The sequence below is a fragment of the Cupriavidus sp. GW823-FHT07A04 genome, from assembly GCF_058794615.1.
Genome location: NZ_JBXAHA010000005.1, coordinates 56,771 through 114,441, shown reverse-complemented (window position 1 = coordinate 114,441; position 57,671 = coordinate 56,771). Strand labels below are relative to the sequence as shown.

General features: G+C 65.0%; 44 protein-coding genes and 1 riboswitch (2 of these 45 running past the window's edge). Of the genes, 16 read left to right on the top strand and 28 right to left on the bottom strand.

Annotated elements, in window-relative coordinates; translation table 11 throughout:
• The 3 genes from AC1Q7Q_RS10395 to AC1Q7Q_RS10385 all read left to right on the top strand — a co-directional run.
• Positions 1-1,244 carry the 3' portion of a sensor histidine kinase gene (locus tag AC1Q7Q_RS10395; RefSeq protein WP_492374524.1) on the top strand. 532 nt of this gene lie to the left of the window's left edge, so only the last 1,244 of its 1,776 coding nucleotides appear in the window; its start codon lies beyond the left edge, outside the window; the stop codon is at positions 1,242-1,244.
• Entirely contained in the window at positions 1,237-2,595 is a 1,359-nt protein-coding gene (locus AC1Q7Q_RS10390; protein ID WP_492374523.1) for a sigma-54-dependent transcriptional regulator, read from the top strand. Before AC1Q7Q_RS10395 ends, AC1Q7Q_RS10390 begins: the two co-directional genes overlap by 8 nt.
• Before the next feature lie 119 nt (positions 2,596-2,714).
• Positions 2,715-3,956, top strand: coding sequence for a polyhydroxyalkanoate depolymerase (locus AC1Q7Q_RS10385; protein WP_492374522.1), 1,242 nt, complete (start codon positions 2,715-2,717; stop codon positions 3,954-3,956).
• A 90-nt stretch (positions 3,957-4,046) separates the two neighbouring features.
• Here the strand turns inward: AC1Q7Q_RS10385 and AC1Q7Q_RS10380 are convergent, their stop codons facing one another.
• From AC1Q7Q_RS10380 to AC1Q7Q_RS10355, 6 genes are all read right to left on the bottom strand, one after another.
• Positions 4,047-4,931, bottom strand: coding sequence for an amino acid ABC transporter substrate-binding protein (locus tag AC1Q7Q_RS10380; protein ID WP_492374544.1), 885 nt, complete (start codon positions 4,929-4,931; stop codon positions 4,047-4,049).
• 152 nt (positions 4,932-5,083) lie between these two features.
• On the bottom strand, positions 5,084-6,397 hold the full coding sequence (locus AC1Q7Q_RS10375; protein WP_492374521.1) for a dicarboxylate/amino acid:cation symporter: 1,314 nt from the start codon (positions 6,395-6,397) through the stop codon (positions 5,084-5,086).
• Between the two features lie 196 nt (positions 6,398-6,593).
• Positions 6,594-7,658 carry a C45 family autoproteolytic acyltransferase/hydrolase gene (locus tag AC1Q7Q_RS10370; RefSeq protein ID WP_492374520.1) on the bottom strand — a complete coding sequence of 355 codons (1,065 nt, stop codon included), beginning with the start codon at positions 7,656-7,658 and terminating at the stop codon, positions 6,594-6,596.
• 33 nt (positions 7,659-7,691) lie between these two features.
• Positions 7,692-9,209: a biotin carboxylase gene (locus AC1Q7Q_RS10365; protein WP_416053220.1), complete on the bottom strand. Its 1,518-nt coding sequence runs from the start codon at positions 9,207-9,209 to the stop codon at positions 7,692-7,694.
• Between the two features lie 77 nt (positions 9,210-9,286).
• Positions 9,287-12,094 (bottom strand): aminotransferase class I/II-fold pyridoxal phosphate-dependent enzyme, encoded by a 2,808-nt coding sequence (locus AC1Q7Q_RS10360; RefSeq protein WP_492374519.1) that lies wholly within the window; start codon positions 12,092-12,094, stop codon positions 9,287-9,289.
• 340 nt (positions 12,095-12,434) lie between these two features.
• Positions 12,435-13,331, bottom strand: coding sequence for a carbon-nitrogen hydrolase family protein (locus AC1Q7Q_RS10355; RefSeq protein ID WP_492374518.1), 897 nt, complete (start codon positions 13,329-13,331; stop codon positions 12,435-12,437).
• Positions 13,332-13,591: 260 nt separating this feature from the next.
• Between AC1Q7Q_RS10355 and pdxR the strand changes: the two genes are divergently transcribed.
• Entirely contained in the window at positions 13,592-15,094 is a 1,503-nt protein-coding gene (gene pdxR, locus AC1Q7Q_RS10350) for a MocR-like pyridoxine biosynthesis transcription factor PdxR (protein ID WP_492374517.1), read from the top strand.
• Positions 15,095-15,476: 382 nt separating this feature from the next.
• Here pdxR and AC1Q7Q_RS10345 read toward each other — a convergent pair whose 3' ends face one another.
• From AC1Q7Q_RS10345 to AC1Q7Q_RS10330, 4 genes are all read right to left on the bottom strand, one after another.
• Positions 15,477-16,280, bottom strand: coding sequence for an ABC transporter permease (locus AC1Q7Q_RS10345; protein ID WP_492374516.1), 804 nt, complete (start codon positions 16,278-16,280; stop codon positions 15,477-15,479).
• A gap of 5 nt (positions 16,281-16,285) precedes the next feature.
• On the bottom strand, positions 16,286-17,122 hold the full coding sequence (locus AC1Q7Q_RS10340) for an ABC transporter permease (protein WP_492374515.1): 837 nt from the start codon (positions 17,120-17,122) through the stop codon (positions 16,286-16,288).
• A gap of 6 nt (positions 17,123-17,128) precedes the next feature.
• Positions 17,129-17,986, bottom strand: coding sequence for an ABC transporter ATP-binding protein (locus AC1Q7Q_RS10335; protein WP_492374514.1), 858 nt, complete (start codon positions 17,984-17,986; stop codon positions 17,129-17,131).
• Positions 17,987-18,157: 171 nt separating this feature from the next.
• Positions 18,158-19,561: an aminotransferase-like domain-containing protein gene (locus AC1Q7Q_RS10330; protein ID WP_492374513.1), complete on the bottom strand. Its 1,404-nt coding sequence runs from the start codon at positions 19,559-19,561 to the stop codon at positions 18,158-18,160.
• 306 nt (positions 19,562-19,867) lie between these two features.
• Between AC1Q7Q_RS10330 and cyoA the strand changes: the two genes are divergently transcribed.
• The 4 genes from cyoA to cyoD all read left to right on the top strand — a co-directional run bounded on the left by cyoA (position 19,868) and on the right by cyoD (position 23,783).
• Entirely contained in the window at positions 19,868-20,749 is an 882-nt protein-coding gene (cyoA, locus tag AC1Q7Q_RS10325) for a ubiquinol oxidase subunit II (protein ID WP_492374512.1), read from the top strand.
• Positions 20,750-20,829: 80 nt separating this feature from the next.
• Entirely contained in the window at positions 20,830-22,806 is a 1,977-nt protein-coding gene (cyoB, locus tag AC1Q7Q_RS10320; RefSeq protein WP_174425386.1) for a cytochrome o ubiquinol oxidase subunit I, read from the top strand.
• 3 nt (positions 22,807-22,809) lie between these two features.
• Positions 22,810-23,412, top strand: a complete 603-nt coding sequence (gene cyoC, locus AC1Q7Q_RS10315; protein ID WP_043354234.1) for a cytochrome o ubiquinol oxidase subunit III — start codon at positions 22,810-22,812, stop codon at positions 23,410-23,412.
• Complete coding sequence (gene cyoD / locus AC1Q7Q_RS10310) at positions 23,409-23,783, top strand: cytochrome o ubiquinol oxidase subunit IV (protein WP_492374511.1); 375 nt, start codon at positions 23,409-23,411, stop codon at positions 23,781-23,783. Before cyoC ends, cyoD begins: the two co-directional genes overlap by 4 nt.
• Positions 23,784-23,885: 102 nt before the next feature.
• Here the strand turns inward: cyoD and AC1Q7Q_RS10305 are convergent, their stop codons facing one another.
• The 5 genes from AC1Q7Q_RS10305 to AC1Q7Q_RS10285 all read right to left on the bottom strand — a co-directional run bounded on the left by AC1Q7Q_RS10305 (position 23,886) and on the right by AC1Q7Q_RS10285 (position 31,575).
• Positions 23,886-24,527 (bottom strand): hypothetical protein, encoded by a 642-nt coding sequence (locus AC1Q7Q_RS10305; RefSeq protein WP_492375757.1) that lies wholly within the window; start codon positions 24,525-24,527, stop codon positions 23,886-23,888.
• A 188-nt stretch (positions 24,528-24,715) separates the two neighbouring features.
• The gene (locus tag AC1Q7Q_RS10300) at positions 24,716-24,955 is read right to left on the bottom strand and encodes a DUF2789 domain-containing protein (protein ID WP_492375736.1); all 240 of its coding nucleotides are present in this window, start codon (positions 24,953-24,955) and stop codon (positions 24,716-24,718) included.
• Between the two features lie 69 nt (positions 24,956-25,024).
• Positions 25,025-26,182 carry an acyl-CoA dehydrogenase family protein gene (locus tag AC1Q7Q_RS10295; RefSeq protein ID WP_492375756.1) on the bottom strand — a complete coding sequence of 386 codons (1,158 nt, stop codon included), beginning with the start codon at positions 26,180-26,182 and terminating at the stop codon, positions 25,025-25,027.
• Between the two features lie 129 nt (positions 26,183-26,311).
• Entirely contained in the window at positions 26,312-26,971 is a 660-nt protein-coding gene (locus AC1Q7Q_RS10290; RefSeq protein WP_492375737.1) for a response regulator transcription factor, read from the bottom strand.
• Positions 26,972-27,192: 221 nt separating this feature from the next.
• Positions 27,193-31,575 (bottom strand): ATP-binding protein, encoded by a 4,383-nt coding sequence (locus AC1Q7Q_RS10285; protein WP_492375738.1) that lies wholly within the window; start codon positions 31,573-31,575, stop codon positions 27,193-27,195.
• Positions 31,576-31,918: 343 nt separating this feature from the next.
• Between AC1Q7Q_RS10285 and AC1Q7Q_RS10280 the strand changes: the two genes are divergently transcribed.
• Together AC1Q7Q_RS10280 and AC1Q7Q_RS10275 are read left to right on the top strand one after the other, a co-directional pair.
• A complete protein-coding gene (locus tag AC1Q7Q_RS10280) occupies positions 31,919-32,317 on the top strand; it encodes a response regulator transcription factor (protein WP_492375739.1) in 399 nt (132 codons plus the stop codon).
• Between the two features lie 5 nt (positions 32,318-32,322).
• Entirely contained in the window at positions 32,323-33,531 is a 1,209-nt protein-coding gene (locus AC1Q7Q_RS10275; RefSeq protein ID WP_492387156.1) for an MFS transporter, read from the top strand.
• Between the two features lie 16 nt (positions 33,532-33,547).
• Here AC1Q7Q_RS10275 and AC1Q7Q_RS10270 read toward each other — a convergent pair whose 3' ends face one another.
• Positions 33,548-35,179 (bottom strand): MFS transporter, encoded by a 1,632-nt coding sequence (locus AC1Q7Q_RS10270; protein ID WP_492375741.1) that lies wholly within the window; start codon positions 35,177-35,179, stop codon positions 33,548-33,550.
• A gap of 167 nt (positions 35,180-35,346) precedes the next feature.
• A complete protein-coding gene (locus AC1Q7Q_RS10265) occupies positions 35,347-36,345 on the bottom strand; it encodes a helix-turn-helix domain-containing protein (protein ID WP_492375742.1) in 999 nt (332 codons plus the stop codon).
• A 355-nt stretch (positions 36,346-36,700) separates the two neighbouring features.
• On the opposite strand from AC1Q7Q_RS10265, the gene AC1Q7Q_RS10260 reads away from it, so the two are divergent.
• Positions 36,701-39,130 (top strand): DUF3772 domain-containing protein, encoded by a 2,430-nt coding sequence (locus AC1Q7Q_RS10260; RefSeq protein WP_492375743.1) that lies wholly within the window; start codon positions 36,701-36,703, stop codon positions 39,128-39,130.
• Positions 39,131-39,143: 13 nt separating this feature from the next.
• Here the strand turns inward: AC1Q7Q_RS10260 and AC1Q7Q_RS10255 are convergent, their stop codons facing one another.
• Both AC1Q7Q_RS10255 and AC1Q7Q_RS10250 read right to left on the bottom strand, forming a co-directional pair.
• The gene (locus AC1Q7Q_RS10255; protein WP_492375744.1) at positions 39,144-40,412 is read right to left on the bottom strand and encodes a D-amino acid dehydrogenase; all 1,269 of its coding nucleotides are present in this window, start codon (positions 40,410-40,412) and stop codon (positions 39,144-39,146) included.
• 168 nt (positions 40,413-40,580) lie between these two features.
• Positions 40,581-40,677: riboswitch (glycine riboswitch) on the bottom strand.
• A gap of 98 nt (positions 40,678-40,775) precedes the next feature.
• Complete coding sequence (locus tag AC1Q7Q_RS10250; RefSeq protein ID WP_492375745.1) at positions 40,776-41,462, bottom strand: hydrolase; 687 nt, start codon at positions 41,460-41,462, stop codon at positions 40,776-40,778.
• Positions 41,463-41,799: 337 nt separating this feature from the next.
• Here AC1Q7Q_RS10250 and AC1Q7Q_RS10245 point away from each other — a divergent pair, with 337 nt between their 5' ends.
• Positions 41,800-42,492: an NnrU family protein gene (locus AC1Q7Q_RS10245; RefSeq protein WP_492375746.1), complete on the top strand. Its 693-nt coding sequence runs from the start codon at positions 41,800-41,802 to the stop codon at positions 42,490-42,492.
• Positions 42,493-42,731: 239 nt separating this feature from the next.
• Here the strand turns inward: AC1Q7Q_RS10245 and AC1Q7Q_RS10240 are convergent, their stop codons facing one another.
• From AC1Q7Q_RS10240 to AC1Q7Q_RS10225, 4 genes are all read right to left on the bottom strand, one after another.
• Entirely contained in the window at positions 42,732-43,733 is a 1,002-nt protein-coding gene (locus AC1Q7Q_RS10240) for a Bug family tripartite tricarboxylate transporter substrate binding protein (RefSeq protein WP_492375747.1), read from the bottom strand.
• An 83-nt stretch (positions 43,734-43,816) separates the two neighbouring features.
• Complete coding sequence (locus AC1Q7Q_RS10235) at positions 43,817-44,983, bottom strand: acyl-CoA dehydrogenase family protein (RefSeq protein ID WP_492375748.1); 1,167 nt, start codon at positions 44,981-44,983, stop codon at positions 43,817-43,819.
• A gap of 31 nt (positions 44,984-45,014) precedes the next feature.
• Positions 45,015-46,223: a CaiB/BaiF CoA transferase family protein gene (locus tag AC1Q7Q_RS10230; protein ID WP_492375749.1), complete on the bottom strand. Its 1,209-nt coding sequence runs from the start codon at positions 46,221-46,223 to the stop codon at positions 45,015-45,017.
• A gap of 9 nt (positions 46,224-46,232) precedes the next feature.
• Positions 46,233-47,009 (bottom strand): enoyl-CoA hydratase/isomerase family protein, encoded by a 777-nt coding sequence (locus AC1Q7Q_RS10225; RefSeq protein WP_492375750.1) that lies wholly within the window; start codon positions 47,007-47,009, stop codon positions 46,233-46,235.
• A gap of 132 nt (positions 47,010-47,141) precedes the next feature.
• Here AC1Q7Q_RS10225 and AC1Q7Q_RS10220 point away from each other — a divergent pair, with 132 nt between their 5' ends.
• Positions 47,142-48,038: an IclR family transcriptional regulator gene (locus AC1Q7Q_RS10220; RefSeq protein ID WP_492375751.1), complete on the top strand. Its 897-nt coding sequence runs from the start codon at positions 47,142-47,144 to the stop codon at positions 48,036-48,038.
• A 164-nt stretch (positions 48,039-48,202) separates the two neighbouring features.
• Here the strand turns inward: AC1Q7Q_RS10220 and AC1Q7Q_RS10215 are convergent, their stop codons facing one another.
• Complete coding sequence (locus tag AC1Q7Q_RS10215; RefSeq protein ID WP_492375752.1) at positions 48,203-49,294, bottom strand: branched-chain amino acid aminotransferase; 1,092 nt, start codon at positions 49,292-49,294, stop codon at positions 48,203-48,205.
• A gap of 252 nt (positions 49,295-49,546) precedes the next feature.
• The gene (locus tag AC1Q7Q_RS10210) at positions 49,547-50,689 is read right to left on the bottom strand and encodes a GGDEF domain-containing protein (RefSeq protein WP_492375753.1); all 1,143 of its coding nucleotides are present in this window, start codon (positions 50,687-50,689) and stop codon (positions 49,547-49,549) included.
• A 145-nt stretch (positions 50,690-50,834) separates the two neighbouring features.
• Here AC1Q7Q_RS10210 and AC1Q7Q_RS10205 point away from each other — a divergent pair, with 145 nt between their 5' ends.
• Entirely contained in the window at positions 50,835-51,665 is an 831-nt protein-coding gene (locus tag AC1Q7Q_RS10205) for a ParB N-terminal domain-containing protein (protein WP_492375754.1), read from the top strand.
• Positions 51,666-51,830: 165 nt separating this feature from the next.
• Here the strand turns inward: AC1Q7Q_RS10205 and AC1Q7Q_RS10200 are convergent, their stop codons facing one another.
• On the bottom strand, positions 51,831-54,242 hold the full coding sequence (locus tag AC1Q7Q_RS10200) for an acylase (RefSeq protein WP_492387155.1): 2,412 nt from the start codon (positions 54,240-54,242) through the stop codon (positions 51,831-51,833).
• Positions 54,243-54,424: 182 nt separating this feature from the next.
• Between AC1Q7Q_RS10200 and AC1Q7Q_RS10195 the strand changes: the two genes are divergently transcribed.
• A complete protein-coding gene (locus AC1Q7Q_RS10195) occupies positions 54,425-55,441 on the top strand; it encodes a GlxA family transcriptional regulator (RefSeq protein ID WP_492374922.1) in 1,017 nt (338 codons plus the stop codon).
• A gap of 242 nt (positions 55,442-55,683) precedes the next feature.
• Here the strand turns inward: AC1Q7Q_RS10195 and AC1Q7Q_RS10190 are convergent, their stop codons facing one another.
• Together AC1Q7Q_RS10190 and AC1Q7Q_RS10185 are read right to left on the bottom strand one after the other, a co-directional pair.
• Positions 55,684-56,007 carry a hypothetical protein gene (locus AC1Q7Q_RS10190; protein ID WP_492374921.1) on the bottom strand — a complete coding sequence of 108 codons (324 nt, stop codon included), beginning with the start codon at positions 56,005-56,007 and terminating at the stop codon, positions 55,684-55,686.
• Between the two features lie 152 nt (positions 56,008-56,159).
• Positions 56,160-57,032, bottom strand: coding sequence for a LysR family transcriptional regulator (locus tag AC1Q7Q_RS10185; protein WP_492374920.1), 873 nt, complete (start codon positions 57,030-57,032; stop codon positions 56,160-56,162).
• A gap of 105 nt (positions 57,033-57,137) precedes the next feature.
• On the opposite strand from AC1Q7Q_RS10185, the gene AC1Q7Q_RS10180 reads away from it, so the two are divergent.
• Positions 57,138-57,671 carry the 5' end (the start) of an alkene reductase gene (locus AC1Q7Q_RS10180; protein ID WP_492374919.1) on the top strand. Its footprint extends 540 nt past the window's final position, so the window shows 534 of its 1,074 coding nt (coding positions 1-534); its start codon is at positions 57,138-57,140; its stop codon lies beyond the right edge, outside the window.

Below are 57,671 nucleotides of genomic sequence, written 5' to 3'. Positions count from 1 at the left end.
TCAAGGTCAACCTCGACGCGGTGGAACGCAACTGGGTCCAGATCCCGGGCAAGGTGATGGTGGTCGATGCCCGCGATGTGGTCATCCTGGCGTCGCTTGCGCCGTGGCGGCTGCGTCCGCTGGCGCCGCTGACGCAAGCGATGCTGGCCGAGGCCGGCCTGGCGCGCACCTACGGCAAGTCCGACCTGATGCCCCTGGACTGGCAGGTACGCGCCAGGCTGGATGCGCACACCACGCGCGTGCGCCTGGATGGCGTGGATTACCTGGCCTCGGAGCGCACGGTCAACCATGGCCTCTGGCGCATCATGCTGCTGGATGACGAACTGCCGGCGCGCAACCTGGCCCGCAACGCCGCCATCGGCGCTCTCCTGGCCTGCATGGTGATCCTGCTGCTGGCGCTGGTGATTGCGCTACGCCTGCGCGCCGCGCAACAACAAGCCGCCGCGCAACGCGCGCTGCGCGCCGCGCACGATGGCCTGGAGGCCAAGGTGCTGGAGCGCACGGCCGAGCTGCGCGCGCTGCAAAGCGACCTGGTCCACGCCGGCAAGCTGGCCGCGCTCGGGCAGATGTCCGCCGGCGTGGTGCATGAACTCAACCAGCCGCTGGCGGCCATGCGCACGCTGTCGGACAATGCCGAGGTGCTGCTGGAAAAAGGCAGGCTCAAGGATGTGGCGGGCAACCTCCAGCGCATCGCCAAGCTGATCGATCGCCTCGGCCGGCTGACGCAGCAGCTCAAGGTCTTTGCCTTCAAGTCCCAGGATGCGGTGCAGCCGGTCCTGGTACGCCAGGCGGTGCAGGACGCACTGCTCCTTGTCAGCACCCGGATGCGGGAGCGCGATATCACGGTCAACGTGGCGATCGACCCCGACGACATCAGCGTCCTGGCCGATGAGATCCGCGTCGAGCAGGTGCTGGTCAACCTGCTGGGCAATGCCGCCGATGCCTTGTCGGGCGCGCCGGTGCGGGATCTGGAGATCCATGCGGCCCGGCAGGACCAACTCTGCATCATCACCATCCGCGACACCGGCCCCGGCATCCATCCCGACGTGCTGCCGCGCCTGTTCGACCCATTCATTACCACCAAGCCGGCGGGCAAGGGCCTGGGCCTTGGCCTGATGATCTCGGCGCACATCGTGCGCGAATTCGGCGGGCGCCTGTACGCCCGCAACCTTGCGCCTGCCGGTGCCGAGTTCGTGGTCGAGCTGCCGCTGGCGCCGTCGCATGAGAGACAAACCAATGACTGACACCCATCCCATCCGCGTGGTTTTTGTCGAGGACGAGGAGGATGTGCTGGTCGGCAGCTCGCAGGCCCTCGAGCTGGCGGGCTTCGCCGTGAACGGCTTTGCCTCGGTGGAGCAGGCGCGCAGCAGCATCGGCATCGGCGAGCCGGTGGTGGTGGTCTGCGATGTGAAGCTGCCGGGCATGAACGGCGTGGCCTGGCTCAACGAGATCCGGCACATCGACCCCGACCTGCCCGTGATCCTGATGACTGGCCACGGCGACATCTCCATGGCGGTGCAAGCCATGCGCGAGGGCGCGTACGACTTTATCGAGAAACCGTGCTCCTCCGAGCGGCTGGTCTCCGTGGTCAGGCGCGCCGCCGACCGGCGCAAGCTCAGCCTGGAAGTGCTGGGCCTGCGCGAGCAGCTGGAAAGCTGGCAGGGGATCCAGGCCTGCCTGATCGGACGCTCCGCGCAGATGGAGCGGGTGCGCCGCGCCGTGCGCGCGCTGGCCGATGCGCCCGCGGACGTGGTGATCTATGGCGAGACCGGCACGGGCAAGGACCTGGTGGCGCGCTGCCTGCATGACCATAGCGCGCGCCGCACCGGCAACTTCGTGCCGCTGAACTGCGGCGGCCTGCCCGAAGCCCTGGCCGAGAGCGAGCTGTTCGGGCATGAGGTGGGTTCCTTCACGGGCGCCACGCGGCGGCGTTGCGGCAAGTTCGAGCATGCGCAGGGGGGCACCCTGTTTCTCGACGAGATCGAGAGCATGCCGATGTCGGTGCAGGTCAAGTTCCTGCGCGCGCTGCAGGAGCGCTCCATCGAACGGGTGGGGTCGAACGAGCCCATCGCGGTGGATTGCCGGGTCATTGCCGCCAGCAAGGAAGACCTGAAACTCCTCAGCGAGCAAAAGAAGTTCCGTGCCGACCTGTACTACCGCATCGGCGTGGCCTTTATCGACCTGCCACCACTGCGCGAGCGGCGCGAAGATATCCCGCTGCTGTTCGAGCATCTCATCCTGCAGGCCGCTACCCGCTTCAACCGGCCGGCGCCGGTGCTCGGGAACGCGCAGTTCGAGCTGCTGCTGTCCCATTCATGGCCTGGCAACGTGCGGGAGCTGCGTAATGTGGCCGACCGTTTCGTGCTCGGGCTGCTGTCCGATGATTTCGAGCTGCACGGCGGCCATGCCGAGCACGGCAACAGCCTGCCCGACCAGCTCGAACAGTTTGAACGGGTGGTTGTCATGGAGGAACTCAAGCGGAACAACTGCGACGTGGCGGCTACCGCCAGGGCACTTTCCATCCCCAAGCAAACGCTGTACTCCAAGCTGCGCCGTCTGCAAATCGCCTATGACAAGGTGCAGGCCGAGGAGTGACCCAGGCGTAATCCAACTGAGCCAACTGAGCCAACTGGCCCAACTGATCCAACTGATCCACCATCGCCCCCGGTCGCGCGGGGGACGCCCCCTATTTTCAAGACTGACAGGTATTCCCCATGCTTTACCAATTCCACGAACTCAAGAGCGCCTTGCTGTTGCCGCTCACCGCACTGGCGCAAGCCACGTCGCGCACCTTTACCAATCCGCTCAGCCCGCTGTCCATGATGCCGGGCGCCAACCGGATGGCCGCCGGCTACGAACTGCTCTACCGCCTCGGCAAGGATTACAAGAAGCCGCCCTTCGACATCAAGTCGGTGCAATGCCACGGGCGGGACGTTCCCATCGTCGAGCAGACCATCGTGGAGAAGCCCTTCTGCAAGCTGCTGCGCTTCAAGCGCTATGCCGACGATCCGCAGGTCATCCAGTGGCTGAAGGACGAGCCGGTGGTGCTGGTGTGCGCCCCGCTGTCAGGCCATCATGCAACCCTGCTGCGCGATACGGTGCGAACCCTGCTGCAGCATCACAAGGTCTACGTGACCGACTGGATCGATGCCCGCATGGTGCCGGCGGAGGACGGCCCGTTCCACCTGACCGACTACGTACACTACATTCAGGACTTCATCCGCCACATCGGCGCGGAAAACCTCCATGTCATCTCCGTGTGCCAGCCGGCCGTGCCTGTGCTTGCCGCCATCTCGCTGCTGGCTTCCGCCGGTGAGGCCACGCCGCGGACCATGACCATGATGGGCGGCCCGATCGATGCGCGCCGCAGCCCCACTGCCGTGAACGCGCTGGCCACCGACAAGTCCTTCGCGTGGTTCGAGAACAACGTGATTCATGCCGTGCCGGCCAACTACCCGGGACACGGCCGCAAGGTCTACCCGGGCTTCCTGCAGCACGCCGGCTTTGTTGCCACCAACCCGGATCGCCACCTCTCCTCGCACTACGACTACTACCAGAACCTGGTCGATGGCGACCTGGACGACGCCGAGGCTCACGTGCGCTTCTATGACGAGTACAACGCCGTGCTCGACATGGCCGCCGAGTATTACCTGGATACGATCCGCGATGTGTTCCAGGAATTCCGGCTGGCCAGCGGCACCTGGGAGATCGACGGCAAGCCGGTACGGCCGCAGGACATCACCGGCGCGGCGCTGCTGACCATCGAGGGCGAACTGGACGACATCACGGGAGCGGGCCAGACCGCGGCGGCGCACGATCTTTGCGCGGGCATTCCCGGCGCGCGCAAGCAGCATGTGACAGCGCAGGGCTGCGGGCACTACGGCATTTTCTCCGGCCGGCGCTGGCGCGAGGAGATCTATCCGCAGCTGCGCGCGTTCATCGCCAGCTATCGCTGAGCAGTCCGGCTCGCCATTCCAAGGGCCGAGGAGCGCGCCCTTGAGCGGCGCTCCCCAGCGATGGCGTGAAACCCTGGATGCGCGAGCGGCTTAATCCGACTGGTCCGGGATGGCCCGTATCAGCTCATCGAGCTGCGCGCTCATGGGCAACCCGAGCCGCTCACCGGTGGGCAGCTTGTTCATGAACCATTGCTTGTACGTGCGATCCAGTTCCCCGGACACGGCCATCTCGCGCACCGCCTTGTCCACCACGGCGGCGAACTGCGGATCGCCCTTGCGGAACATGATCCCGTAGGGATCGTAGGAGAGGAAATCGCCGACGATCTGGAACCTGCCGCCGGCGCTGCTGCTGCGCAAAAAACCATACAACAGCACATCATCCCCCGCATAGGCGTCCGCGCCACCGTGCTGCAAAACCTGGAACGCATCGGCATGGTCCCGTGCCTTGATGACGTTCAGCTGCAGGCCGAAGCGAGCCGATAGCCGCTCAAGCGCCTCCACGTTCGTGGTGCCGCCGGTCGCGACCACGGTCTTCCCCTTCAGGTCCTTGAACGACTTGATCGGCGATCCCTTCGGCACCATCAGCTTGGTCCCGGCCACGAAGATCACCGGTGAGAACGACACGCGCTTCAGGCGCTCGACGTTCCTGGTGGTCGAGCCGCATTCCAGGTCGACCTTGCCGGACGTGACCGCATCGAATCGATTGTCCGAGGTGACTGGCGTCCATTGAATGCCGACCTCGCGGCCCACCTCCGCCGCCACCGCATCCACAATCGCGCGGCAGATATCGATGGAATAGCCGACCGGCTTGCCAAGCCGGTCCAGGTACGAGAATGGCAAGGACGACTCGCGATAGCCGATGGTCAGGGTGCCGATTTCCTTCGCCTTCTTCAGCGTGCCGGCCAGTTCCCCCGCCTGTTGCGCCAACGCCGCGCCGGCGGCCAATGCCGCGCACAGCGCAACGGCCGCCCACATCACGATTTGCCGGCCGCCGCGGCTGCTGCGCCCGCCACCCACGCGTGCTCCATTTGAACGCATTTGATTTGCACTCCTGCAGTGATCGTTCGCACAATGCCCGGCACACCATGCGGGAGGCCGCCTGCGAGGCACCCTCCCGCGCTGGCCGCTCAGGCCTGGACCGCGCCCGGCTTTCCGAGCGGGGCGCGCGCGTCCGATGCCGTGCTGTCGCCCTCGCCGTCCAGATCCGACTCGCTCGCCAGCTGGCCCTCCCACTTCGCCACCACGGCAGCGGCAATCGAGTTGCCTACCGCATTGGTCGCCGAGCGGCCCATGTCCAGGAACTGGTCGACCCCCATGATCAGCAGCAAGCCAGCTTCCGGAATGCCGAACTGGTTCAGCGTGGCGGCAATCACCACCAGCGATGCGCGCGGCACCCCGGCCATGCCTTTTGACGTCAGCATGAGCAGCAGCAGCATGGTGATCTGGGTACCGATCGGCAGGTGAATGTCGTAGGCCTGCGCAATGAACAGCACGGCGAACGTGCAATACATCATGGTGCCGTCGAGGTTGAAGGAGTAGCCCATCGGCAGCACAAAGCTGGAGATCTTGCGGCTGACGCCGAACCGGTCCAGCGCGGTGAGCATCTTCGGGTAGGCGGCCTCCGAGCTGGCCGTGGAAAAGGACAGCAGGAAGGGCTCGCGAATCAGCCGGATCAGCGTGAACACCCGCTTGCCCAGGAAGAAGAACCCGGCCGCCACCAGCAGGCCCCACAGCACCAGCAGGCCAAGATAGAAGCTGCCCATGAACTTCGCGAAGGTGATGAGAATGCCCAGTCCTTGCGTGGTCACGGTGGAAGCAATGGCCGCGAACACCGCCAGCGGCGCCATCCACATCACGGCGCCGGTGATCTTCAGCATGGTCTGCGCCAGGTCGTCGATGACGCCGGCCAGCCGCTTGCCCGTCTCCCCCAGGGTCGACAGCGCGGTGCCGAAGAAGATCGAGAACACCACGATCTGCAGGATTTCATTGGTGGCCATGGCCTCCGCCACGGACCTCGGCACCAGGTGCGTAATGAAATCCTTCAGCGTGAAGGCGTTGGTCTTCAGGTTGGTAGCCGCCCCCACGTCCGGCAACGGCAGGCCGATGTTGTGGCCGGGCTGCAGCAGGGTGGCCAGGATCAGGCCCAGCGTGAGCGAGAGAAACGAAGCCACGATAAACCAGCCGAGCGCCTTCACGCCGACGCGGCCAACGGTGCTCGCATCGCCCATGTGCGCGATGCCAACCACCAGCGTGGAGAACACCAGCGGTGCGATGATCATCTTGATCAGGCGCAGGAAGACATCGGTGAAGATCGATATATAGCCGGCGATCTCCTTGGCGGTACCGGGATCCGGGAAGGCCTTGTTACAGCTATAGCCGACGATAACGCCGAGGATCATCGCGATGACGATGTAGGTGGTGATTGGGCGCTTTTTTTTCATGACTGCTCCTTGGATTCTTGCGAGCCTGCTTTTCCGAAGCCGCCACCCTCGGATATGTTCTGGCGAATTGGGTCGCCGCGGTCCGGACCGGGCCGCGTCCTGCTTGCGTTTGCGCGTATTCGATGGTTAGCCTGCGGCCAAAGGCAGCCCGGATTCGCCATGCATGCCTTCCCCCATGACTATGAGACTAGGAAACTCACTGAAAACTGCCAACATCGTCGAGCATCCACCGGCGCGCCGGCACCACCGCATGCGGCAGCGCGGTGCTCTCCACGTCGAACTCGATCATCCGGGCGCCGGGCAGGAAATGGCTGCAGGACTGCCGCCAGACGGCATCTGGCCAGACCATTTCGACGGAACCGTCATAGGGGTGATAGACGGCGCTGTACAACGTGCCGTGGCCACGCCCGTAGGCAGTTTGAAACAGCGGCGGGCGTAGCAGCGCGCGCAGGACAGCCTTGGCATCCTCGGCCTGCCGCACCGCAACAGCCAGCGTCTGCTCCCTGGCCTCGGCCAGGGTCGCATTGGCGTGCGCCGTCCACTCGACGCCATGCTGCAGGTTGCTCACCGCCTGCTTGCGCACCACCTCCAGCGGCCGGTCCGGCGTGACAAACACCGTTGCCCACTGTGCGCGGCGGTCAAGCAGGCTCACCGTGTAGCTCATATGCACCGGGATGCGCGCGAGCATTTCCACGGCCTGGTCGACGTTCTCCGCGAACTCCAGCACGTAGCGCAAGACCAGTGGAATGCCGAATCCATTACCCACCGCCTTGCGGCCCCCGAACGACAGCGACGCGGCCAGGCCGCTCTCGTTGATGCCGTCGAGCGCGCCCCACAGGCAGTCGTTGACCGCCACCACCCGCTGGCCATGCCATCTGGACGCCAGCCACACGCCCTCGAGCAAAGCCGGGGCGAAATCGTAGTTGCGCAACAGCGCGGGCGTGGCGCCTGCAGCCTGCTGCCCGTCCACCGGCAGCCACACCGCCTGCGAGCAGCCGGCAATGTAGGGCGGCGGCCCCCACATCGAGAGGAAGCGCGCTTCCAGGTCGCCGCCGCCGGACAGCTCGACCAGCCGCTCCCAGGTCGGGACCAGCTCCGGCATGTGGTGGCGCAAGGCCTTGCGGCACATCAGGAAGCCCGGCCGCGCGCGATCGCCGTCGCGCAGATACCATTGCCGGTACCCGGGCCAGAACTGCCGGAAGATGTTCTGCCATCGCTGGCCGGGCAAGTCCTCACTGATCGCTTCGAATGTACAACGCATGAATTCCTGGCCTCTCGTGGTTGGACCTTCGGCCTACAGGATCTTGAACGCGCCCGGCTGCGGCGCCAGCTCGGCCTGTGCGGCAACCAGGGGCTTGGCCACGTAATACTGCTTGATGCCCCGGATCCATTGGTGCGCGCGCTCGTTGAGCTTGAACTCGTCGTTCATCGAACGACCCCGCGTGATCAGGATGCCCAGATCCGCGCCTTCGTAGCGATAGTCGCCGGGCCCGGTGATACGCAGGAAGAAGGCTTCTTGCTCGCTCTCGATCTCGCGACGGTTGGAGTCGAAGCGGTGGTAGGACACGGAGCCGTCGGATGCCATGCGATAGATGCCCGAGGGCGGCGCATGGGTCACGATATCCACGTTGTCCTCGGTGTACTTGATGACCAGCTGGGACCAGCCGTCGATGAACGACTTCTCGGCCCAGCGCTCATTGAGCTCGCGCACATTGAGGTCGAATGGCACACCCGAGAATTCCAGCAGGTGGAACAGGAACAACGGCGCGTCCGCATAGGCGAAGGCCGCATGATTGGTCATCGGGCTGGCGCCGCAGATGCGGGGATTCAGCTCGCCGAGATACACCTCGCCGCTATCGACGTCGATCAGGAAGTCCAGGTCAAAGTAGCCGCGATAGCCCTCCTCCAGCAACTGGTTGCCGAAACGGAAGGCCATGTCGCGCGCCTTCATCCTGACGTCTTCCGAGAACGCCCCGGGGAAGATCTCGTTGCCGCACCAGCCGCCCTTGTAGGGGGTCAGTTCACGCGCGCCCACCACCTCGGTCAGCAGCGGCCCGACCAGCGTGCCTGACTGCGTGGCGCAGGCCTCCAGGGTCGCGCCGCGGCAGTTGATGCGCTTCATGATCTTGACTTCGGGGTCGTTGACGATCTCATCCTTGTGCTTGTTGAAATCGTCAACGCTTGCGATAAAGAAGGTGGTGTGGCCGGAGTCGCCGAACGCGCTCTGCACCACCAGGTCATTGCCCAGACCGTGGTGCTCCGCGATCTGCATCAGATGCTCGTAGCTGTCCACCTTCTCCAGTGCGTTGGGCACCGAGTGCACGCCAGCTTTGTTGCCGATGCGCACAGTCTCCATCTTGTTATCGCAGCGGCTGCGCAGCGCGGCCGGCGGGAACCACACGTCAAGCCCCAGCTCGTCGGCCAGCTCTTCGGTTTTCTCATCGAACATCAGGAAGGTCGCGGCAGGCCGTCCCCCCCGCTGCTCGATCATTTCCACCACGTCCTTATGCTGCAGCAGGTAGTTGTTGATGTCCTCGATCGAGGTGAACTCCTCGTGCGGCAGCGCCTGCGGCACGAAGACATTGGGATGGCGGCCGTCGAAGCAATCGATGTAGTTGATGTACTTGAAACGGTTGACCCACTGATCGATGCCCAGGAGATTGAAGTTAGTGGCGCTGATGAAGTAGATGGGCTTCTCGTTCCTGTGGAACATCACGCGCAGATCTGAGACATTACGGACTTTTTGCATCGCGGCTTTCTCCTGATGAACTCGGGGCCGGCTGGACGCGGGTTTCCCGCGGTTCCTGGACATCCAGGTCCGGCATTCTTTTTTTGTCGACATGGGCTCTGTTGCGAGAAGCCGGGCGCCTGTCCCAGCCTCCCGCCTCGCTACTTTTTTGCCGCGGGGCGTTCCGCCAGGGCCGCCGCCGCCACTTCATCGACCGTTGCCGTCGAGACTTCCACAACGGCCGAGACCGACGCCTTCGCCGCGGCCGCCACCGCCGCAGCTGCCTCGCCGGCGGCCTGGAGCGCCAGTTGCTGGAGCGCCCCGTCGCTGAACACACGGAAGCCCAACTCCGGGCGGTAACCGTGGATCTCCCGCACATCCAGCGCCTGCATGAACTCCAGAATCTCGGAGCTGATCACCTGCCCCGGCACCAGGATGGGGAAGCCCGGGGGGTAGGGAATCACGAACAAGGCCGATACCACTTCACGGCCCTTGGAGATGGCCTTGGCCACCTCGGCCATGTTCAGGTACTCGCAGTTCTCCTCGTCATAGGACATGAAGAAGGCTTTGCGGATATCGCCGTCCGGCGTCTCGATCTGCCCGCTGTTGCACACGCTGCGGAACGCAAAATGGAAGTGCGAAAAGTCCGGCAGCGGCGGCAGTTCCCTGGTCAGCGACGAAACGCGCTTCTCGTGCAGGCGGCGCTCGATCACGCTCATGTCCGCCGTGCGCTCCTCCAGCTCCCTGGCAATCTTGATCAGCACCTCGATCAGGTAAGCCACCGACGACCGCGTGGTACCGATATTGGTCATGAACAAGACGGTGTTGCGCGACGTTTTGTTGATCTGGATGCCGTACTTGTCCATCAGGTACTTGTTCTTGAACGTGTCACCGTCAATGCCGGAGGTGCCGATCGACAGGGTCAGCCGGGTCGGGTCCAGCGCGAATTCATCGACGCGCCACGCGGCTTCCATATTGGCCCAGCCGGATTCCGGGCTGTAGTACGCCTCGATGCCGGATGGCCGGTACGCGGTCGGCACCACGCGGGAGACGTTGAGGAACTGGAAGTACTTCTTGAGCAACGGGCGCGTGTGGATCCACTCGCGCAGTGTCATGGCCAGTTCCATCTGGCGCTGCACCAGTTCGTAGCCTTCCAGCTCCACCTGGCGGCGGCCGACATCGAGCGAGGCCAGGATCTGGTAGTTCGGCGAGGTGGAGGTGTGCGTCATGTACGCCTCGTGGAACGCCTCTTCCGCCTTGTCCTTGAAGTCCTGGTCCCACACGTGAATCATGGAGCCCTGGCGCAGCGAGGTCAGGGTTTTGTGGGTGGACTGGGTCGCGTAGACCCGTACCCGCGCGCGGTCCGGATCCGGCATCAAGCGGGTGGCGACAAGCTTCTCCTCATCATCCCAGTCCGCCCCGCCGAACGATGCGGTGAATGCATCGTAGCGCCGGCGATAATCCTCGCTATCGAGCTCGCGGCGCAGGCGCGACGCCGAATCCATGCCGGTGCGCTGGCGGTAGGTGGGATGAAAGCGGGCAAAGGCAAACCAGGCCTCGTCCCACAGGAAGATCAGGTCGGGCTTGATGGCCAGGCACTCCTCCATGACGCGCTTCACGTCGTAGACCACGCCATCGAACGTGCAGTTGGTCAGCAGCACCATCTTGACCTTGTGCAGCGTGCCCGCCCGCTTGAACCGCAGCAGCGTGCGCTTCATCTGGGCGATAGGGACCGCCCCGTACATCGAGAAATCGTCCAGTGGATAGGAGTCGAGATACGCCACCTTGGCGCCCGCCAGCACCATGCCGTAGTGGTGGGACTTGTGGCAGTTGCGGTCTACCATCACGATATCGCCCGGCTTGACCAGCGCCTGCACCACGATCTTGTTGGCCGTCGAAGTGCCATTGGTCGCGAAGAAGGTGCGGCGCGCGCCAAATGCGCGCGCGGCATACTCCTGCGCGACCTTGATGGGGCCGATGGGGTCCAGCAGCGAGTCGAGCCCGCCGGACGTGGCGGAGGTCTCGGCCATGAACAGATTCAGGCCGTAGAACTGCGCCATGTCCTGAATCCAGTGGGAGTTCATGATCGACTTGCCCCGCGCCAGCGGCAAGGCGTGGAACACCCCGGTCGGCTGCTTCGAGTACTCCTTCAACGCCGTGAAAAACGGCGTCTTGTAACGCTCCGACACGCCTTTCATGATCGACATGTACAGCTCGGTGTGGTCCTCCTCCCGGAAAAAGATCCGGTTGAAGACCTCACCCAGCCGCGACGCGATCTCTTCGGCCTTCACGTCCGTGACCAGATACAGGTCCAGTTCCGGCCGCAGCTCCGCAATCTTCTGCCCCAGCAAGGGGCCGCGCTCGGATTCCGGCTGCTCCTCGATGCCCTCGTCCAGGCCTTCCAGGAACTTGCGCAGCAGGTCCAGCTCATACTCGGACTTGAACGGAAAGCCATGCCGGATCACGCAAGCCTGCAGGTTGAAGTTGAAGAGCGTGGCAATCAGCGCATCCTCGAAGCTTGGCACCACCACCACGTCCCACACGAAGGGATCATCCACGCGCTGCTTGCGCTGAACGCGCCGGCGCAAGGCCTCTTCATCCTCGCGCGTCATGTCGTCGACGATCAGGACCTCAAAGTACGGTCGTGCTATTTGCGCCTGCATCTCCTCTTCCGTCTCGATCTCGGACGGCTCCTCCGACTCCGCATCCAGCGACAGCTTCTTATGGCGATAGGTATCGCTGGCCAGCATGCGGTTGATACGGTGCACGGCGATGTTCAGCCGGCCCAGGTCGCCAGCCTCGAACCACGCGGTCAGCTCCTCGAACAATCGGTGCCCCGGGAATGCCCAGAACCGCTCGATCGGTTCAAGCATGGCCAGCGTCTCTTTTACCCGGGCGTGGCGTTCGATGAATTCCTTGCACTCCCGCGCGAGATTGACCAGGCGGCCCAGGTCGTCAGTCAGATTCATCCAGCCATCCGCGCGCATTTCCCAAACGCTGCGGTAACGGTTTAGGGAAATGTTTTGCCCGGTCTTTGCTTTTCGTGCCGTGCTGCGTGCCATGTTATTCCTCTGCTAACTAGATAATCTCAATGCGCGGATCTGCAACTGCGAATCCGTTTAATAGAACGACCGTTTTATTTCCGGCCCGATATTCACCGGCTCCTTTTTATCAAGCGGGTCGATAGCAACCTTGAAAGCAAGCGCTATCCATTGGGCCAGCCATCACGCTTTCCCTTGGATATTTGAATTCTGTTTTTTCGCCGCACCGGAATAACGTGGCGGCCTGCCGAGGCTTTGCCCCCGGCGGCTACTCGCCCGCCGGCCCGGTCACTTCCGGCTTTGCGTCTTCCAGGACACCCGGCTTCACCAGCTTGCCAAGCGTGTGGAGATAGGCATCCGCGCCGCTGTTGCGCTGGTAGACCGGGAACTCCACCTCCCGGTCGCGGAAGCTCTTGAGCGGCTGGCCAAGCCCGCGCAAGCCGCGCTCGCGCTCGCGCCGGACCTTTTCGAAATCGATCTCCACGGGGATGATCTCCGCGGTGCCCGGGCCGGCTTCATGCAGCACATAGCCAGCGGGATCCACCACGATGGAGCGGCCCACGCCACCGTCACCGACACCGTTGATATCGAAAAAATAGACCTGGTTGGTTGCCGCCGATGCCCGCACGATCGACAATTCGATGTCGCGGTCAATGGTGTCCGTCATGGTCGGGTGCAGGATCACTTCAGCGCCCATCGCAACCAGTGTCCGGGTCGTCTCCGGGAACCACATGTCATAGCAGATCGAGATGCCGAAGCGCCCCGCGTCCGGCACATCGAACACCACGAACTCGCTGCCCGCGGCGATGCCTTGCTCATAGGGCCGGAAGGGAAACAGCTTGCGGAAACGGGCAACCACGTTCCCGGCGGGGTCGATCACCGGCGCGGTGTTGTAGATCGCGCCGCCGCGACGCTCGAACAAGGATCCGGGGATCAGCCACAAGCCGTACTTGGCAGCCATCTCGCACAGGCGGGCCTCGGCTGCGCCCGGCATTTCCTCGGCCTTGGCCGGGCTCGGGCCAAACGCCGCCAGCTCGGAGAACATCACCATGTCGACCCACGGAAAGCGGTGCCTGACATGGGCCAGGTAGCGATTCATCTGCGTGATGTTCTCGTCGAATGCCGACACCGGCATCTGGATACCTGCTACTGCAAAACGCTTCATTTAATGCCTCGATAAATACAACATACTGGTACATCAGCACGCACCGATATGGGGATATTCGCCATTGCCCCATCGCATTTAGGCAGTGAATTAAGTGCCCGCTCAATAGCTGGTCTTTCACACTTTTTGGGGCCAAGCCGGCGGTCTGTTACTTAGTTGAAATGGTTATGTGGTAATGCCGCGACATGATGGGATCTACTCTACAAGCCCGTTGGCTCCACTGTATAGTGCCGGTACAAATTTTCAGATGGAGCCAAGAATTGAGAGAGACGCCGTTGACCGATTGGCTTCTCGCGCGCAGTCATTGGAGCCAGCCCGAACGATCCGGTGCTCCGCTGAACAGGCAGTTGTTCGACGACATCCGCGAGGCCATCCTCGCCGGCCAGCTATCCCCGGGCACACGGTTGCCACCCACCCGCGAACTTGCCCGTGAACTGAGCATTGCCCGCAACACGGTCCTCTATGCCTACGAGCGGCTCACCGACGAGGGCTACACGCACACGCACGGCGGCAGCGGCACCTACGTTGGCGACACCGCCCCCGACCCCGCCCTGCTCGCCCGCATCGTCGACCCCGGCCGGGCCGGCGAACCCGCGCTTCCCGGCGATGAATCCAGGCTCTCGCTGCGCGCGCGCGAACTGCTGGCCAGCGTTGGCGCATCGGACCTGCAAGTGGGTGCGTTCGTGCCCGGCATTCCGGATGTCAGCCAGTTCCCGCGCGGCGTGTGGCAGCGCCTGATCACCAAGGTCTGGAAGACCGCCAGCCAGGAGCAACTGGGCTATGGCAGCCGGCATGGCCATCCGCCGCTCAAGCGCGCGCTGACGGAGTACCTGTCGCTCGCCCGCGGCGTGGATTGTTCGCCGGAGCAGATCATCGTGACGCAGGGCAGCCACCAGGCCATCGATCTCTGCGCCCGCCTGCTCGCGGACCCGGGCGAACTGGTCTGGGTCGAGGACCCATGCTATTGGGGCGCGCGCAGTGTCTTTCGCTCGGCGGGCCTGCAGATGGAGGGCATTACGGTGGATGAGCACGGGATCCGGCCGCCGGTTGCACCAGAGAGCGCGCCAAGGCTGATCTTCGTCACGCCCTCTCACCAATACCCGAGCGGCGTGGTGATGAGCCTTGCGCGCCGCCGCCTGCTCACAGAGCTGGCGCATCGCCACAACGCATGGATCATCGAAGACGACTACGACAGCGAGTTCCGCTATCAGGGCGCACCCTTGCCGTCGCTGCAGGGGCTGGACCCGCACCGCAACACCATCTATGTCGGCAGCTTCTCGAAGGTGCTCTATCCTGGCTTGCGGCTCGCCTTCCTGATCGTGCCACCGGAACTGGTCGACGCCTTCTCGGTAGCGCAATCCGAGTTGCATCGCGGCGGACAGCTATCGGTGCAAGCCGCGCTGGCGGAGTTTATTTCCGATGGCCATTACGCTGCGCACGTACGGCGCATGCGCAAGATCTACGGCGAGCGCCAGGTGTTGCTGATTGACGAACTGCAGCGCCAGCTTGGCGACGAGGTGGCGATCGTGGGCACCGATACCGGGCTGCATCTGAGCGTCATACTCCGGCATGCCAATGACCAGTTGGTATCGCGTTTCGCGCTGGCGCACGGGATCGTGGCGCGACCGTTGTCGTCGTATTTTGCTGATTCGCTGCAGGCGCAGAATGGGTTGGTGCTCGGCTATGGTGGGGTTGCGGATGCGGAGATTGCACCTGCGGTTGGTAAGCTGGCGCGGGCTATTGAGTTGGTGAAGGGGTCTTGATGGCGGCCGGACGCGGCCATGCCACGCCGCACAAAATTGGGCGGCGCGTCTGCTACTGGCGCAGGGGAACGTTTTGGGGCGGTCCTTTGGGGCTTCTAGGTGCTGGCGTGTCGGGACCGCGCGGCCCGGTAGTTTCGTCGTCAGGCCCCGGGCTCTAACGAACTCATGCCGCTACCGGCATCAATCACCACGATCCCGCGAGTGATACTGGTTTCGGGGTGAGGCCCCCGGTAGCGGCATTCTTGCCCACTCGCCAATCTGCCGCTACCAGTTCGGTGTGCCGAAATACATCATGTCGTGATGGTTTCGTGGTGAGCCGGGATGCCAGGCAGGTGGTTGCGGAGGCAACCCCCGAAGCGAAAACGGACAGGCGCGTTACCGACTAGCTGCCGGTCGAGGCATAGTGGCGCAGCCCGACACGCCACGCGCCGAAAGCCGCCAGGAGAAAAACGAAACCCGCCAACGGCGACACCAGCCCTGTCCAGGCAGGCGCACCGAGTGGATCGGCCTTGCCCAATATGGCCAGCGCAGGGTAGTAGGCGACACAGGCCAGTGGCACGGCAAAGGTCAGCACGTACCGGAACCATTGCGCATACAGAGCCAGCGGATACTGCGTCGCCTGTACGCCGCCGTATGTCAGGACGTTGGCGATTTCGAGGCTCTCGATGGTCCAGAAGGACAGCGTGCCCTGCAGTACCAGGATGCCCAGAAACAGCGCCACGCCGCCTGCGACCGCAAACAGGGCGATGGCGATGGATCCCGGTGTCCACGCGATGCCCACCTGCACCGTTGCGAAAGCCAATACCATCAGCCCTTGCAACAAGCGCCCCAGACGGCTGATGCGGACGTCGTGCCCCATCAATTGCAGAGCCAGGGGACGAGGCCGCAATAGCAACCGGTCGAATTCGCCGGTGCGCAACAACGCCGTGCCCAGCACGTCGAAGCCGCGCCCCAGGGCATCGGCGATGGCGAACATGCAGTTCACCAGCCCGTAGAACAGCGCCACCTCGCCGATTCTCCAACCCTGCACGTCGCCGAAGCGGTGGAACAGCGCCCAGACCGCGACCACCTCGACTCCGGTGACGAGGAACTGCCCCACCGTAAGCAACAGCGCCGAGGCCGGATAGCGTGCCTGGCCGCTCAGCGAAGCCATCACGAGGCGGGCGAACAATGCCAGCGAGCCCATGCGCCTCAACCGCCTTGCACGTCGAGCCGGCGCATCGTGCGTCCCATGGCCGCATGGCCAACGGTCACTAGCAGCACGATCCACAGGCATTGCAGGCCCAGCCCGCAGAGCATCTGCGCGCCGCCCAGCTGCCCGAAATAGATCCGCGCCGGAATATCCATCACGCCCGCTAACGGTTGCACCAGCAGCACGGTCTGCCAGGTGTCGGGCAGTAGTGCCAGAGGCAGCAGGTTCCCGGAGAACACGATGACGACGGGTCCCGCCAGCGTATTGATGCCGCGTTCGTTGAGCGCGGCTGCCGCCGCGATGTTGAGCAGCATCACCAGCGATGTGGACAGCAGCAGCGCGAGCAGCACCGAGGCGATGAAGCCCAAGCCCGCAGCCAGTCCGGCAGGCGGCTGCCAGGCCCATTCACCCAGCCCGGCAATTGGCAGCGCAATGCCAGCAAAGGCCAGCATCAGGGCCACACGCGGTAGCGCGCGCGCCGCCGTCCAGCCGGCCGAGCGTGCAAACCACAGCGCATAGGCATTCACCGGCCGCAGCCGGTCGTATGCCACGGCTCCGGTGCGCACCGCCTGCGCCACCTCTGGGTCGCCCATCCACGGCAGCAGTGCGAGCAAGCCTTGGGCCAACCACGTGTAGGTGATGGCCTGCGCGAGCGACAGCGGCGCGCTCGCCGCCGCCGCGCTGCGGTAGAACGCCACCAGTACCATGATCTTGATTCCCCCCCACCAGCACTGCGTAACGAAGCCCGCGTATACCGCCACCCGGTACTGCAGCATCTGCAGGAACCGGGATCTGAACGCGGCGAGATAGGGCCGCAGGAGTTCGCGCGGCGCCATCATGGACTAGGCCTCGACCGCGCCGTGCATCGCGTAGAAGCGCGCGATGACGGCCTCGATGGTCATACCCTCGTCTTCCGCGTCCGCTGACAGGCCCTCATCCAATCGGCGCGCAGCCACCACCTGGGACCGCAACGCGTCGACCGCGCAGTCGGCCAGCACGCGGCCGTGGCCGATCACGATCACACGCTTGGCCAGCGCCTCGATGTCATGCATGTCGTGCGTGGTCAGTAACACGGTGGTGCCGCGTTCGTGGTTGGCGCGCCGCACGAAGTCACGGACCGCGAGCTTGGTGGGCGCATCGAGCCCGATTGTCGGCTCGTCCAGGAAGAGGATGTCGGGTTCGTGAAGCAACGCCGCCGCTATCTCCGCCCGCATGCGCTGCCCCAGCGACAACTGGCGCACCGGCTGGTCAAGCAGGCGCTCGAGATGCAATAGCGCGACCAGTTCGTCGCGCGTGCGGGCAAAGCGCACCGGGTCGACCCGATAGATGTCGCGCAGCAGCGCGAAGCCGTCGCCCACCGGCAGATCCCACCAAAGTTGCGTGCGCTGCCCGAACACCACGCCGATGCGTGCCACGTGCCGCTCGCGGTCGGCGAAAGGGACGCGCCCGTCGATTTCGACGCGGCCGCCGTCGGGCCGCAGGATACCGGCAAGGATCTTGATGGTGGTCGATTTGCCAGCGCCGTTTGGGCCAATGAGGCCCAGCAGTTCGCCGCGCTGCAGTTCGAATGACACCCCCGCCAGCGCATCGACCGTGCGAGAGCGCGGCCGAATCAACGCACGCAGCGCACCGAGCACGCCCGGGTCGCGCTCGTGGATGCGGTAGGTCTTGTGTAGACGACTAACGATGATCTGGGGCATGGCGGCGCGGTATGGCGGCGCAAAGAGGGCGGGCAAGCTTACATGAAGTGTGATCGGCGGTCCACCCCACACCCCAACCTTTCCGATCTTGCGGCCACGGTGCTTCCGCCTGGCGTCGTCTTGAGACCCTCACTTCGCCACGCAGATCGGCGCAGACCCAAAAAACTCCCCCTAAACCACAATCTCCCGCGACGCCTGCGGCCTGCGCACCAGCAACTCAGCCAGCTTCTTCAACGCAGCAGCAAGATGGGCACGCGTCTCGACACCTCCCAGCGAGATGCGGATCGCATTGGGCGGCGTGGGGCCAGCATAGAACGCATCGGAAGCGGTAACACGCAGATCCTCCGCACGCGCGGCCTGCGTCAGCGCCAGCGAAGTCCAGTAGCTCGGCAAGTTGTGCCAGACGTGTATGCCGCTGGGTGGTGCCTGGTCCGCGCTGAACAGCAACTGCCGTGCAAGCTCTCGCCGCGCGAAGGCTTCCGTGCGGATCCCGGCCAGCAACTGCGCGGCGGAGCCTTCGTGAATCCACTGCGTGGCCAGGGCTGTCGACAGCGGCGTGGACATCAGCGCGAAGGAGCGCAGCGCGGCCAGCACGCCCGCCCGGCTGCGCGCTTCGGGCAGGCGGATATAGGCGGTCCGCAGCCCCGGGCTCAGGCATTTCGACAGCGTGGCAACGTAGTAGACCTGGCCCGGCGCAAAGTGGGCCACGGGCGGCGGCGCGTCGCTGCCGAGCAGCCAGTAAGGATCGTCCTCGATGATCCAGGCGCCGCACTTCTGCGCGGTCAGCGCGACATCGCGGCGCCGGTGCGCGGGCATGGTCCGCGTGGTCGGGTTCTGGATGGTCGGGTTGAGGTAGATCGCGCGTGCGCCATGCTCGCGCAACGCTTGCTCCATCGCATCGGGCCGCATGCCGTCGTCATCGGTGGCCACCGTCACCACGCGGCGCCCGAGCTGCTCGGCCGCCGCGCGCAGGCCGGGATAGGTCAGCGGCTCCGCAAGGATGGCGTCGCCGGGCTGCGTGAGCGTGAGGATCAGCGCCGCCAGCGCGGCCTGGGCGCCGGGGCAGGCAATCAGCTGCTGCGGGCTGACCGACTCCAGCACCGGCTTGAGCCACATGGCGCCGGCGGCCCGGTCCGCCCTGCTGCCGCCACCAAGCTGGTAGGTCATGAGCAGGTGCGCATCGGAGCGCAGCAGCACCTGCGAAAGCCCGCGCTGCAGCAAATCATGGAAATCCACGCCGGCGGGCGGCGGCGGCACGTTCATGCTCAGGTCGACCATCTGTGCCAGTTCGACCTTTGGCGGGGCGACGAAGGTGCCCAGCGCCCCGCGCGTCTCGATCAGGTTGCGCCGCTTGGCCTCGGTGAACGCACGCGTCACCGTGGTGAGATCCACCCCGAGCTGCCTGGCCAGCTCGCGCTGGGGTGGCAGGCGGTCGCCGGGGTTCAGGCGCCCGTCCCCGACCGCGCGCTCGATGAAGCCAACGATCTGCTGGTAGCGCGCGCCCTCGCCGCGCACGAAGGCGGCGGCCCAGCCGGGACCGGCGCCGTCATCTTGTATGGATTTACTCTGATGCATTTTGCTTTATGTATGGCCTTTGTCTTACATTATCATGCGCCGCAGCATCACACAAATCCATACATTTAACGCTTTGTATGCGTTTCCCGCCAGTCCGGCGGAATCCCCTCTCTCGCGATGGTTTCCAGCGTGCCGTGGCAGGCAGTCCCGACGCGCGCGCCGGTTATGTGATGCATAACTAAGGTGTGTCTTATGCGTAACTCAAATGCCGGGGCAGACGCTGCTGTCCGGCGAGAATCCAGCGCCTGGCTGAATGCTTGCAAGGGAGGGTTCCGCCATGCGGGACTGTTCCTCGGTGGAGCAGCGATGCTCCTTCTCAGTGGCTGCCAGCTGGAGCTGCTATCCCCGAAGGGCGACATCGGGCACCAGGAAAAGACGCTGATCCTGGTCTCGCTGTTCATCATGCTGCTGGTCGTCGTGCCCGTCATTTTCCTGACGCTGTATTTCGGCTGGCGGTATCGCGCCTCCAACACCAAGGCAACGTATGCGCCCAAGTGGGCGCACTCCACGCGGATCGAGGTGGTCATCTGGACCATCCCGTGCGTGATTGTGGCCGGCCTGGCGGTGCTGATCTGGAACACCACGCATTCGCTGGACCCCTACAAGCCGCTGGAGTCGACCGTCAAGCCCATCCGCGTCGAAGCCGTGGCGCTGAACTGGAAATGGCTGTTCATCTACCCGGACTACGGCATCGCCTCGGTCAACCGGCTGCCCATCCCGGTCGATACGCCGATCAATTTCAGCATCACCGCGGAATCGATGATGAACTCCCTGTTCATCCCGCAGCTCGGCAGCATGGTCTATGCCATGGCCGGCATGCAGACCAAGCTGCACCTGATCGCCGACACGCCCGGCACCTACGCGGGCATGTCCGCGGCCTACAGCGGCCCCGGCTTCTCCGACATGCATTTCGACACCGTGGCCACCTCGCGCGAGGCGTTCGACGCGTGGGTACGGCAGGCCAGGCAGTCGCCGCTGACGCTGGACGAGAAGGCCTACAAGACGCTGGAGCTGCCGAGCACCAAGGAGCCGGCGACGGTCTACGCGGGCGTTGCGCCCGGCCTGTTCCAGAACATCGTCAACAAGTACATGCATAGCGATATGCGCGGCAATACGCTTGGTAATACGCGTGGTGATGCGCTTGGCGACGTATGCACAGCCCAAAGCCCCCCGCTGGCCATCAACTGATGAAGCCAATGAATCCGAAACACATGCACTGCATGCCACACACACAACGCCACCGCGCCGCGGCCACGGAGCACTGATCCATGTTCGGCAAACTGAACCTCGAGGCGATTCCGTACCATGAGCCCATCATCATGGGTACGCTGGCCGCCGTCATTCTGGGCGGCGTCGCGCTGCTCGGCGCCGTGACCTACTTCGGCAAATGGAAATACCTGTGGACCGAGTGGATCTGCTCGGTCGACCACAAGCGCATCGGCGTGATGTACATCATCATGGCGCTGGTCATGCTGCTGCGCGGCTTTGCCGACGCCATCATGATGCGCGCGCAGCAGGCGATCGCTGTGGGCGATGCGGCCGGCTACCTGCCTCCACACCACTACGACCAGATCTTCACCGCCCACGGCGTGATCATGATCTTCTTCGTGGCAACGCCGTTCATCCTCGGCTTGATGAACGTCATCGTGCCGCTGCAGATCGGCGCGCGCGACGTAGCCTATCCGTTCGTCAACTCGCTCAGCTTCTGGCTGGCGGCAGCGGGCGCGGTGCTGGTGATGATGTCGATGTTCGTCGGCGACTTTGCCGCCACGGGCTGGGTCGCCTATCCACCGTTGTCCGAGCTGGGATATAGCCCGACGGTGGGGGTGGACTACTACATATGGTCACTACAGATATCGGGCCTGGGAACCACGCTCACCGGGATCAACTTCATCGTCACCATCCTGCGCATGCGTGCCCCGGGCCTGACGCTGATGAAGATGCCGGTGTTCACCTGGACCGCGCTGATCACCAACATCCTGATCGTTGCCGTGTTCCCGGTGCTGACCGCCACGCTCGCGCTGCTCACCGCCGACCGCTACCTGGGCATGCACTTCTTTACCAATGAGCTTGGCGGCAACGCCATGATGTACGTCAACCTGATCTGGGTCTGGGGACACCCGGAGGTCTACATCCTCATCCTGCCGTGCTTCGGAGCCTTCTCGGAGATCATCTCCACGTTCTCCGGCAAGCCGCTGTTCGGCTACAAGTCGATGGTGTACGCCACCTCGTCCATCGGCATCCTGTCGTTCTTCGTCTGGCTGCACCACTTCTTCACGATGGGTTCCGGCGCGAACGTCAATGCCTTCTTCGGGATCATGACAACCATCATCTCGATCCCGACGGGCGTGAAGCTGTTCAACTGGCTGTTCACGATGTATCGCGGCCGCATCCGCTACCACTCGTCCACGCTGTGGACGATCGGCTTCATGGTGACCTTTGCCATCGGCGGCATGACGGGCGTGCTGCTGGCCGTGCCCGGCGCGGACTTCTTGCTGCATAACAGCCTGTTCCTGGTCGCGCACTTCCACAACGTGATCATTGGCGGCGTCATCTTCGGCTGCCTGGCCGCCATGAGCTTCTGGTTCCCCAAGGTGTTCGGCTTCACCCTGAACGAGCGCTGGGGCAAGATCTCGTTCTGGTGCTGGCTGGTGGGCTTCTACCTGGCCTTCATGCCGCTCTACGTGCTCGGCTTCAAGGGCATGACCCGCCGGATGAACCACTACACGCACGCCGACTGGCAGCCCTACCTGATCGTGGCGCTGTGCGGCGCCGTGATCATCGGCGCCGGCATCGTCGCCCTGCTCATCCAGCTGGCCGTGAGCGTGCGCGACCGCAAGCAAAACCCCGACCTCACCGGCGACCCGTGGGATGGCCGCAGCCTGGAGTGGGCCACCGCATCGCCGGCCCCCTTCTACAACTTCGCCCATGTGCCGCACATCACCTCGCTGGAACAGCACTGGGATGACAAGGAGGCGGGGCGCGCCTATGTGCGGCCAGCCCACTACGAGGACATCCATATGCCCAGGAACACCAGCGCGGGCGTGATCGTGTCGGCGTTCGGCCTGGTGCTCTGCTTCGCGCTCGTCTGGCACATGTGGGCAATCGCGGGCCTTGGCCTGCTGGGTGTGATCGGCACCTTCATCGCACGGACCTACAACCGCGACGTGGACTACTACGTCCCGGCGGCCGAAGTCGAACGCATCGAAAACGCGCGCTATGCGCAGCTACGCAAGGCGGCTTGACCCATGAGCTACACAGTCATTCACAACACGCACGAGCACGTCGCACACGACGACGGATCCAAGACCACACTGGGGTTCTGGATCTACCTGATGAGCGACTGCCTGATCTTCGCCGTGCTGTTCGCCACCTTCGGGGTGCTCGCCGGCAATACGGCAGGCGGCCCGAGCGGCCGGGAGCTGTTCGAGCTGCCGTTCGTGCTCGGCGAAACCATGCTGCTGCTGATCAGCAGCTTCACCTTCGGCGTGGCCATGCTGAACATGCAGCCCGGGCGGGAGCGCCAGGTCATCCAATGGCTGGGCATCACGTTCCTCCTTGGCGCGGCCTTCATCGCCATGGAGCTGTATGAGTTTGCCGAGCTGCTGCATGCCGGCGCGGGGCCGGGCGTCAGCGCGTTCCTGTCTGCCTACTTCTCCCTGGTGGGCACCCACGGCCTGCACGTGAGTTGCGGCCTGCTGTGGATCCTGGTCATGATGCACCAGGTCAAGTCCTTCGGCCTGGATGGCGTGACCCGGCGCCGCCTGGCCTGCCTCAGCCTGTTCTGGCACTTCCTGGACCTGATCTGGATCTGCGTGTTCACCTTTGTCTATCTGCGAGAGTTTGTATGAAGACCGCCCATCTCCACACAGGATCCGCGGCACATGCCGCGCACGGCAGCCTGAAAGGCTATGCGATCGGCTTTGTGCTGTCGCTGGTGCTCACCCTCGCGTCGTTCGGCGCGGTGATGGGCGGGTTCGTGCCCAAGGGCATGGGCCTTGCCGCCATCGTGGTGCTTTGCGTTGCGCAGCTGGTGGTGCAGCTGGTGTTTTTCCTGCACATCGGGACGTCCGCGGACCAGCGCATGAACACGGCAATCTTCGTGTGCACCGGGGTGCTGATCGCCATCATCGTGGCAGGCTCGCTGTGGGTCATGCATAACGCGAACGTCAACATGATGCCGATGGATATGTCGCCGGAACGCGCGCGTCTGCGCGACTAGCACCACGGCCGCCAAGGGCACCATGGCGTGGCCGCCCCCTCGGCGGGGGCCGGCCACGCGCCGCCGTCAGGCGGCGTGCTTGCGAATGACTAGATAGAATGACTAGAAAAGCAGGCTGCCGGCGGCCGCCGTGCGGCTGGCCGCGGGCCAGTGGCGGATGTTCTGAAACCGCGTGGTCCGGTCGCCAAGCATGCTGGCGCCCCCTTCCCAATAGACCCAGCTCCGGCCCCTTCTGAGACGGTCCAGGTAGGCGTCTTCAAACCCGGCCGGCAAGCGATTGGCCATGGACGCCAGCGCGCTTTCGTCAGCGCCGAACTCACCGGCAAGCCTGAATTTCCCGCCAGACAGGCCATCCGCGATTCTCAGGTCCAGGTAAGGCACGAACAGGCCGATGCGGCGCAGCGCCGCCGGCATCGCACAGCCCCATGCGTGGACGGCAGCACGCAACGCACCGAGCGCGAGCAGGAACGCCCGCTCATTCCTGGCCGTCAGCACACGCCCACTAAGCACGCCATCCATCAGTTCCTTGCCCGCGGCGGTGAAAGCCGGCGGTGCAAGCGAGACACCTTCGGGATGCCCCTGGCCGAGAAGCGCAAGGCAAGCCGCGAGGCCGCTTGCGCTTTGCTCGCCCATGCTCAAAGCCGGACAACGCGGATCGGATTCGGAAAGCAGAACCAGCACATCGGCAGCGTGGCGTGGCGACGCCAGCACGATGCGGTCATAGGCGAGACCGGCGTCTCGCATGCACAGTTCAAGCGCGGTGCAGGCCGGACATCCGGCCAATACAAATAACTGGTACTTCATGGCTGCGGCGGTTTCCCCTGGCGTCGACAATGACGCGCGTCCAGGGGATGTTGCCGCACCGCAACAATGCAGAACAGGAGCAGAAGTACGCTATTTGGAGCAGAGCAGAGTCGAATTCCGCCGGGGCGTTAGCCTGGCACCCGCAGCGCCGCATTCAGCTGGTCAACCACTTCCGCCCAGTCAGCATCTTCCAGGATTTCCTCCCGCAGCAACGTGGCCTGCGCGGGCGTCCAGAACGGGGCGTCCGCAAGCACGACATCGGGGGCCAGGGGAGAATGCGCGGCCAGGAATTCACGGATCGCCTGATCGTCGGCGGGCAGGCCGAGTTGCGCAAACAACTCGGAAAAATGGTGGAAGGAATTGTCCACGGCGAGCGTACCTCCTTTGGTGAAGACACATCACTGCATCAATGTTCGACCCTGCGCGCTGAAACCGCCTCAGCCCCGCGCTATCCGCTTGGCCATGCTCCAGCGATGCACCTCGGAGGGACCATCGTAGATCCGGAAGGCGCGCATGTCGCGGAAGATGCGCGCAACAATGGTTTCGTCCGTCACCCCGCTGCCACCAAGCACCTGCACGGAACGATCCACCACCCGCCACAACGCCTCCGAGCAGTACACCTTGGCCAGGCTAGACTCGTCGCGCCCCTTCTCGCCCTGGTCCAGCACCCAGGCGCAGTGCCAGATGGTCAGGCGCGCGGTGTGCATATCCATTTCGTTGTCGGCCAGCATGAACCCCACGCCCTCATGCTCCACCAGGGTCCGGCCAAACGCAAGGCGCTGCCGCGCATAGTTGACCGCAATGTCATGCGCGCGCCGGGCCGCCCCGAGCCAGCGCATGCAGTGCGTCAGCCGCGCCGGGGCCAGGCGCAGCTGCGCGTAGCGGAATCCTTCCCCAAGCTTGCCGAGCACGTCGCGCTCGGGAACGCGCAGGCCATCGAAGCGCACCACGGCATGCCCACCCGTGAAGCACGTATCGAGCGCGTCCATCTGCCGCTCGATCTCGACACCGGCCTGGTTCATGTCAGCGAGGAACATGGTGGCGGTGCCGTCTTCCATCCGTGCCATGATGATGGCGAAGGTGGCGCCGGTGGCGCCCGTGATAAACCACTTCCTGCCCGTGATCACGAAATGATCCCCATCGCGCACCGCCGTGGTTTGCAGCATCGACGGATCGGCCCCCGCGCCTGGCGCCGGCTCGGTCATGCAAAAGCACGAGCGCGTGTGCCCAAGGATCAGGGGATGTAGCCAGCGCGCCTTCTGCTCCGGCGTGGCGACCAGCTCCATCAGGTGGATATTGCCTTCGTCCGGCGCATGGATATTCATCGCGATCGGCCCCAGCGGCGAGTAGCCCGCCTCTTCAAAGACAATGGCCTTGTCCCGGTGCGAAAGCCCGAGGCCTCCGGCCTGCGTGCTGGCGTGGGGTGTCAGCAAGCCCACCGCCCTTGCCTTGTCCACCAGGTCCGCGCGCAGATCCTCGGTGGGGCCGTGCGCCGTTTGCCGCGGATCGCGCTCCATCGGCATGACCTGGTCCGCAATGAACTGGCGGGTGCGCTCCTGCAGCTCCCGTTGAACGGGCGTCAAACTGAAGTCCATCATCTTGCTTTGCCTCGCCTTGCTTCGTTTTCTGATTGGGCCATTGCAGCCATGCAGAATAAATTGTAGGCGAGGCAGGCGTCCCGGCGCGAGGCGTGTGGATGTGCAGGCGTGGCTATCCCTGCGCGGCTAGCACGCGACGTGGCAGACGCCAAGTTGCTGGGCCATCAGCACGAGATCGGCAAACGTGCGCGCCTTCATCTTGCGCATGGCCTGCCCGCGGTGGATCTTTACCGTCACCTCGCTAATGCCGATGCGGCTGGCAATCTGCTTGTTCATCAGCCCGGATGCGGCCAGTGCCATCACCTCCGACTCGCGCGGCGTCAGTGTCTCGAAACTGCTGCGAAGCCCCTGGGCCCTGCGCATTCCCTCGCGTCGCCGGCGGTCTTTCTCGAGCGCCGCCGAGACCGCATCGAGCAGGTCCTGATCGCGAAACGGCTTGGCCATGAAGTCTTCCGCGCCAGCCTTCATCGCTGCCACGGTCATGGCAATATCGCCATAGCCTGTCATGAAGATGATCGGGACACAGATGCCCAGTTGCCCCAGGTGCGCCTGCAGGTCCAGTCCACTCTGGCCGCGCAGCCTGACGTCGAGCACCAGGCAGCAAGGTGCCTCTGGCAACCGGTATTCAAGCAATTCCGCAGCCGAGCCGAACAGCGCGGCACGCATGCCGACCGAGCGAAACAGGTTGCCCAGCGCACCGCGCAGCAGCGCGTCGTCGTCGACGACCAGCACCAACCCTTCGTCCGGGGTAATCGTTTCGACAGGCTCCAGGCTTTGAATTGTCACGGTCAGTTTCTCCAGTCAGCTTCAAAGGCACCAGCAAGAACGCGGACAACGTCAATCGTTGTGTCGGGCTGCGCGGGGCTGTGTCGCCGTGTGGCTTCCCCGCGGGCACTGTACGCTTTTGCCTTGCCGGCATATTGTCAATTTGTGCCGGCTTTTGTCTACTGTGGCTGATTAGCGCGCACCTCACATTCCAAGTTGAACAGCGATCACTTTAAGAGAGGTCACGGCTGTGGTTGCGGCACAGGCAAGGCAAAGGAAAAGGCCGCGCCAGGGCCTGCCGGATGCTGGCCGCTTTGCGCCGCGGAGCGCACGGGAGACTCGGCCCATATGGACCCACCATGCGCTTCGACGATCGATCGGCAGATCGACAGGCCCATGCCCAGCCCTTGCTCGCGCGTGGTGTAGAAAGCCTCGAACAGCTTGTCCAGCTTTCCCGCCTCGATACCCGGGCCGGTATCCTCCACGCGCAACAGTACCTGGCCCTCGGCTGGCGCCGCCGTGGTGACACGAAGGTGACGGCGCCCCGGGCGGCGGCATGACATTGCCTGGATGGCATTGACAAGCAGGTTGATGATCACCTGCTGCAACTGGATGCGGTCGCCGAGCACTTGCGGCAGCCCGGCCACGCAGTCCTGGGCAATGACGATGGCGTGAGCCTCGGCCTGGTGCTTCACCATGGCTACGGTCTCGGCCGCAAGGTCGCTCAGCTGCAACGGCAAGCGACGAGACTCCCCCTTGCGCGCGAGCGCCCGGATGCGCCGGATCACCTCGCTTGCGCGCAGTCCTTCCGCGATCATGTTCTCCACCGCATGACGCGCTTCATCGAGATTGGGTTCAGGACGGTTGATCCAGCGCAGGCACGCGCCGCCATAGGTGACGATACCGGTCAGCGGCTGATTGACCTCGTGTGCGATCGATGCCGCCAGCTCGCCAAGCGTGGTGACACGGGAGACGTGCGCCAGTTCGGCTTGTGCCCGCTGGCGCTCCTGGTTCTGGCGCAGCAACTCGGCATACAGCCTGGCATTCTCCAGCGAGATGGCCGCCTGGGAGGCCAGCATGGCCAGCAGGTTGATTCGCCGGCCGGTGAACAACGCATCCGCCAGATTATTCTCCAGGTAAAGCACGCCGATCAGCTCGGCCTGCTTTGCCAACGCCAGGCAGGCCACCGAGCGCACGCTGCGCGCCCGGACGTCCGGATCCTGCCCGAACTTCGCATGCGTCCTGGCATTGTCGAGGACAAAATCCGCGCGGGTCGTGAGCGCCGCGTCGACGATGGCACGGGGATAGGGCACGGCACCGGCCGGATCCAGGTCGACCACGATGCCGGATCGCTCGGTGCGGGCTTGCGCGGCCAAGCGCAGTGCACCGTCCTGCCGGAGAAACAGCAGCGCCCGCTGCGCGGCCGCCTGCTGAAGGGTGGTTGTCAGCAGCGTGTTGATCAGGCGGTCGAGCTGTATCTCGCCGGCCAGCGTCTGCGTCGCCCTGATGGCGGTGTCGAGGTCCAGCTGGGAGGCTGGGCCGATGTAAGTAGCGGGCTGAAGGGCCGCCACGCCGGCTTGTTCGATGGCCGCGCGGCCCGTGTCCAGATCCGTGCCGTCATGGGCGCGAGCGCGCGCCTCCAGCTTGCGCACCTGGCCGTCGGCGCCCCAGTTGCCATAGGCATCGCGTGCCTTGCGCAGGTAAGCCATTGCCGGCGCCGCCAGGCCCTGTTCGAAACAGCAGCGCGCGCAAAGATCGTAGGCCAGGGCCTCGTCATGAACCTGGTCCCGCTCTCTCGCCTGGCGGGCCGCTTGTTCGTACTGCCGCATGGCCTGCAAGGGCTCCCGCGCCATGCGCAAGGCTTCGGCCGACAGGATGCCCGCGCGCGCGCCGAAGTTGGCGGGATTCTCCCGTGCCCAGGCGCTCAGCTGGTCGTGATGGCGCCTGAAGGCCGCCGCGTGCGCGCTGCCAGGCGCGTGGCCAGATGTGTGGCCGGTTGTGTGGCCCGGGAACACCGGCGCCCAGGCCAGCGTGAGCGCCGCGAAAAAATGATAGTCCGCGATCTCCAGGAAATACGGGGCGGTCCAAAGCAGCGGCTCCGCCTTGCCCGCCGCGTCCAGCGCCCCCCGATAGTCGTCCGCGGCGAAGCAGGCCTGCAGCTTGCGAATCCAGTAGCAGCAGGCGGCGACGGCGAGGCGGGGGTCGGCCTGCAGTCTTGCCTCGGCTTCCGGCAGCCCCGGCTCGCTGGCGTCCAGCGCCATCCAGCCCGCGGCCCTGCCCCGCAGCACCGCAACATACCTGGCCTGCGCGCTCAGGATGTCGACGACCCGCCCCAGGCCCAGCGAGCGGGCGAAAGCCAAGCCAGCCTCGATCTTCGCCTCCACGTCGGCCAGCGGCTCCGCGCAAGCCAGCAGATGGGTCACCAGCTGGTTGCGGCTGTAGGCAGCGAAATTGAAATCCCCCGTCTGCCGGCCCTCTTCGAAACTGCGCTCGATCAGTTCGCGCCCACCGCGGATGGGCTGGGTCCACGGCAGCAGCAACGCGCCAAAGCACATATGGACCTTGGCGCGAAAGCGGCCCATGCCCTCCTGCGCGACCAGCGCCAGGCCGGCCTGGCCCAGGCGATAACCCAGCCCGTAGTCGCCACGGCGTGGCCCGATCGTCATGCCAAGGTGAACGTAGGCAATGCAGGAGGCTTCGTCGTTGCCATGCTCCAGGCTGATGAGCACCATCCAGAGCGGTATCAGGTCGCGCAGGTTCCGGTCCATGAACGACGCGGGCGACATCACCTCGGCCAAGACGCTGAGCGTGGCGCGCCACACCGGGCTATGCATGCGCGGCAAGCTGGCCAGCGACTCGACCGGCCGATCGCCCAGCAATGCAAGCAAGCGCTGGTACTCCTCCTCCACCTGCCCCCGCGCGCCGGGCCGGAAGTCCAGGCCCATCGTGCGGATGAACCCCAGCCCCAGCTGGACGGCGTGGTCGGACTGGTCAAGCGCCGTATGCACCGCCACTTGCAGCCGCGTGACCGCCGCCAGGTCATAGGGTGTCCGCGTCCTGGCGCTCAGGTCCAGCAAACTGGCCGCGGCAGCGCCGAGCCGGCCACCAACGAATTCGCACTCGGCGCGCCCCATCGCCAACGCCAGCGCCAATGCGTGATGGGTCTCCCATGCCCCGTCTGGCAGCCATCGCTCGCCGGCGGAAAAATAGGCACTGGCGCGGTCGTAGGCGGTTGTCTTCATCGCGCGAAGTGCGGCCTCCAGGCTCAGTTGGGCAACCTGGAGCCGCTCGCCGCCATCGAGGTGGATGCCGACTGCCCGGTTGAACTGATCAACCGCGCAGAAGACGCCGCCGTCGCGGCTGCCTTCGCCGATGTCACCGCCGATGTCACCGCTGTTGTCACCGCTGTTGTCACCGCTGTTGTCACCGCTGTTGTCACCGTGCTCCACCCGCTGCGCCAGCCGGCGGCCAAGCCGCAGGTGCAAGGCCGGGCGATCAGCTGCCGGGATCAAGGCATAGGCCGCCTCCTGGACCCGTTCGTGGGCGAAGTGATAGCAGGCGTCGCCGACCACGATGTAGCCCCCGGCCACGGCTTCGGCCAACAGGCCGCCAAGGCGTGCCTCGCTGACACCCAGCGCCTGAGCCGCTGTTGCCGCCGGCACCGTGCTGCCCAGGCAAGACAGGGCCGTCAGCAAGGCGCCTGTTTCTGGCGGTAGTCGCTGCAGGCCCTCGGCAAGCAAACCCGGCGCATCGCCCGGGATATCCGGCGAGTCAGGCAATGGAGCGCTCGCGACCAGATCCAGGCTGCCCTGGTTGCGCCACGCCGCAAGGCACCGCCGCAGTTCGCTGGCAAGCGCGCTCGCGCTGGGGTAGCGTTCCTCGGGCGCCTTGGCCAGCAACCGCATCACCATGGCCGACAACACTGGCGCAACGGCGTCGTTGCGCTCGCACGGCGCCACCGGCAGTCTTGCGAAATGGCTGTGCACCCAGCCGACCGGCTCGCTGGCTTCGAGCGGCAGGACACCCGTAAGCATCTGATACAGGATCACGCCCAGCGCGTAGAGGTCCGCCCGTGCGTCGACCGCCGACTCTCCCCTGGCGGCCTGCTCGGGCGCCATGTAGGCCAGGGTTCCCGCCAGCATCTGGGGTTCCGCGGCTGGCAAAGTGCCGGACGATGCGACGGTGGCGATACCGAACCCGGTAATCCAGGCCCGTTCCCGGTTCGGTGCGACAAGGAGATGCGCAGGCTTGATGTCCCGGTGGACGATGCCGGATTCGTGCATGGCCGCGATCGCGGCGGACACGGCGATTGCGATTTCCAGGAAGGCATCCAGCGGGAACGGCTGGCCAAGCATCTGGGCCAGCGGCAAGCCTCCCTCGTCGGCCGCGAGCAGGGCCGGCCTGCGGTCATAGCGGATCAATGCCACCGGGACCGCTGCCCAATCGGATCGCAGCAGGTCCCGCAAGGTGTATTCGTGCTCGAGGCGTCGCCGTACGCCAGCCGCGCTGGCAGCCGGGCCGGCGAGCGAAAGCAGCACGGGCGAGCATCCGGCGGCGGTCCCGCGAAGCAGCGCGATCTCACCGTCCAGCAAATACTCGAGCTTGTAGCTGCGCAACGAATTCATCGGACCTGGGACCGCATCATGAAAGCTGGGAATCTCAGAGTATATTGCGCCAAGGAGGGGCAATCCGCTGTAGAGGAGGCGTGCGCCGGTGTCGGCGTCTCATACTTTGGTGTTACCCCCGGCCACGTCAGGCCTTGCCCGCGCGGACCAGGCCTGGCCTGAAAGCACGGTGGGGACGGCGCGGCCGGACCGCCCTCCCCTGCGCGCCCGGGGGGAATCCCTGACCGATGCCGACAATACCACCGTATGATTCCACTGAGTGCGACAGCGCGATATCCTCGTAGCAAGCGATGGGGGCCTCCGACCGCTTCGTCACCGCTCATGACAAAAGGAGGAACATCGTGTGATAGCTACCCCGGTGATCGCCATCGTCGACGACGATGCTGCTGTCCGACAAGCCCTGGGAAGCCTGCTCCGCTCCTTCAACATGAGCGTCGAGCTTTATGCGAGCGGGAACGATCTGCTTCAGTCAAACACCATCGATGCCATTTCCTGCCTGGTCGCCGACGTGCAGATGCCCGCGATGAACGGCTTCGCGCTTTGCGAACACCTCCGCGCACGCGGGTTTTCCACGCCAGTGATTTTCATGACGGCCTTCCCCGAGGAGCGCTACCGGCAACGCGCCGAGGCGATCGGCGCTGTCTGTTTTCTCAGCAAACCGTTCATGGAAGCTGACATCATCCGTTGCATCGGGAACGTGCTGGCGCGAAGCGCGAATTCCGGGCCGCAGCCAGGGGACTGAAGACGATGTCCGAAAGCGTGATGCCCCTGGGACTCGGCATGCGCCACGAGCGGCTTGCCCTGGGCCTGAGCGGCTTCTTTGCCGCCGCCTCCATCCGGGCTGCCGACACGCTGCTGCCGGCCTTGTCTCGCGATTTTGGGATCTCCGCGGGAAAGACCGGTGTGGCGGTGACAAGCTTCATGCTTGCCTACGCCGCATTCCAGCTGATCTACGGGCCCCTGGCCGAGCGCTACGGCAAGCTGCGTGTCATCGCGGCTGCCTTGCTGGCCTGCGCCGTTGCCAATTTCAGCCAGTCGCTGGCGCCTGGCTTCGAATGGCTGGTGGTGCTGCGCGCCATGGCCGGCGCCGCAGCCGCGGGCGTCATCCCGATCTGCCTGGCGCGCCTCGGCGACACCGAACCACTGGTCTCGCGGCAGAGCCTGCTCGCGCGCTATTCAGTGGCCACGATCTGCGGACTGATGACCGGCCAATGGGTATCCGGGCTCGTCGCCGATGCGCTGGGCTGGCGTGCCGCCTTCGCGCTGCTGGCGGCCGGCTTCGCCTGCGTGGCCGCGATCCTGGCCAACCTGGCACGCCGCGATGAAACGGCCGGCTATTGGCAGCGCGGGGCACCCGGCCCGCGGCCGGGGCCGGGGCCAGCAACCCTGCTGAAATCCGCATGGGTGCGCCGGGTACTCGGCATGACCTTGCTGCTGGGCTTGCTCTGCCCGAGCGTGTTCGCCTTTGTGCCGACCTACCTCAAGCTCCGCTTTGCCTTGTCCCTGGCAGCGGCCGGCGCCATCACGTCGATGCACGGCATAGGCGGGCTGCTGTACGCCGGCTTCGCGCCGGCGCTGATTCGCAGGATGGGACGGCAGCGCCTGGCCAGGCTGGCGGCCGCGCTGCTTGGCGTGGGGATGGCCTGCATTGCGCTTGGGCAACACTGGCTCTGGATCGCCGCGGGGTGCCTGTGCGCGGGCTGTGGCTACTACATCGTCCTGAATGCAATGCAAACCGCCGCCACGCAGATGGCGCCTTCGCAACGCGCGAACGCCGTCGCCCTGTTTGCGTTCTGCCTGTTCGCCGGCCAGGGCCTTGGCGTGCTGCTGGCCGCGCGCCTGGTGGACACGGCCGGCATTCCGGCCTTGTTCGCCATCAGCGGCGTGCTCGTGATCCTGCTGATCCTGGCGCTGTCCAGGCAACTGCTGCCGCGCCTGGACGCCACCCCGCCCTGATCCGGCGCAGGTGTGGTCAGCTGCCGTCCGGTGCTGCCAGGTGGCGCACGACGGGCGGCGCGGCACCGCGGTGAAAACCATGCACGCGCGTCTGGATCAGTTTGTCGTTCATGGTGTGGCGCTCGTGCTGGCGCAGATGCTCCAGCCACGACTCCACCAGGAAGGTCTCGATAAAGCGTCCGGGCGCGGCCAGGTCCTCGTAGGCACCCCAGGACAGCGCACCGCTGCGACGACGAATCCGGCGCATCTCCTGCACGGCCTTGGCGAACGCTGCCGTATCCTCGCGCGCAACCTCGTACTCCACGCAGATCATCACCGGCCCACGGTCGTGGGCCACGTCCAGTGCACCCGGGTGCAGAAAACCTGAAGGCGCCAGGTCCAGTTCCGGCGAGATGCCCAGTCGCCACCGCAGTGCAGTGGCGCATGCAAGGACCAGCCCCGCTGCCGCCAGCACCAGGGCGACGGGAATGCCCAGCAGCGCGGCGGCTTTGCCCCATAGCGCGCTCCCCGCAGTCATGGCGCCGAAGAACACGGTCAGGTAAGCCGCCAGCGCGCGTGCCTTGACCCAGCCCGCGGCGCTGCGCTGGGCGGCCACATTGAGTGTGGACAGTACCGCGATCCAAGCCAGCCCGGCAAACAGCAGTGCGGCTGCCAGCAGCCAGAAATGCCGCACATAGGCCAGCGCGAGCAAGCTCAGCGCGAACAGCAGGCTTGCCAGCACCACCATGCGATCGGCGGAGACCCGGCCGCGCAGCTTGGGGAGCACAAGGGCGCCACCGACGGCGCCCAGGCCGATGCTGGCCAGCAGCAAGCCATATCCGCCCGGACCGAGGCCCAGTTCCCGCCTGGCCACCAGCGGAAGCAGCGCCCAGCCGGCACTGCCGAAGAGAAAGAACGCGACCGCCCTGACCAGCACGACGCGCAGCAGCGGCGCGGCCTCCACGTACCGCAGGCCGGCACGCACGGCCGAAAAGAAATGCTCGGACGGCAGGTTCCGCCGGGCGGGCTCGGCCTTCCACCGATACAGCACCAGCGTCACGCCCAGCACCGACAGCGCGTTGAGCAGAAAGACCACCGCGGGCCCGGAGAACGACAGGATCAAGCCGCCCAGCGCAGGGCCGATCGCACGGCTGATATTGATCCCCAGGGAGTTCAGCGCAATGGCCGGCGGCAAGTCCGCCTTGTCGACCAGATCCGGCACGATGGCCTGGAACGGCGGCGAGCTCATCGCCGCGCCGGTACTCAGCAAAAACGCAGCAAGCAGCAGCACATGGGCGTTGACCAGGCCGGTAAGCGCAAGCACACCCAGCGTGGTCGCCACGACCAGCGTCCAAAGCTGCGCGAAGATCAGGTACTTGCGCCGGTCGACGATATCGGCCAGCACCCCGGACGGCAGGGCGAACAGGAACATCGGCAGGCTGCCCGCTGCCTGCACCAGGGCGACCATCAGGGGATCGGGATCGAGCGAGGTCATCAGCCAGCTGGCACCCACGTCGTTCATCCAGGTGCCCACATTGGACGCCACCGTGGCGATCCATAGCATCCGGAAAGTGCGGTGCCGCAGCGGGCTCCACGGCGAGCCGGCTGCACCGGCGCTGCCGCGCTCGGCGGCAGGCGTGCCGGCAGTGCCGGCTTGAGAGTCATTCATGGCTTGGTCGCAAGTTGCTCAGGCACTGACGGTGGTAATGCCAACAGTGGCACAGCCGCATTGTGTGGAGCACAGCGGGCGCCGTCTACCCATACCAAGGGACAATTGTTTTGTGCCTCGGCACCGGCTAGCATCGGCGCCGACGCATTGGCCTTGCGCCCAGCGCGTCAGGCGTGAACCCTGCGGCGCCAGTTGCCGGGAGAGACGCCGACCGCTTGCGAGAACACGCGGGTGAAATGGCTTTGATCGGAGAAGCCACAAGCCACGGCCACTTCCGCCAGGGAGAGTCCTGATTCGCGCAGGAGCCCGCGGGCGCGCTCCAGGCGCTGGGCCGCCAGCCACTGATAGGGTGTCTGGCCAGTCGTATCCCGGAAGGCACGGGTGAAATGGCTACGCGACAGGTTGCAGGCGTCGGCGACGTCCGCAATGGACAGATCGCCATCGATCTTGGCGATCAGCATTTCCTTGGCCATCGCCACGCTGCGTTGCGACAGCAACCGGTTTGTCTTGGGCGTCGCGACGGATCCATTCCCATAGTGCTCGACGAGATAGGTCCCGATGGTGAAGCCCAGCTGATCGACGAACAGCTTGCTGGCCATCCCGGGGTGGCTCAGCGCCGGCGCCGCCGCCTGGGCGAGATGCGCCAGTACCTGGTCTTGCTCTCCCGCCGCGCTGCGCAGCCCCAGGATGCGCGAGCGGCCTAGTTCCGCGCTGGTGCGCTCGATAAAGGTGCGGGAAATCTCCAGCAGGATGAAATCGAAATAACCATAAAAATCGGCTTTATAGTCTTCAAAGAAATTCCGGATATAGATGGAGTTCCTTTCAAATTCGTGGGTACTCGCGCGGCGCTCATGAAACACCCGGCGGCGATGTCCCGTGCACAGCGAAACCCCGACCAGAAAGCCACGATTCGACGCCGAAGTGATAACCTGGCTCGCCTTCTCGCCTGGCGAGCTTTTGCGGAAAAACTGGATCTCGCTGCCGGCGAGCTTCTGATCCTTGGAGAGCTTTTCCGCGGCGCACCCGAATGCGTCAATCGATACAGGGGCTGCGAGCGAGATGGAGGCATTGGCGTTGACGGACATGATCTCACACGGGAATAAACCACCACCATGAAAACCCACGCCGCGGCAGCCGCGGCTGACCAAGAATAGCAGAGCTTGCATGCAGCTCGCGTGAAACCTTGGATGGTACAGGTCGAGTGACGCAAGCGCCTGTTGCCTGCTGAAAACCAAGGGCGCGCGATGCCTTCTGTATAATTCAAACTCTTTCAGGCAATTCTCCCATATCAAGCGGCGTGCCAATCACGCGGCATCGCCAATAGTCCGACGGACTATAGAGCACACGCCGGCAAGATCGCCCCTGGCGCTCCGATCGACTCCCATCTCGATCGCCGCGCGGCCGCCCAACATCCTGATCGTCGCCCGCCGGTCATCGACCGTCTGACGAGCCATGGCAATCCACGCGAACCTGCGCGATTGCCGGCCCGGCAAGCCGATCAGTAAGGATCTATCTCTTTCTATGAGCAAACTCCCCAGGCTCGCGCTGAGCCTTGTGCTGGTTGCGCTATTGCACCTGATCCCCACAGCGCTTCCGGCCGCGGCAGCCGCCGACACCACCGCGAATGCGGATGCTCCCGCCACCAGGCCGCCATCGCGCGCGGATGCCGTTGCCGAGCTGAAACGGCTCCAGACCGAGCAGGACCGCATCAAGCAACTGGCATCGTCGCCCACCAGCGGCACGCAGCTCGAAGGGCTGGATGACGCCATCCACCAGTTGGCAGGCGACGTCGACAAGCTGAGCGCGGCGCTCACGCCCCAGCGTGCGCAGTTGCAGGCACAGCTCGACGTGCTCGGGCCGCCACCCGCCGCCGGCACCACACCGGAGGCCGCTGCAGTCGCACAGCAGAGGGCAGACCTGAACGCGCGCAAGGCGCAACTGGACAGCGGACTGAAGCAAGCGGCCGAGGTCAAGGGCAATGTCACCAACCTGACCGAGCAGATCGCCAAGCTGCAGCGCAGCCGCTTGAAGAACCAGCTCGCGCTGCGCTCGGCCAGCATTCTCAGCATGGCATTCTGGGAGCCGTTGTTCGCGCCAAGCCCGGAGGACCAGCAGCGGTTGAACGCGTTCATGGGGCAAGTTACCCCGTTGTGGGACCTGGCCTGGCAGCCCGGGCGGCAGGCAATCACCGCCCTGCTTCTGCTGCTTGCGATCGGCGCCTGGACCATCGGCCGGCGGCTGATCGAGCGGGCGCTGGCATGGTTCTGTCTGACCCGTTTGCCCGAGAGCCGGCTGCGGCGCAGCGCACTCGCGCTTGCAACGGCACTCGCGACGGTTGCGGCAACCGCCATCGCGGTACAGATTGTGTGTTTTGCTTTCGCCCCGCACTACGAATTGCCAGCTCAGGTGCAGGACCTGATCAGCGAACTCGGCAAGCTGACGCTGACAAGCGCGCTGATCGCGGGCCTGGGACGGGCATTGCTGTGCACGCGCCATCCCTCATGGCGCGTGCCTGCGCTCGCCGACAAGGTCGCGCTGGCGATGCGTCCGTTCCCTAGTGTCCTCGCGGGCCTGCTGCTGATCGCCGGCACACTCGAGCAACTCAACCGGACCGCGGACACAAGCCTGCAGGTGACCTTGCTAGGCCGCGGCCTGGTGTCGCTTGTGGTGGTGCTGACAATCGGCGCGGCGCTGCTGCGCGCCAACCGCGTGCGCACGAAGCTCGCCGCTGCGGGCGAGCGGCCTGAATCGCGCTCCACCTTTGCCGGCCTGATCCACGCTGGCGTAACGGTGACGGTCGTCGCCTCGCTGATGGCGCTGCTGATCGGCTACATCACGTTCGCGCGCTTCCTGACCTACGAGCTTGTCTGGATCGACATCGTCCTGTGCAGCCTGTACCTGTTGACGCAACTGACCCGCGACGTCTGCGAAAGCGTGTTCAGCGCGCACCATCCAAGCGGCAAGGTCATCAAGCAGTTATTTGGACTCGGGGACAGCCATCTCGCGCAGGCGTCGACGGTGCTCTCGGGGATCGGCACCAGCCTGCTGCTCCTGGTGGCCGTCATCGCGCTGCTGACCGGCGGCTTCGGCACCACGCCGAGCGACCTGCTCAACAGCCTGCTGACGATGCTAGGCGGCGAGCGGCTGCGCAGCCTCAACATCATGCCCGACCGCATCCTGAACGCTGTCATCGCGCTCTCGGTCGGCACCTACCTGCTGCGCTCGGTGCGGCGCTGGCTGGACGCGGAACTCTTGCCGAAGGTCTGCATGGAAGCGGGCCTGCGCGCATCGCTCATCACGCTGTTCAGCAACATCGGCTATGTGCTGATCGTATTGCTGACGCTGTCGCTGCTGGGCGTCAGGTGGGAAAACCTGGCCTGGATCGTCAGCGCGCTGTCCGTGGGTATTGGCTTCGGCCTGCAGGAGATCGTCAAGAACTTCGTGTCGGGGCTCATCCTGCTGACCGAGCGCCCGGTGAAGGTCGGCGACATGGTGAGCATCGGCGGCGTGGAGGGCGACATCAAGCGCATCAACGTGCGCGCGACGGAGATCCTGCTGGGCGACCGCTCGACCGTGATCGTGCCCAACTCGCAGTTGATCTCGCAGAACCTGCGCAACGTGACGATGAGCAACAGCACGCAAGGCGTCGCGACGCTGCTGCTCACCTTCCCGTTGAACATCGATCCTGAACAGGTGCGCGAACTGCTGCTCGACTCCTATCGGGAAAATGAAGCGATTCTCGACAAGCCCGCGCCATCCGTCACGTTCAGCCAGCTGGCGCCGAACGGGATCACGCTAAGCGTGACGGGCTACGTAGGCAGCCCGCGGATCGCCACCGCGACCAAGAGCGACCTGCTGTTCGAGATACTGAAGCGGCTGCGCGCGGCCGATATCTCGCTGTCGGTCCCGCAGACCTTGCGGGTGGAGAATATGGCCGCGCTTGGCGCGTAACGCGTCCGGCCCCTTACGGAGTCACCAGCGCCACCGAGTCCTGCACGCCATGCGCACGCCTGGCGCCCATGGCTTGCTGCACCACATCGCCGATCATGTCCGCAGTGACCGCCGACAGCGTCCATCCCAGGTGGCCGTGGCCGGTGTTGTAGAACACGCAGGACGCACGGCCCCGGCCCACGCGCGGCAGCATGGTAGGCATCATCGGCCGCAGGCCGGCCCAGGGCACCACGCTGCGCGTGCTGACACCGGGGAAGCACTGGTTGACCCACTCCACCAGCGGACGGATGCGGTCGGCGCGGATGTCGCGGTTGTAGCCATTGAACTCCGCCGTGCCCGCCACGCGGAAGCGGTCAACGCCCAGGCGGCTGGTGACCAGCTTGGTCTCGTCGTCGAGCAGGCTCACGACGGGCGCGGCCGCCTGGCTTTGCGCGTCGTTCAGGTTGACGGTGATCGAATAGCCCTTGACCGGATAGATGTTGACGCGATCGCCAAGGCTGGCCGCCAGCGCCCGGCTGGCGGTGCCGGCACAGACGACCACGCCGTCGAACACGCGCGATTCGGCCTGCTGGCCGTCGCTGCTGACGATGGTGACCTGCCGGCCGTCAGTGCTGACCGACTGGACATCCTGGCTGTACAGGCAACGCACGCCCAGGCGGTCGATAGCCGCGGCCATGCCGCTGGTGAACTTGTGGATGTCGCCAGTAGAGTCGCTCTGGGTGAAATAGCCACCGTAGTACTGCCCGGCCAGGGTCGGCTCGATGGCGCGCATTTCTTCCGGCGTGACCGCGTGGCGCTCCAGCCCGCCCTCGGCCAGCAGCTTCGATACCCTGCCTGCATGCTCGAAACCCGCCTTGTCGCGATAGATATGGAGGATGCCTTCCTTCTTCAGGTCGAAATCGATGCCTTCGGCCGCCGCCCAGGAGAACAGGTGGTCACGCGCGGCAATCGCCAGGCGCGTGGTCTCGATGGTGTTCTTGCGGTAATGGGGAATGGCGGCGATGAACTCGGCGAACCAGGACAGCTTGTGCCAGCTCGGGCGCGGGTTGACCAGCAGCGGCGCATCGCTCTTGAGCATCCACTTGATGCCCTTGAGGATGGTGGACCAGTGTGTCCAGACTTCGGCGTTGGAAGCGGAAAGCTGGCCGCCGTTGGCGAACGAGGTTTCCATGGCGGCATAGCGGTGTTTTTCGAGCAGGGTGACCGAGAAACCGCGTTTGGCGAGCGCGTAGGCAGTGGTCACGCCGGTGATGCCACCACCGATAACGGCAATTGATTTCATCTCTATGGTTCCAGGACGTCGGATGGGAGCCTCTTGCGCAGCATGCGCAAAAGACGCCCCCTCTGTCCTTGACCTGAGAGATTCACGATACGCCACTTTGGGGGTGGCGGGGATCGCTTGCTCCTTCGGTACCGCCGGCTGACGAGCGCCGGGGTTCTTCAGAGTTCAAACGTGATACCGGTCCTTTTGCCTGAGAGTTTCCGGGGCGGTTGCTCCTTCGGCGCTGCCCGGCGCTTGGCCAGGCAGTCTCTCCCGATATCAACTTTGCATGATGCCGCCAGGTAATACCAGATGGCATGGCTCGGAACTTTAGCACTAGTCTGACTGCCTGGGGAATTTCCCTGCGGGTTCAGGCCGAGAATATCAGCGGGCCGGAACCGGGGCGATCGACGCGTGCGGCGTGGCGGTGCGCTGCGCGGCCTTGTGCACCATGGTGTAGGCGTAGTCCACGCCCATGCCGTAGGCGCCCGAGTGTTCCTTGACCAGCTGCATCACGGCGTCATAGCTGTCGCGGTGCGCCCAGTCGCGCTGCCATTCGAGCAGCACCTGCTGCCAGGTCACCGGCACCACGCCGGCCTGCACCATGCGCTGCATGGCGTAGTCGTGCGCTTCCTTGCTGGTGCCGCCGGAAGCGTCGGCCACCATGTAGATCTCGTAGTCGCTGTCGTGCATCGCCGACAGCGCGAAGGTGGTGTTGCAGACCTCGGTCCACAACCCGGCCACGATGATCTTCTTGCGGCCGTTGGCGGCCAGCGCGTCGCGCACCTTCTGGTCATCCCACGAGTTCATCGAGGTGCGTTCCAGCGTCTGCTGGCCGGGGAATACGTCAAGCAGTTCGGGGTAGGTATAGCCGGAGAAAGACTCGCTCTCCACCGTGGTGATGGTGGTCGGAATATTGAAGATCCTGGCCGCCTTGGCCAGGCCCACCGCGTTGTTCTTCATCGCCTGGCGGTCCATCGACTGCACGCCGAAGGCCATCTGCGGCTGGTGGTCGATGAAGATCAGCTGGCTGTTTTGCGGGGTCAGGACTTCGAGCTTGGCGTTGGTCATGATTTCTCTCCTTGGCTATTTGGCTATCTGGTTGAATTATTTAGAACGTCGTCTTTGGCGTCGATCCGTCCATGAGTTGAACTTTATGGCAGCGCCGGCTGACGATGTGATGAGTTAGTCGGATAACTTGTTCAATTTTATTGATTGATATTTAATGGGAGTAGGAAGCAGCCAAACGGTGGGGTGGCCGCGTTGGCTTTCGCGACACCCAAGTAGTAATCTTCAATACTGGCTGCCGCATAGGGAACAAAGGCAAAATGCCCGACTGCTCGATGGCGGCTTGAATTGCGATGGGGCAATACGGTCAGCCAACGATATGACTTGAGGAGCCGGGCCAATGGGAAGCACCAACGCAGTTGCGGTGGCGGCAGTCGCCTTCGTGGGCAGCCACTTTCTCTTGTCCCGTCCGCTGCGCAGGGGTTTGGTCCGCGCACTTGGCGAAGCCGGGTTCCAGGGCGTTTATTCGCTGATTGCAGTCTTGACGCTCGGCTGGCTGATCCTGGCATACCGAAAGGCGCCCCTGACGGCACCACTATGGCCGGTAGGAAACGGCCTCTGGGCGGCTGTGACCACGGTCATGCTGATCGCGTCGGTCCTCCTGATGGGTTCGCTGATCCGCAACCCGGCGCTTCCCACCGGCGGTCGGCCCGGCGCGTTCCCGGAAGCAGCGCGCGGCGTGTTCGCGGTGACGCGCCACCCAATGATGTGGTCGTTCGCACTTTGGGGGCTGTGCCACATCGCGGTGTTTCCGGTGGCCAAGAACATCATGATCGCAGCGGCTATGGTCATCCTCGCGCTCGTCGGCGCCGCGCTGCAGGACCGGAAAAAGGAGCAGCTCCAGCCCGATCTCTGGCCCGCATGGGAGTCCAAGACGAGTTATCTGCCGTTCGCGGCGATTGCCGCTGGCCGTGCGCGGCTCGGCGGGTTCGGCTTGCACGCGCTTTTGGGCGGCCTCGTCGTCTGGCTCGCAGCAACCTGGGCACATATCCCGCTCGCCGGTTGGGCCGCGGGCATCTGGCGCTGGCTGTAGCTGTAGCTGTAGCTGTAGCCGCAGCGTCAGGCGTCCAGATACACCCGCATCAGCGCCTCGAACCACTCCACGAACACCGCCAGCCCTCGCGAAGACCGCTATCGGGCCGCCCCGGGGCTACGCGCGTCGTCAAAGTTGTGAAGGCTTAAGCTTTTGCCTCGGAATCCGGAGGGAGAGGGCGGCGCGGGGAGGAAGCGAATGGGGCATGATCCCCCTCCGCTCCGCCCCGCGCTCTCTTTTTACTGCAGCTCGATCTTCGCGATCGCTGCCAGCCGTTTCCAGCGCGCTATCTCGTCCTTCTGGTAGTCGCGAAGTTCTGCCGGCGTGGACAGGATCAGCGAGGTGGACTGGCGCTGGTAATACTCCTTGACGTCGTCGGCGGCGCCGGCCTGGGCAAACAGTTCGCCAAGGCGTTGTGCAATGGGCGCAGGTGTCTTGGCGGAGACCGCCGCCGCCACCCAGTTGTAGGCCAGGAAGTCCGGCACGCCGGCTTCGGCCGCGCTCGGCACGCCCGGCAGTAGCGGCGAACGCTGGGGCGCGGTGTAAGCCAGCGCGCGCACCTTGCCGCCCTTGACCAGCTCAATCGCGCCGCTGGCATCCACCACGGCGAAGTCCACGTTGGCGGCCATCACGCCGTTGATCGCGTCGCCCGCGCCCTTGTAGGGCACGGCAGTGGTCTTCATGCGGCTTTGCTCGTTCAGCCATTCGCTGTACAGCGTGTACGACACCGAGCCGGTGCCGTAGTTGAGCGCGCCGGGCCGCTTGCGCGCGTCCTCCACCAGCGCCTTGAGCGTGTGGTACGGCGAGCTGGCGGGCACGATGATCAGGCATGGCCCACGCGAGAGCAGCGTGATAGGCGTGAAGTCGGTCAGCGGATCGTAAGGCAGCTTGCGAAAGGTGGCGGCATTGGTGGACAACGTGGAGTTGCTGCCGATAAACACCGTGTAGCCGTCGGCCGGCGCGCTGAGCAGCGTCTGCACGCCGATAAAGCCGTTGCCACCCGGCTTGTTCTCCACCACCACGCCCTGCCCCGTCAGCTCGCCGATCTTCTTGGCGAACATGCGGGCGGTCATGTCGGTACCGCTGCCGGACGGGAACGGCACGATAAAGCGGATCGGCCGGGTGGGAAATGCCAGCGGCTGCGCCAGCGCGGCGAACGGCGCGCCTGCCAGGCTCGCTGTAAGGACGGTCCCTGCCAGGACAGCGAAGCGGCGCCGGGAACAGTTCACGGTTCGGGTCATGTTGTCTCCTTGGTCTTGCGCCTGGCAGTGGGTTCCGCCAGTGCGGGTGCGTCAGTGATTCCGTGGTTCGCTTTGCCGGCGCGCTAACGCTTGAGGCCAAGCAGATCCCGCGCGATAACCCATCGGTGCACTTCGGACGGGCCTTCGTAGATGCGCATCAACCGCGTCTCGTTGGCCATCTGCTGCAACGGCATTTCCTTGGTCATGCCCATCGCGCCAAAGGCCTGCATGGCGTGGTCGATCACGTCCCAGGCCATCTCGGTGGCGAATACCTTGATCATCGAGACCTGGGTACGCGCCTCGTCGCCGGCGTCAATGCGCGCCGCGGCCTCGTATGTCATCAGGCGACAGGCGTGGATGCGGGTGGCGGCATCGGCCACCCACCACTGGATTGCCTGCCGGTCCGCCAGCGCGGCGCCGAAGGTGCGGCGCTGCGGCGCGTACTCGCACAGCATGTCAAGCGCGCGCTGGGCGCGGCCAATGCACCAGGCCGCCATCTGCACGCGCCGGCTGGACAGCCGTGCCTGCATCGGCGCGAAGCCCTGGCCTTCCACGCCCAGCAGCTGCGTGTGCGCGACGCGGCAGTCCTCCAGCACCACCTCGTAGGTGGAGGCGCCGCCGATCATGGGGATGCGCCGTTCTACCTTGAAGCCGGGCGTGCCACGGTCGACCAGAAAGGCGGAGATGCCGCCGCGGGCGCCGCGCGCCTTGTCGGTCACGGCCATCACGATGGTCCAGTCGGCGCGGGCAGCGCGGCTGATCCAGATCTTGCGGCCGTTGAGCACCCAGTCGTCGGCGTCGCGTTCGGCGCGGGTGGTCATCATGGCCGGGTCGCCGCCGGCGCCGGGCTCGGAAATAGCGATGGCGGAGATGGTCTCGCCGCGCGCGTACGGTTCCAGGTAGCGCGCACGCTGGGCCGCGTCGGCGGTCTTGAGCAGCATGCGCAGGTTCGGCGAATCGGGCGGCAGGTCGTAGGGTGTGACGGTCTTGCCTAGTTCCTCGTTGACGCCGACCATGGCCACCACTGGCAGGTCGGCACCGCCCATCTCGGCCGGCGCATCCAGGCCCCACAGGCCCAGCTCACGCGAGAGTGCGTCCAGCTTGTCCTGCTCCTGCGCCAGCAGCGTGAGCTGGCCGCCCTCTGCCTCGCGGGCCAGCACGCCCGCTTCAAGCGGGATCAACTGCTCGCGCACAAAGCGCGCCACCAGATCCTTGAGCATCTGGTGCTCTTCTTCCAGTGCGAAGTTCATGCAATGTCTCCTTTATTGTTTGCGTCCCGCTTCAGGCGGCGTTCCGGCCGCCCGTCACCCGGGCGATGTCTTCAGGGGCTAGCCCGGCTTCGCGCAACACTTCATCGGTGTGCTCGCCCAGCGTGGGCGCGTGGCGGCGCAACGACAGCGGTGTGGCGGAGAAGCGCGTCGTGGGCCGCATTTCGCGCAACGGGCCCTCGGTGGGATGCTCGGTCTGCTGGAACAGCCCGACCGCCTCCAGGTGGGGATGCGCCAGCAATTCGTCCGGCGCATAGATCGGCGTGGCGGGGATATCCAGCGTCTCGAACAGCGCCATCCACGCCTTTGTGGTCCGGGTCGGCGTGATTTCCGCGAGGTGCTGGTACAGCGCGCGGATATGGGCGTTGCGCTGCGCGCGGCTGGCGATGTTGTACTTGTCACCCAGGTCATCGCGGCCCACGGCGTGGAAAAAGGCTTTCCAGTGGCGGTCCGTGTACGGTAGTGCGCAGATCCAGCCGTCCGCAGTCTGCGCCGGCCGCCGCCCTCCCTGCAGCAGGCGCGCATAGCCGGCCGCGCCAGTGGCGGGCTCGAAGGTCAACCCCGCCAGGTGCTCGGCCATCACGAAGCTGGCCATGGTTTCCAGCATCGGTACCTCCACCGCTTGCCCGCTGCCGTGGCGCTCGCGGTGCAGCAGCGCGGCCATCACCGCGTTGGCCAGCGCCATCCCGGTGGTCTTGTCGGCAATCAGGCTAGGCACGTACTCGGGCCGGCTGCCGGCGACGCAGCCCAGCGACACCAGCCCGCAAGCGGCCTGGATGATGTCGTCGAAGGCCGGTTTGTCACGGTGCGGGCCGTCCTGGCCAAAGCCGGTGGCCACGCAGTAGACGATGCGCGGGTTCAACGCTGCCACCGCAGCGTAGCCAAAGCCCAGCCGCTCGATGGCGGCCACGCGCATATTGTGGATCAGCACATCGGCGCCGGCGATCAGGCGGCGCAGCGCCGCAGCGCCTGCAGGCGTCTTCAGGTCCAGCACCACCGAGCGCTTGTTGCGGTTGAGCGCCAGGTAGATCGAACTCATGCCGGCGTTGCGCGATACGCCGTTGGCGCGCATGAGGTCGCCTTCCGGCCCTTCGACCTTGATGACGTCCGCGCCCAGGTCGGCCAGAGATTGCGTGGCCAGAGGGCCCAGCACCACCGAAGTCAGGTCGAGTACGCGAATTCCCTCGAGCGGGCCGGCGCAGACGGGTTTCTCATGTTGCATACGGCCCCCTCAGCGGCGCTGGAACACGGGCGCGCGGCGCTCGGCCATCGCCGCCACGCCTTCGCGGAAATCCGCGGTGGCGAACTGCACGCGCTGGATGGCCAGTTCACGCTGGTTGGCCTCCACGATGCGGTCGGCCAGCCCCAGGCGCAGCGTCTCACGTGTGCTTTCCACGGCCAGTGGCGCCGAGGCCGCGATATCGTGCGCGAGCGCCAGCGCGCGGGCACGCACCTCGGCCTGCGCCACCAGTTCGTCGGCCAGCCCGATGCGCACCGCTTCTTCGCCGTCGAGGCGCCTGCCCGTATACAACAGCAGCGCGGCCTGCTGCTCGCCGACCAGGCGTGGCAGCGTCACGCTCATCCCAAAGCCGGGATGGAAGCCGAGCCTGTTGAAGCTGGCGCTAAAGCGCGCTTCGCGGCATGTGATGCGAAAGTCCGCCACCAGCGCCAGTCCCAGCCCCGCGCCGATCGCGGCGCCCGCAACCGCGGCCACGATGGGCTTGCGGTTGCGGTACAGCTTCATGGCCTGTGCGTAGAAGGCCGATGGGTCGCGCGAGACACTGCCCTGGTCGGTGCCGCTGAAATCGGCCCCGGCGCAGAAGGCGCCTACGCCGGAAGACAGCACGATGGCGCGACAGCTGTCGTCCTCGTCGAGTTGCAGCAACGCTTCGGCCAGCCGGCGCATGACATCGGCGTCGACAAAGTTATGGGGCGGGCGGGAGATCTCGATCTGCGCAACATGCTGGTCGCGTGTCAGGACGATTTCGGGGGTGGATGCCGAGGTCATGGCGAAGGGCTCCGGGAAGTGGAAAGGCACCCAGTATTCGCCGATGCGGATTCCCGCGCTACACTACAATTTCGAATACCGAAATTACTTGCAGCGCCCCGATGCTGGATTGGCGGGCCTGCGGCCAACTACATGCCTGATCCGCACCCCCATTCCGACCCCGGTTCCGCCCCGGCTTCCCACCCGGATTCCCGCGCCAAACCGCCTTCGAGCCGCGAACTCACGCACAGTACGGGCCGGTTCACGCGGCAGACCGAAGGCAGTCAGTCGCTCGAACGTGGCCTGATGCTGCTGCGCGCGTTCCGCGTCGGCTCTTCCAGCCTGACCAATGCGGACCTGGCAGCGCGCACCGGCCTGCCGCGCCCCACTGTCAGCCGCCTCACGCGCTCGCTGGTGGACAGCGGCTTCCTGTGCTACGACGCCACCGAGCGCGCCTATCGGCTGGCGGCCGTGGTGGTGAGCCTGGCGGACGCCTTCCACCACGCCACCACGGTGCCCGATATCGCCCTGCCGCTGATGCGCAAGATCGCCGAGGCGGAAAAGGTCAATGTCGGCCTGGCCGTGCCCGACCAGACCGCCATGGTCTACCTGGCCGCGGTGCGCCACAGCCGCGACAGCGTATCGCGCACCCGGCGCGTAGCGCCCGGCACGCGCGTTCCCATGGAACTGACCTCGATCGGCATGGCGTGGCTGGCCGCGGTGCCGGCCGGCGTGCGCGACCACTTCCTCGCACGGATCGAGGAGAAGGCCGGCGACGAATGGCCGGCCTTGCACAAGGAACTGTCGCGTGGCATTGCCCAGGCAAAGGCGCAAGGCTATTGCAGCACCAACTACCAGCCCGGCCACCTGACCGCCGTGGGCGCGGCGTTCCGCGGGCCGGACCACCAGTGGTACGGGCTCAATATCAGCTTCCCGCACAAACCCAGCGAAAAGCCGCGTGATGTGGCACGCTATGCGCCGCTGCTGCTCGGTCTGATCGAGAAGATCAGCGCGTCATGCGGGGTGGAGGACGGCGTGGAGTCAGCATGACGGCCGGCGGCTAGCGCGGGGCCAGCCTTCTTGCCCATCAGGGGAGTCATACTGCTTGTTTCAAAATGAAGCGAAGCGGTTCTGGCTAGGCGCGCGGCCGCGGACAGTACATGTGGTACGGCCAAGGCCGCGCAATAACGCCAGGATCTTTTTGAAATGGCCTCTTACAAACCGACGTGATGGACCCAGCCGGCCGGGCCAGCGGCCTGGTTGCGCTGAATCTCCACCAGCCGCTCCCTTAGCACCTTGACAGTGTTGCCAGCGGCGCCGTTCCCGATCGCGAAGCGCGTCCGCGCGGAGCGCACTTCGCCAATGGCCACCAGCGTCGCCGCCGTTCCGCAAACAAAGGCCTCGGCCAGGTGTCCGCTTTGGGCATCCGCCTCCCACTCGGGGTACGAATATCGGCGCTCTTCCACCACCATGCCCATCTCCCTGGCCAGCTCGATCACCGAAGCCCGGGTGATGCCCGGAAGAATCGAGCCGCTAAGGGGCGGCGTGACCAGAGTGCCGTCGTCCATCACGAAGAAGATGTTCATGCCACCGAGTTCCTCCACCCAGCGGTGCTCGGCGGCATCCAGGAAGACCACCTGGTCGCATCCGTTCGCAGTGGCCTCGCTCTGCGCGACCAGGCTGCCGGCATAGTTGCCACCGCACTTCGCCTCGCCGGTGCCGCCGGGCGCGGCGCGCGTGTAGTTCTCGGATACCCAGACGGAGACGGCCTTGTCTCCGCCCTTGAAGTACGGGCCCACCGGGCAGGCAATCACGCAGAAAATGAACTCGGAGGCTGGCTTGATGCCGAGGAACACCTCGTTGGCAAACATGAAGGGACGCAGGTAGAGGCTGCCCGAGCCATGCGGCACCCAGGCCTGGTCGATCCGCACCAGTTGCTCGATCGCTTCCAGAAAGAGCGATTCGGGCAACGCCGGCATGGCCATGCGCTTGGCCGACGCCTGGAAGCGGCGCGCGTTCTCGAGCGGGCGGAACAGCGTCACGGCGCCATCCGCGCCGCGATAGGCCTTCATGCCCTCGAAGATCTCCTGGCCATAGTGGAGTACCGAGCACGCCGGATCGATCGAGAACGGCTTGCGGGCAGTGACCTTGGCGTCCTGCCAACCCTGTCCTTCACGCCAGGTGATCGTCACCATATGGTCGGTGAAGACGCGGCCGAACGCGGGGTCGCGCATCAGTGCATCCCGCGTGGCCGCGTCGAGCGCGTTCGGGTTGGGTTCGAGGCTGAAAATGGTTTGTTGCGTCATGAGCGCGCGTCTTCCTTCGCTGGCGTTGGGGATTGGCAGCAGGGCGAACACCCCTGTCTGCCGCCGGCATGGCACGTGGTTCTACGTGAAATCCGAGGGTATCGATGATCGCATGCTGGCGCCCAGTTTGTCTTCAATGACAAGGATTGACCTTCGCTCCGGACATTGCTTAGCCGCTACAACAAACCAATTGCCGCACAAAGGTTATGTTAAATCGTTGATTTGAGACGGTAAGCCAATTGAGACAGCCTCTTAGCCTGCCTCAACACGATTGCGTCCTTCAGCCTTGGCGCGATACAGCGCCGAATCGGCCCGTGCCAGCAATTCGTCAAGGGTCGCTTCCCCGGCCTCGATGCTGGCCAACCCCAGGCTTGCCGTGCAGGCGGGCTGCCCGGCGATGGCCGATTGCTGCTCGACTGCCTGGCGCACGCGCTCGGCCATGGCAAGCGCGGTCTCCATGCCGGTCTGCGGCAGCAGCACGACAAACTCTTCGCCGCCGAAGCGGCCAAGATGGTCCGTGTGGCGCAGTGCCCGCCCTACGATTTGTGCGAAATGCGCCAGCACGCGGTCACCCACCAGGTGTCCGTGCTGGTCGTTGATGCGCTTGAAGTGGTCGATATCCATCAGCAGCAACGACAGTGGCTGCCCGCCGCGCCGGTTCTTCAGTTCACTACTACCTGCGTGCAGCACAGCGCGACAACTCAATATTCCCGTCAGGTCGTCGCGTTGCGCCAGGTACTCGAACTGCGCACGTAACCGCTCGCTCACAGTCAAAAGCAGTCCAAGGCAGACGAAGAGCGACGCGAAGCAATACGCTGCAATGTACGCGGTCTGAATAGCCGAAGGGGAAAACCGCGAAGTATCGACGGCATCCTGGAAAAGCGTCGTCGCTGCCCGCATGAGCAAGGCCAGCCCCTGGAAAGCGAGGACAACTGCCATGAAACGCGGGGCAAAACCCCGGCCGTGCTGCCAGGTCAGCCGCGCATGGGTCAGGCATATTGCCGCTAACACCGAGGTAAGCAGCAACACGCGGATCCGGTAGTCGGGATGGACCAGCAGGAACCAGGTAATGCCAGCCAGGCAGCCAACACCCAGGGCGAGCCAGCGTTTCCAGCTACAGGGCACCCCGTAGAAGCGCTGGCTGCCGAAGTAGAACAAGGCGCAGCCCGAAAGCAGCAGCGCGTTACCGCCAAGTGCGACGAGCACGGCCGGCCAATGCCCGTCCATCGCATAGAAGGCGGTGGAAAGCGCGCAAAGCACCGGTGCCAGCGCCCAGGGTAGCAACCCTTTGGTGGAGGCAGGATAGGCGCGGCGAAAAGCCAGCAGGACGATGCCCAGGGCGATATTGATCATCCCCGTCATCGCCGTCATGGAGCGCAGGTCCAGGTTTAGCATGGGTCAGCCGTGGAGAAACGATCTGTGCACATGGCACCGTGCACACATTGTACTGGCGGTTAGCCACCGCCCGGCCGCCAAGCCGGCCGTCGCCTGGTAAGGCAGGCAGTGTGTACACTACTGCCCTACCTTTTTCGCTTGACCCATGACGATCACTATCAACGAAGACCTCCGTGCCTATATCGATCCACTTACAGACGACGAATACGCGGCGCTAGAACGCAGCCTACTCTCCGAAGGGTGCCGCGATGCACTGGTGCTGTGGGGCGATCTCCTGGTGGATGGACACAATCGCTACAGCATCTGCCAGAAGCACGGAGTCCCTTTCAATACGGTACAAAACCAGACGTTCCAGTCCATGGAGGATGTTCACCTGTGGATGATCGACAATCACCTCGGGCGGCGCAGCGTATCGGATTTCCAACGCGGTGTACTCGCATTGCGGAAGAAGGAAATCGTATCCGCGCGTCTGGCACAAGCCCAAGCCCAAGCGCAGGCCCAGCCGGGTTCTGCAAAGCCTGCCGGGGCTGAAGTCGCCATGCAATCCGGGGCCGATACCGTGTTGACTCGCGAGGCGGTTGCGCGCACGGCGCGGGTGAGCAGTGCGACGCTTGGTCAGATCGAAAAAATCCAGAAGACCGCTGCGCCCGAGTTGGTCAGCGCGGTAAAAGCGGGCGTGATTTCCATCAATGCTGCGGCTGCCGTAGCCTCCTTGCCTGGCGAGAAGCAGGTAGCGGCGGTTGCCGGGGGCAAGAAGGAACTGCGCCAGGTGGCCAGACAGGTGCGCGAGGCCCGCGTGCCACCCAAGCCTGAACCGGCGCCCCCACCCAGCGACGCCACCCCCGACCAACTGGCGATTCATCGTCTGACGCAATTGGTGACACAGCTCACCGAAGAGCGCGATCAGTTGAAAAAGAAGGTGCAGCACTTGACGGTTGCACTCGCAGAGGCCCGCGGCGGGCAATCGACTGCTTGAGGCACTCTTGTCTGGTGAGCGGGTACGCGTGTCCTAGCGCAAGCACTACTTGCGCTAGTCGAGAGCGCGCCGGTGTAGTGCTGCTCACCAGAACCAATAAGGCCCGTGATGATCGCCTATCGATGGCGGAGCGGGGCCGGCGGCCCCGCTCCCAACGCCGCCGGCTTACTGGCTCAGCCGCGTTACCTTCAACTGCGGGTCCGCCGCAATGGCTTGCTCGCTGAACGGCAGCCGCACCCATCGCTTGGCGGAGTACTCCGCCATCTGGTCAAAGGCGTGCGGCGACTGCTGATCTACGGACTGGCCGTACACCAGCAGCGCCTCGGCGACCGGCCCTTGCTCGTCAAAGCCTACGGTCTGCACGTAGCTGGTCCCAAAGTAGACCTGCAGCCCCTTGTCCGACACCGGGGTGCTTTGCAGCTTGTTGAGCACGCCTTCATATTCCTCGCCGCCGTGCAAGGCGATGCGGCCAGTCGGTGCCGTGGCGGCCTGCACCTGGCCCAGCGGCGCATCCAGCGCAAAGCCGGCAGTGCGCATGGCCTGCACGGCGTCCTTCAGTGCCTTGAAGACCTCGGTGCGCACAGACGCATCGCGCATGCGCAGTCCGCGTGGCGTGTTGACCGGATCGGTGGGGGTGAACTCGATGGCGTAGACCTTGGGGATCTTGCTTGCGCGCATCCAGAACTCGCGGAACAGCGGTGCGGCACGACTGTCGAGGTTGCTGTGGCGGTCCCACTTGCGCAGCGCCGCGCAGCCGTCGCTCAGGTCGGCGTCCTTGGCGCCGCGGCAGGCATCGAGCAGGTCATCCAGCACGAGCTCGCCGGAGAGGTTGCGGTCGCGGAACAGCACGGCCTGCAGGCCGGGTACGTCAAAGCGGTTACCGGGCAGGCCGTCCTCCCCCGCGAGGCGGCGGCCGATTTCCATCAGGCCAACGCGCGTGCGCAGGCGTTGCGCAACTTCGGTGGGACCCAGCACCGGTGAGAAGCCGGTCAGCTTCTGGCTGGGGTTAGACAGCCACGAACTGTCATTGCTGTTGGCGACATAGTCATCGCGTACCAGCACGGGCATGGCGTTGGGGGCCACCAGCCCCGGTACTGGCGACGCCGCGTCCACCGTCCAGTTGCAGCTAGCCCGCGTGCCGTCCAGCAGGACCATGCCGGTGCCCTGCATCAGCTTGGCGGCCAGCGCGGCGCTGTCGCCGGTCGGCGCGCATTGCTTGAGCAAGGCGGCCGATACGTTGGGCGCGACCGATACATCGGCAAACATGGCGCGGCCTTCACGGTCGGTGGCAATCGTGTTGACCCACGGAATGCCCAGGCGGCCAATGGCGGTGCGGATGCCAGCGACGTCGCGCGCGCGGCCGATATCAAGCCAGGTGTCGACCGAACGCGTGTTGTTGCGGTTGGCGTCGCGCAGCGCGTAGGCCTTTTGCGCGGACCACGGCAGGCCGGCCGATGGCATGGACAGCACCGGGCCGTATTCGGTCATGTAGAAGGTGTGCGAGCGCTGCTCGGTACGGCCGTCGGGCAGTTTTGCCGCATAGCTGACGGTGCGTGGGGTCATCTTGCGCGGCGCGCCGTCCACCAGGTAGGTGGTGGGGTCGCCTTCGGCCAGTTTCAGTTCATACAGGGTGAAGCGGCGGGCGGTGGACACGGTGTGCGTCCAGGCCACGTCCTTGTTGAAGCCGATGCTGATGATCGGGAACGATGCAATGGACGCGCCCATGACGTCCAGCTTGCCCGGTATGGTCAGGTGCGCTTCAAAAAAACGATTGGTGGTGGTCCACGGAAAATGCGGATTTCCCAGCAGCAGGCCGCGCCCATTCGTGGTGGCTTCCTTGCCAAAGGCCCAGCCGTTGCTGCCGATCGGCGGATCCAGCAGCTGCAGGTTGTTGTTGACGGCTTCGAAGTCGATGCTGGCTACGTCCACCGCCCCCGCCTGCTGCGCGGTCTTGGCACTGCCCGCGGCCCCGGGCGGCACGGCGGCGACAATGCCCGCTGCCAGCGCGCCGGCGCTGGCTTGGATGCTCTTCTCCTCGGCCAGGCGGAACAGGTCGATGGCGGTAACGGGCCGCACCCAGTCAGCGTTGCGGCAGCCAGCCGGGCGTTGGGCGGGCGGGGTATCGCGCAGGTAGCGGTTGTAGCCGGCGATATAGCCGCGCAGCAATTCGCGCGCCTCTGGCGAGGCCTGCGCGTAGCCGGCGCGCAGGGCGTCGTCATCGATGATCGCGCGGAAGAATGGATCGGATTCGCTGTTCTTGATGCGCTTGAATGACACCTCGGTACTTTCGTCGGGGCCGAACACGCGCGAGCGATCGCCGCTGACCGTGACGACCTGGTCGGCCATCAGGCAGACGTTGTCCTGCGCGTATGCGTAGCCCATGCCAAAGGCCAGGCTGGCGTAGTCGTTGGCCTTGATATGGGGAATGCCATAGGCGGTGCGGCGGATCTCGGCGTTGAGTCCGCCTTCGCTCCAGTTGGCGCTGTCGCTGCCTGCGGTGGCGCAGCCGCCCAGGGTGGCGACCGCCAGCACGGCGCCGCCAAGTGCGGTCGCGCCGCGCACGATGCGTTGCTTCATTGTGTTGTCTCCTCGTTCTTGTGTCTGTGGGCCCATGGAACGTTGCGCGCCAACCGGCGACGCGCCATGGTGCCGCTGACATGGTCGGGCATCGGGGCCGTGACAGGTAGAGTGGATTCCGCCACAATTGGTGGCATTCCCGCCATCTGGCAGGCAGCTTTCCAACCAAAATCCACCGCGCCATGTCGGACGTCTATCTGCTGTGCTACCCCTCGGCCGTTGTCTCCGCCCTTTCCACCGCGGTCGACATGCTGGACATTGCCAACACGCTGGCCTCCATGCAAAGCCGGCGGCGCGGCACGGCGGCGCCCTTTCGCTGGCGGCTGGCGGTAGCCGAGCCGCAACGCTGGCAGGCGCTGGCCAGCGTGCTGCGCTGCACGTGCGTGCCGCTGGAAGAACTGGCCGGCGCAGGCAAGGACGCCATGGTGGTGATCGCGCCACCGTTGTTTGACCACATCGCCGGGCTTGAACATATGCTGTCGCTATTGGACCGCGAACGCGCCGCCATTGCGGCAGTTGCTACGCGGGGGGCGCTGGTGGTGGCGCCGTTCACGGCAGTAGCACTTCTGGTAGCCATGGATTTGCCGGCACAGCGCAAGCTGGCGGTGCCGTGGCTGATTGCCAACTGGATGCGGCTGAGCGAACCCGCGCGACGATTGCAGGCCGACCAGCCAGTGGTCAAGAGCGGCAACCTGCTCAGTTCCCGCGCGCTGGATCGCATGCATGCGCTGTTGCTGCAGGCGGTGGCGCATACCGCAGGTAACGCCCTGGCCCGCACGCTGGGCAACGCCCTGCTGGACCAGCCCGAGCGCGGCGAGGCAGTCAGCATCTGGCTGAAGACCGGCGATGCCCCGCGCCACAGCGTGGCGCTGCGCGCACGCCGCTACCTGCAACAGCATCTGGCCGAGCCCTATGACCTGCCCCGGCTGGCGGCGGTGGCGTCCACCAGCGAACGCACGCTGCTGCGGCATTTCATGAAGACCGTGGGCATGTCGCCGCTGCAGTTCCTGCACCGATTGCGGGCTGAGCGCGCCTGCCATCTGCTGGAAGTCTCCACGCTCAGCCTGACCGCCATTGCCGAACAATGCGGCTACCAGGATATGTCCGCCTTCCGCAACCTGGTGCGCCGCCATACGGGCCAGACGCCGGGCGCGCATCGGCGGGCGCATTCGGTGCGCTCGGAATTGCGCGCGGGCTGAATGCCGTGGACAGGCGCCTCAGGCGCACATTTGAGCTCGGCCAGGACCGGACATAATGAAATGGTCAGCCCAGAGGAAATGCGAATCCCGATGCCGACGCGGATATCGGGAAAGCGCTTCGTGCACGGTTGGCGGTTGAACGATGGCGCTTAAGGTGGGGGTTCAACCGGTCCGATCGCCCCGGTCTAGTCCGGCCCTCGGCGCCAAAAAGCCAAGGCAGTGAAACTGATCGGCTAGCAACGCTATGGCACGGCGCGAAATCGCTTCCACGCCTCCGCCTCAAGCTCGCCACAGGAGGAAACAGCCATTCCTCGCTCATCCAGAATCTGGAAAGCTTGCTGATCGCGCCCTATGCTAGACGCGCCATCGAGTCCAAGAAGCAGGCTGTACATGGCGTCTCGCAAAACGCCATCGAGCACATTACGAAGCTGCTCAGTCTGGTCCACCGTCAGCGCCATATTCCGAATCTGCGTAGCGATGACACTTTCGCCTTGTTCGCCCATCAAGACGGAAAGGAGGTCGTTTTTGAGGTCTACCCAGTTTCCCACGAATGTAGCTGCATCCATTTTCTTTGCTCGTTTGCAGTAGCCGGGACGCGGTGCGCGGCAGTTTAGTTCGGGCGCAAGCTCAATTCAGCAGGGGCCGGGCCGGCGCGTCACGATTGTAGCCTCCCTTGAACGGCCGAATCTGGTTGTGGCCGTCCGATCCAGCGGCCAAGCTACCGCCCTAAACGCTCGCGAAGGAACTCGATGAAGCGCTGCGTCTTCGCCGGCAACAGACGGGTTTCGGTGATGGCATAAACGGGCATCGGCGTGCCGTGCCATTCCGGCATGATTCGGCGCAGCTTTCCGCTGGCCAGTTCATCAGCGACGACTTCCTCCGGCATCAGGACGATGCCCATATCGAGCGTTGCCAGGCGGCGGCTCATGCCAACGCTGTTGAGCGTGAACCGCCCACCCACCGGCACCGTGGCGCTTCGCTTCCCGTCGCGCAACGTCCACGAACCCGCCTTCAGGATGCTCAAGCACTCGTGCCGATCCAGGTCGGCGGGCTTGTTTGGCTCGCCCGATCGTCCAAGGTAGCCGGGCGAGGCGTAGAGGTTAGGCGTAAGCGCGGCCAACGCGCGTGCGATCAGCTGCGAGTTTTCGGACTCCCCCATGCGGATAGCCACATCGAAGGGTTCGCTGACCAGATCGACCCGTCGCGGAGTCAGGTCGAAATCGAAGGTGATGCCGGGATAGAGGCCAGCAAACTCGGCGATCAAGGGCGCCAGGTAGGTGACTGCGAAATCCACCGGCAACGATGCACGCAGCACACCGCTGGGCTGGGCAAGCATGTCGCCGAGCTGCTCGTGTGCCAGCCGGGCTTCATCGACGATGCGTTTGCATCGCTCGAAGTAAATCTGGCCGGCCTCGGTCAATTCGATCTTGCGTGTCGTGCGATGCAGCAGGCGCAGCCCGATCGCTTTCTCCAATGCGCTGATCCGCCGCGATAGTGTCGAGTTCGGCACGCCCATCACCTCCGCGGCACTTCGAAAGCCCTTGGCTTTGACGACCTCCACGAACAAGGCCATGTCGTTCAACAGCTCCATGCTCGTTGCTCCATCAGTGGATCAATGTTCTCCAAATTACCATATTTATCCCGCATGAGAAGCAGGCGATGATTCCTCCATCCACCACTTTCTGAGGATTCCATCATGAGCAAACTGTTCGATCCCGTCCGCGTCGGCCGCCACACCCTGCAAAACCGCCTGGTCATGGCACCAATGACCCGCAGCCGTGCCCAATTCGACGGCACGCCGGGAGAGCTGGCCGCCGAGTATTACGCCCAGCGCGCCAGCGCCGGCCTGATCGTCGCCGAAGGCACCCAACCCTCGGACGATGGACAGGGCTACCTGACCACGCCAGGCATCTACACCAATGCACACGTCGCCGGCTGGAAGAAGACCACTGACGCCGTGCATGCCAAGGGTGGCCACCTCTTCATCCAGCTCATGCACGCCGGGCGCATGTCGCACCCGGACAACACGCCGCATCATCGCCAGGGCGTCGCACCGTCGGCCATTGCGCCGGGCACGCAGATGTTCACTGCCAAGGGCATGCAGGACATCCCCGTGCCGCGTGCGCTGACCACCGAGCAAGTGCACCAGACCGCTCAGGATTTCCGCCACGCGGCGCGCCGGGCAGTCGAGGCAGGCGCCGATGGCGTCGAGATCCACGCTGCGAACGCC

Bases quoted from the DNA above. Each gene is read 5' to 3' on its own strand.
- cyoD (WP_492374511.1), top strand. From the start codon at position 23,409: ATGAAGACCGCCCATCTCCACACAGGATCCGCGGCACATGCCGCGCAC.
- AC1Q7Q_RS10195 (WP_492374922.1), top strand. From the start codon at position 54,425: ATGTCGGACGTCTATCTGCTGTGCTACCCCTCGGCCGTTGTCTCCGCC.
- AC1Q7Q_RS10305 (WP_492375757.1), bottom strand. From the start codon at position 24,527: ATGCGAGACGCCGGTCTCGCCTATGACCGCATCGTGCTGGCGTCGCCA.
- AC1Q7Q_RS10260 (WP_492375743.1), top strand. From the start codon at position 36,701: ATGAGCAAACTCCCCAGGCTCGCGCTGAGCCTTGTGCTGGTTGCGCTA.
- AC1Q7Q_RS10335 (WP_492374514.1), bottom strand. From the start codon at position 17,986: ATGCCCCAGATCATCGTTAGTCGTCTACACAAGACCTACCGCATCCAC.
- AC1Q7Q_RS10295 (WP_492375756.1), bottom strand. From the start codon at position 26,182: ATGGACTTCAGTTTGACGCCCGTTCAACGGGAGCTGCAGGAGCGCACC.
- cyoA (WP_492374512.1), top strand. From the start codon at position 19,868: ATGCTCCTTCTCAGTGGCTGCCAGCTGGAGCTGCTATCCCCGAAGGGC.
- AC1Q7Q_RS10390 (WP_492374523.1), top strand. From the start codon at position 1,237: ATGACTGACACCCATCCCATCCGCGTGGTTTTTGTCGAGGACGAGGAG.
- AC1Q7Q_RS10250 (WP_492375745.1), bottom strand. From the start codon at position 41,462: ATGACCAACGCCAAGCTCGAAGTCCTGACCCCGCAAAACAGCCAGCTG.
- AC1Q7Q_RS10235 (WP_492375748.1), bottom strand. From the start codon at position 44,983: ATGAACTTCGCACTGGAAGAAGAGCACCAGATGCTCAAGGATCTGGTG.
- AC1Q7Q_RS10285 (WP_492375738.1), bottom strand. From the start codon at position 31,575: ATGAATTCGTTGCGCAGCTACAAGCTCGAGTATTTGCTGGACGGTGAG.
- AC1Q7Q_RS10190 (WP_492374921.1), bottom strand. From the start codon at position 56,007: ATGGATGCAGCTACATTCGTGGGAAACTGGGTAGACCTCAAAAACGAC.
- AC1Q7Q_RS10345 (WP_492374516.1), bottom strand. From the start codon at position 16,280: ATGGGCTCGCTGGCATTGTTCGCCCGCCTCGTGATGGCTTCGCTGAGC.
- AC1Q7Q_RS10275 (WP_492387156.1), top strand. From the start codon at position 32,323: ATGTCCGAAAGCGTGATGCCCCTGGGACTCGGCATGCGCCACGAGCGG.
- AC1Q7Q_RS10370 (WP_492374520.1), bottom strand. From the start codon at position 7,658: ATGCGTTGTACATTCGAAGCGATCAGTGAGGACTTGCCCGGCCAGCGA.
- AC1Q7Q_RS10225 (WP_492375750.1), bottom strand. From the start codon at position 47,009: ATGACCTCGGCATCCACCCCCGAAATCGTCCTGACACGCGACCAGCAT.
- AC1Q7Q_RS10270 (WP_492375741.1), bottom strand. From the start codon at position 35,179: ATGAATGACTCTCAAGCCGGCACTGCCGGCACGCCTGCCGCCGAGCGC.
- AC1Q7Q_RS10230 (WP_492375749.1), bottom strand. From the start codon at position 46,223: ATGCAACATGAGAAACCCGTCTGCGCCGGCCCGCTCGAGGGAATTCGC.
- cyoB (WP_174425386.1), top strand. From the start codon at position 20,830: ATGTTCGGCAAACTGAACCTCGAGGCGATTCCGTACCATGAGCCCATC.
- AC1Q7Q_RS10210 (WP_492375753.1), bottom strand. From the start codon at position 50,689: ATGCTAAACCTGGACCTGCGCTCCATGACGGCGATGACGGGGATGATC.
- AC1Q7Q_RS10245 (WP_492375746.1), top strand. From the start codon at position 41,800: ATGGGAAGCACCAACGCAGTTGCGGTGGCGGCAGTCGCCTTCGTGGGC.
- AC1Q7Q_RS10240 (WP_492375747.1), bottom strand. From the start codon at position 43,733: ATGACCCGAACCGTGAACTGTTCCCGGCGCCGCTTCGCTGTCCTGGCA.
- AC1Q7Q_RS10220 (WP_492375751.1), top strand. From the start codon at position 47,142: ATGCCTGATCCGCACCCCCATTCCGACCCCGGTTCCGCCCCGGCTTCC.
- AC1Q7Q_RS10375 (WP_492374521.1), bottom strand. From the start codon at position 6,397: ATGAAAAAAAAGCGCCCAATCACCACCTACATCGTCATCGCGATGATC.
- AC1Q7Q_RS10265 (WP_492375742.1), bottom strand. From the start codon at position 36,345: ATGCAAGCTCTGCTATTCTTGGTCAGCCGCGGCTGCCGCGGCGTGGGT.
- AC1Q7Q_RS10380 (WP_492374544.1), bottom strand. From the start codon at position 4,931: ATGTGGGCGGCCGTTGCGCTGTGCGCGGCATTGGCCGCCGGCGCGGCG.
- AC1Q7Q_RS10200 (WP_492387155.1), bottom strand. From the start codon at position 54,242: ATGAAGCAACGCATCGTGCGCGGCGCGACCGCACTTGGCGGCGCCGTG.
- cyoC (WP_043354234.1), top strand. From the start codon at position 22,810: ATGAGCTACACAGTCATTCACAACACGCACGAGCACGTCGCACACGAC.
- AC1Q7Q_RS10330 (WP_492374513.1), bottom strand. From the start codon at position 19,561: ATGCATCAGAGTAAATCCATACAAGATGACGGCGCCGGTCCCGGCTGG.
- AC1Q7Q_RS10365 (WP_416053220.1), bottom strand. From the start codon at position 9,209: ATGTCCAGGAACCGCGGGAAACCCGCGTCCAGCCGGCCCCGAGTTCAT.
- AC1Q7Q_RS10385 (WP_492374522.1), top strand. From the start codon at position 2,715: ATGCTTTACCAATTCCACGAACTCAAGAGCGCCTTGCTGTTGCCGCTC.
- AC1Q7Q_RS10340 (WP_492374515.1), bottom strand. From the start codon at position 17,122: ATGGCGCCGCGCGAACTCCTGCGGCCCTATCTCGCCGCGTTCAGATCC.
- AC1Q7Q_RS10205 (WP_492375754.1), top strand. From the start codon at position 50,835: ATGACGATCACTATCAACGAAGACCTCCGTGCCTATATCGATCCACTT.
- AC1Q7Q_RS10255 (WP_492375744.1), bottom strand. From the start codon at position 40,412: ATGAAATCAATTGCCGTTATCGGTGGTGGCATCACCGGCGTGACCACT.
- AC1Q7Q_RS10215 (WP_492375752.1), bottom strand. From the start codon at position 49,294: ATGACGCAACAAACCATTTTCAGCCTCGAACCCAACCCGAACGCGCTC.
- AC1Q7Q_RS10185 (WP_492374920.1), bottom strand. From the start codon at position 57,032: ATGGAGCTGTTGAACGACATGGCCTTGTTCGTGGAGGTCGTCAAAGCC.
- AC1Q7Q_RS10360 (WP_492374519.1), bottom strand. From the start codon at position 12,094: ATGAATCTGACTGACGACCTGGGCCGCCTGGTCAATCTCGCGCGGGAG.
- AC1Q7Q_RS10355 (WP_492374518.1), bottom strand. From the start codon at position 13,331: ATGAAGCGTTTTGCAGTAGCAGGTATCCAGATGCCGGTGTCGGCATTC.